General features: G+C 73.3%; 48 protein-coding genes and 2 pseudogenes (2 of these 50 running past the window's edge). 21 read left to right on the forward strand and 29 right to left on the reverse strand.

Annotation, left to right across the window (positions count from 1 at the left end):
- The 5 genes in view from AB0K12_RS28970 to AB0K12_RS28990 are tightly spaced (at most 14 nt apart) and all read right to left on the reverse strand, a layout consistent with a single transcriptional unit that may run on beyond the window.
- On the reverse strand, nt 1–56 hold the 5' end (the start) of the coding sequence (locus AB0K12_RS28970) for a hypothetical protein (RefSeq protein ID WP_364567837.1). It extends 1,018 nt beyond the left edge of the window; only the first 56 of its 1,074 coding nucleotides appear in the window; its start codon is at nt 54–56; its stop codon lies beyond the left edge, outside the window.
- Nucleotides 53–1,105, reverse strand: a complete 1,053-nt coding sequence (locus AB0K12_RS28975) for an extracellular solute-binding protein (RefSeq protein WP_364567840.1) — start codon at nt 1,103–1,105, stop codon at nt 53–55. Before AB0K12_RS28975 ends, AB0K12_RS28970 begins: the two co-directional genes overlap by 4 nt.
- A gap of 14 nt (nt 1,106–1,119) precedes the next feature.
- Nucleotides 1,120–2,097 (reverse strand): ABC transporter ATP-binding protein, encoded by a 978-nt coding sequence (locus AB0K12_RS28980; RefSeq protein ID WP_364567843.1) that lies wholly within the window; start codon nt 2,095–2,097, stop codon nt 1,120–1,122.
- A complete protein-coding gene (locus AB0K12_RS28985) occupies nt 2,094–2,885 on the reverse strand; it encodes an ABC transporter permease (protein WP_364567846.1) in 792 nt (263 codons plus the stop codon). Before AB0K12_RS28985 ends, AB0K12_RS28980 begins: the two co-directional genes overlap by 4 nt.
- Complete coding sequence (locus tag AB0K12_RS28990) at nt 2,882–3,622, reverse strand: ABC transporter permease (protein ID WP_345407605.1); 741 nt, start codon at nt 3,620–3,622, stop codon at nt 2,882–2,884. Before AB0K12_RS28990 ends, AB0K12_RS28985 begins: the two co-directional genes overlap by 4 nt.
- A gap of 217 nt (nt 3,623–3,839) precedes the next feature.
- Here AB0K12_RS28990 and AB0K12_RS28995 point away from each other — a divergent pair, with 217 nt between their 5' ends.
- On the forward strand, nt 3,840–4,784 hold the full coding sequence (locus AB0K12_RS28995) for a LacI family DNA-binding transcriptional regulator (protein ID WP_364567850.1): 945 nt from the start codon (nt 3,840–3,842) through the stop codon (nt 4,782–4,784).
- Nucleotides 4,785–4,853: 69 nt separating this feature from the next.
- Here the strand turns inward: AB0K12_RS28995 and AB0K12_RS29000 are convergent, their stop codons facing one another.
- Entirely contained in the window at nt 4,854–5,669 is an 816-nt protein-coding gene (locus tag AB0K12_RS29000) for an inositol monophosphatase family protein (protein WP_364567853.1), read from the reverse strand.
- On the reverse strand, nt 5,633–5,872 hold the full coding sequence (locus tag AB0K12_RS29005; protein ID WP_364567856.1) for a hypothetical protein: 240 nt from the start codon (nt 5,870–5,872) through the stop codon (nt 5,633–5,635). The genes AB0K12_RS29000 and AB0K12_RS29005 overlap by 37 nt, the downstream gene beginning before the upstream one ends.
- Before the next feature lie 301 nt (nt 5,873–6,173).
- Between AB0K12_RS29005 and AB0K12_RS29010 the strand changes: the two genes are divergently transcribed.
- From AB0K12_RS29010 to AB0K12_RS29025, 4 genes are read left to right on the forward strand one after another with little or no spacing between them, the layout of a single operon-like run.
- On the forward strand, nt 6,174–6,740 hold the full coding sequence (locus tag AB0K12_RS29010) for a GNAT family N-acetyltransferase (protein WP_364567858.1): 567 nt from the start codon (nt 6,174–6,176) through the stop codon (nt 6,738–6,740).
- A gap of 41 nt (nt 6,741–6,781) precedes the next feature.
- A complete protein-coding gene (locus tag AB0K12_RS29015) occupies nt 6,782–7,099 on the forward strand; it encodes a hypothetical protein (protein WP_364567861.1) in 318 nt (105 codons plus the stop codon).
- Between the two features lie 23 nt (nt 7,100–7,122).
- Nucleotides 7,123–14,433, forward strand: a complete 7,311-nt coding sequence (locus AB0K12_RS29020; protein ID WP_364567864.1) for a zeta toxin family protein — start codon at nt 7,123–7,125, stop codon at nt 14,431–14,433.
- A 2-nt stretch (nt 14,434–14,435) separates the two neighbouring features.
- The gene (locus AB0K12_RS29025; RefSeq protein WP_364567866.1) at nt 14,436–14,981 is read left to right on the forward strand and encodes a hypothetical protein; all 546 of its coding nucleotides are present in this window, start codon (nt 14,436–14,438) and stop codon (nt 14,979–14,981) included.
- A gap of 54 nt (nt 14,982–15,035) precedes the next feature.
- Here the strand turns inward: AB0K12_RS29025 and AB0K12_RS29030 are convergent, their stop codons facing one another.
- The 5 genes from AB0K12_RS29030 to AB0K12_RS29050 all read right to left on the reverse strand — a co-directional run bounded on the left by AB0K12_RS29030 (nt 15,036) and on the right by AB0K12_RS29050 (nt 19,215).
- Entirely contained in the window at nt 15,036–16,265 is a 1,230-nt protein-coding gene (locus AB0K12_RS29030) for an MFS transporter (RefSeq protein ID WP_364567869.1), read from the reverse strand.
- A 68-nt stretch (nt 16,266–16,333) separates the two neighbouring features.
- On the reverse strand, nt 16,334–16,735 hold the full coding sequence (locus tag AB0K12_RS29035) for a hypothetical protein (RefSeq protein ID WP_364567872.1): 402 nt from the start codon (nt 16,733–16,735) through the stop codon (nt 16,334–16,336).
- A 79-nt stretch (nt 16,736–16,814) separates the two neighbouring features.
- The gene (locus tag AB0K12_RS29040; protein ID WP_364567875.1) at nt 16,815–17,801 is read right to left on the reverse strand and encodes an aldo/keto reductase; all 987 of its coding nucleotides are present in this window, start codon (nt 17,799–17,801) and stop codon (nt 16,815–16,817) included.
- A gap of 14 nt (nt 17,802–17,815) precedes the next feature.
- Nucleotides 17,816–17,965, reverse strand: coding sequence for a hypothetical protein (locus AB0K12_RS29045; RefSeq protein ID WP_364567878.1), 150 nt, complete (start codon nt 17,963–17,965; stop codon nt 17,816–17,818).
- A 26-nt stretch (nt 17,966–17,991) separates the two neighbouring features.
- Nucleotides 17,992–19,215 (reverse strand): GNAT family N-acetyltransferase, encoded by a 1,224-nt coding sequence (locus AB0K12_RS29050; protein WP_364567881.1) that lies wholly within the window; start codon nt 19,213–19,215, stop codon nt 17,992–17,994.
- Between the two features lie 67 nt (nt 19,216–19,282).
- Here AB0K12_RS29050 and AB0K12_RS29055 point away from each other — a divergent pair, with 67 nt between their 5' ends.
- Entirely contained in the window at nt 19,283–21,976 is a 2,694-nt protein-coding gene (locus AB0K12_RS29055) for an AAA family ATPase (protein ID WP_364567884.1), read from the forward strand.
- A 159-nt stretch (nt 21,977–22,135) separates the two neighbouring features.
- Entirely contained in the window at nt 22,136–23,440 is a 1,305-nt protein-coding gene (locus tag AB0K12_RS29060) for a family 43 glycosylhydrolase (protein WP_364567887.1), read from the forward strand.
- Nucleotides 23,441–23,493: 53 nt separating this feature from the next.
- Here the strand turns inward: AB0K12_RS29060 and AB0K12_RS29065 are convergent, their stop codons facing one another.
- Genes AB0K12_RS29065 through AB0K12_RS29090 form a run of 6 tightly spaced genes read right to left on the reverse strand, consistent with a single transcriptional unit; the run spans nt 23,494 to nt 31,433 of the window.
- On the reverse strand, nt 23,494–24,282 hold the full coding sequence (locus AB0K12_RS29065) for an ABC transporter permease (protein WP_364567890.1): 789 nt from the start codon (nt 24,280–24,282) through the stop codon (nt 23,494–23,496).
- The gene (locus tag AB0K12_RS29070) at nt 24,279–25,205 is read right to left on the reverse strand and encodes an ABC transporter permease (RefSeq protein ID WP_364567893.1); all 927 of its coding nucleotides are present in this window, start codon (nt 25,203–25,205) and stop codon (nt 24,279–24,281) included. The genes AB0K12_RS29065 and AB0K12_RS29070 overlap by 4 nt, the downstream gene beginning before the upstream one ends.
- On the reverse strand, nt 25,202–26,734 hold the full coding sequence (locus tag AB0K12_RS29075) for an ABC transporter substrate-binding protein (protein ID WP_364567896.1): 1,533 nt from the start codon (nt 26,732–26,734) through the stop codon (nt 25,202–25,204). Before AB0K12_RS29075 ends, AB0K12_RS29070 begins: the two co-directional genes overlap by 4 nt.
- 57 nt (nt 26,735–26,791) lie before the next feature.
- Nucleotides 26,792–27,955: an MFS transporter gene (locus tag AB0K12_RS29080; RefSeq protein WP_364567899.1), complete on the reverse strand. Its 1,164-nt coding sequence runs from the start codon at nt 27,953–27,955 to the stop codon at nt 26,792–26,794.
- A gap of 23 nt (nt 27,956–27,978) precedes the next feature.
- Nucleotides 27,979–31,023 carry an FxSxx-COOH system tetratricopeptide repeat protein gene (fxsT, locus tag AB0K12_RS29085; protein WP_364567902.1) on the reverse strand — a complete coding sequence of 1,015 codons (3,045 nt, stop codon included), beginning with the start codon at nt 31,021–31,023 and terminating at the stop codon, nt 27,979–27,981.
- A complete protein-coding gene (locus AB0K12_RS29090) occupies nt 31,020–31,433 on the reverse strand; it encodes a hypothetical protein (RefSeq protein WP_364567905.1) in 414 nt (137 codons plus the stop codon). Before AB0K12_RS29090 ends, fxsT begins: the two co-directional genes overlap by 4 nt.
- Nucleotides 31,434–31,578: 145 nt before the next feature.
- Here AB0K12_RS29090 and AB0K12_RS29095 point away from each other — a divergent pair, with 145 nt between their 5' ends.
- On the forward strand, nt 31,579–32,160 hold the full coding sequence (locus tag AB0K12_RS29095) for a class I SAM-dependent methyltransferase (RefSeq protein ID WP_364567908.1): 582 nt from the start codon (nt 31,579–31,581) through the stop codon (nt 32,158–32,160).
- Between the two features lie 4 nt (nt 32,161–32,164).
- Here AB0K12_RS29095 and AB0K12_RS29100 read toward each other — a convergent pair whose 3' ends face one another.
- From AB0K12_RS29100 to AB0K12_RS29115, 4 genes are read right to left on the reverse strand one after another with little or no spacing between them, the layout of a single operon-like run.
- Nucleotides 32,165–33,181, reverse strand: a complete 1,017-nt coding sequence (locus AB0K12_RS29100) for an LLM class flavin-dependent oxidoreductase (protein WP_364567911.1) — start codon at nt 33,179–33,181, stop codon at nt 32,165–32,167.
- Between the two features lie 26 nt (nt 33,182–33,207).
- Nucleotides 33,208–34,803, reverse strand: a complete 1,596-nt coding sequence (locus tag AB0K12_RS29105; RefSeq protein WP_364567914.1) for a rhodanese-like domain-containing protein — start codon at nt 34,801–34,803, stop codon at nt 33,208–33,210.
- Between the two features lie 8 nt (nt 34,804–34,811).
- Nucleotides 34,812–35,303: a cupin domain-containing protein gene (locus AB0K12_RS29110; RefSeq protein ID WP_364567916.1), complete on the reverse strand. Its 492-nt coding sequence runs from the start codon at nt 35,301–35,303 to the stop codon at nt 34,812–34,814.
- Nucleotides 35,303–36,190: a LysR family transcriptional regulator gene (locus AB0K12_RS29115; RefSeq protein WP_364567919.1), complete on the reverse strand. Its 888-nt coding sequence runs from the start codon at nt 36,188–36,190 to the stop codon at nt 35,303–35,305. Before AB0K12_RS29115 ends, AB0K12_RS29110 begins: the two co-directional genes overlap by 1 nt.
- A 227-nt stretch (nt 36,191–36,417) precedes the next feature.
- Here AB0K12_RS29115 and AB0K12_RS29120 point away from each other — a divergent pair, with 227 nt between their 5' ends.
- The 8 genes and pseudogenes from AB0K12_RS29120 to AB0K12_RS29155 form a co-directional block, all read left to right on the forward strand.
- Complete coding sequence (locus AB0K12_RS29120; protein WP_364567922.1) at nt 36,418–37,524, forward strand: LLM class flavin-dependent oxidoreductase; 1,107 nt, start codon at nt 36,418–36,420, stop codon at nt 37,522–37,524.
- 11 nt (nt 37,525–37,535) lie between these two features.
- Nucleotides 37,536–39,032 (forward strand): ABC transporter substrate-binding protein, encoded by a 1,497-nt coding sequence (locus AB0K12_RS29125; protein ID WP_364568311.1) that lies wholly within the window; start codon nt 37,536–37,538, stop codon nt 39,030–39,032.
- On the forward strand, nt 39,029–40,030 hold the full coding sequence (locus AB0K12_RS29130; RefSeq protein WP_364567925.1) for an ABC transporter permease: 1,002 nt from the start codon (nt 39,029–39,031) through the stop codon (nt 40,028–40,030). Before AB0K12_RS29125 ends, AB0K12_RS29130 begins: the two co-directional genes overlap by 4 nt.
- Nucleotides 40,027–40,890 carry an ABC transporter permease gene (locus AB0K12_RS29135; RefSeq protein WP_364567928.1) on the forward strand — a complete coding sequence of 288 codons (864 nt, stop codon included), beginning with the start codon at nt 40,027–40,029 and terminating at the stop codon, nt 40,888–40,890. The genes AB0K12_RS29130 and AB0K12_RS29135 overlap by 4 nt, the downstream gene beginning before the upstream one ends.
- Nucleotides 40,874–41,743, forward strand: a complete 870-nt coding sequence (locus tag AB0K12_RS29140) for an ABC transporter ATP-binding protein (protein ID WP_364567931.1) — start codon at nt 40,874–40,876, stop codon at nt 41,741–41,743. The genes AB0K12_RS29135 and AB0K12_RS29140 overlap by 17 nt, the downstream gene beginning before the upstream one ends.
- Complete coding sequence (locus tag AB0K12_RS29145) at nt 41,740–42,588, forward strand: ABC transporter ATP-binding protein (protein ID WP_364567934.1); 849 nt, start codon at nt 41,740–41,742, stop codon at nt 42,586–42,588. The genes AB0K12_RS29140 and AB0K12_RS29145 overlap by 4 nt, the downstream gene beginning before the upstream one ends.
- 17 nt (nt 42,589–42,605) lie before the next feature.
- On the forward strand, nt 42,606–43,388 hold the full coding sequence (locus AB0K12_RS29150; RefSeq protein ID WP_364567937.1) for an alpha/beta hydrolase: 783 nt from the start codon (nt 42,606–42,608) through the stop codon (nt 43,386–43,388).
- Between the two features lie 45 nt (nt 43,389–43,433).
- Nucleotides 43,434–44,903, forward strand: a pseudogene (locus AB0K12_RS29155) (BTAD domain-containing putative transcriptional regulator); the annotation flags it as partial.
- A gap of 1,686 nt (nt 44,904–46,589) precedes the next feature.
- Here AB0K12_RS29155 and AB0K12_RS29160 read toward each other — a convergent pair.
- The 4 genes and pseudogenes from AB0K12_RS29160 to AB0K12_RS29175 all read right to left on the reverse strand — a co-directional run.
- Entirely contained in the window at nt 46,590–47,426 is an 837-nt protein-coding gene (locus AB0K12_RS29160) for an ABC transporter permease (protein WP_364567940.1), read from the reverse strand.
- A complete protein-coding gene (locus AB0K12_RS29165) occupies nt 47,423–48,400 on the reverse strand; it encodes an ATP-binding cassette domain-containing protein (RefSeq protein WP_364568314.1) in 978 nt (325 codons plus the stop codon). Before AB0K12_RS29165 ends, AB0K12_RS29160 begins: the two co-directional genes overlap by 4 nt.
- A gap of 84 nt (nt 48,401–48,484) precedes the next feature.
- The gene (locus AB0K12_RS29170; protein WP_364567943.1) at nt 48,485–48,949 is read right to left on the reverse strand and encodes a nuclear transport factor 2 family protein; all 465 of its coding nucleotides are present in this window, start codon (nt 48,947–48,949) and stop codon (nt 48,485–48,487) included.
- Between the two features lie 66 nt (nt 48,950–49,015).
- Nucleotides 49,016–49,363, reverse strand: a pseudogene (locus AB0K12_RS29175) (hypothetical protein); the annotation flags it as partial.
- Nucleotides 49,364–49,595: 232 nt separating this feature from the next.
- On the opposite strand from AB0K12_RS29175, the gene AB0K12_RS29180 reads away from it, so the two are divergent.
- Together AB0K12_RS29180 and AB0K12_RS29185 are read left to right on the forward strand one after the other, a co-directional pair.
- The gene (locus tag AB0K12_RS29180; protein ID WP_364567946.1) at nt 49,596–50,600 is read left to right on the forward strand and encodes a hypothetical protein; all 1,005 of its coding nucleotides are present in this window, start codon (nt 49,596–49,598) and stop codon (nt 50,598–50,600) included.
- A gap of 72 nt (nt 50,601–50,672) precedes the next feature.
- Nucleotides 50,673–51,710, forward strand: a complete 1,038-nt coding sequence (locus tag AB0K12_RS29185) for a P1 family peptidase (protein WP_364567948.1) — start codon at nt 50,673–50,675, stop codon at nt 51,708–51,710.
- 137 nt (nt 51,711–51,847) lie between these two features.
- On the opposite strand, the gene AB0K12_RS29190 is transcribed toward AB0K12_RS29185, so the two are convergent.
- On the reverse strand, nt 51,848–52,477 hold the full coding sequence (locus tag AB0K12_RS29190) for a helix-turn-helix domain-containing protein (protein ID WP_364567951.1): 630 nt from the start codon (nt 52,475–52,477) through the stop codon (nt 51,848–51,850).
- 70 nt (nt 52,478–52,547) lie between these two features.
- On the opposite strand from AB0K12_RS29190, the gene AB0K12_RS29195 reads away from it, so the two are divergent.
- On the forward strand, nt 52,548–53,429 hold the full coding sequence (locus AB0K12_RS29195) for an NADP-dependent oxidoreductase (RefSeq protein WP_364567954.1): 882 nt from the start codon (nt 52,548–52,550) through the stop codon (nt 53,427–53,429).
- On the opposite strand, the gene AB0K12_RS29200 is transcribed toward AB0K12_RS29195, so the two are convergent.
- Nucleotides 53,396–54,592, reverse strand: coding sequence for an MFS transporter (locus tag AB0K12_RS29200; RefSeq protein WP_364567956.1), 1,197 nt, complete (start codon nt 54,590–54,592; stop codon nt 53,396–53,398). The genes AB0K12_RS29195 and AB0K12_RS29200 overlap by 34 nt on opposite strands.
- 81 nt (nt 54,593–54,673) lie before the next feature.
- Here AB0K12_RS29200 and AB0K12_RS29205 point away from each other — a divergent pair, with 81 nt between their 5' ends.
- Both AB0K12_RS29205 and AB0K12_RS29210 read left to right on the forward strand, forming a co-directional pair.
- On the forward strand, nt 54,674–55,546 hold the full coding sequence (locus AB0K12_RS29205; RefSeq protein WP_364567958.1) for a LysR family transcriptional regulator: 873 nt from the start codon (nt 54,674–54,676) through the stop codon (nt 55,544–55,546).
- A gap of 20 nt (nt 55,547–55,566) precedes the next feature.
- Complete coding sequence (locus tag AB0K12_RS29210; protein ID WP_364567961.1) at nt 55,567–56,055, forward strand: hypothetical protein; 489 nt, start codon at nt 55,567–55,569, stop codon at nt 56,053–56,055.
- Nucleotide 56,056: 1 nt separating this feature from the next.
- On the opposite strand, the gene AB0K12_RS29215 is transcribed toward AB0K12_RS29210, so the two are convergent.
- Nucleotides 56,057–56,169, reverse strand: partial view of an alpha/beta hydrolase gene (locus AB0K12_RS29215; RefSeq protein ID WP_364567963.1) — the 3' portion only. Its footprint extends 916 nt past the window's final position; the window shows 113 of its 1,029 coding nt (coding positions 917–1,029); its start codon lies beyond the right edge, outside the window; it ends in the stop codon at nt 56,057–56,059.

A 56,169-nucleotide genomic window follows, 5' to 3' on the forward strand; every position in this document is an offset into this window, starting at 1 on the left:
ACCGTGCCGATGAGATGGCAGTGCAGATCGACCTTGGGCAGCGCTGCGAGGTTCACTTGCCGGCCACCTCGCGGGTGAAGCGCTTGACCCAGGCGTCGCGGGTGTCCACGAGCTGGGCCGGGTCGAGCGTCTTGTACCCGGCGGCCACCGGGTCCTTGGCCGCCTCGCCGGTCACCTTGGCGATGTCCGGCGGGATGTCGGCCTTCGGGTTCACCGGCAGGTCACCGACGATCTTCGCCGTGGCGCTCTGCGCCTCCGCCGACAGCAGGTAGTCGATGAACGTCTTCGCGCCGTCCTGGTTGCGCGCGCCCTTGGGGATCATCGCCCGGTTCGTGGCCATGTAGCGGCCCTTCGCGGGAGCCGTCCAGGCGATCGGCTCGCCCGAGGTGACGAGCTGGGTCGCGAACCCGCTCAGCGCGTCCGCCGCGACGATCTCGCCCTGCGACAGCAGGTTCGTGACCTCGGTGGTGGAGCTGTAGAACTGCAGCACGTTCGGCGCCCAGCCGGCCAGCGTGCGCAGCGAGGCGTCGATGTCGTACGGCCCCTTGCCGTACGCCTCACCCACGCCCGAGATCATGAGCTGCCCCGCGGTCACCGAGATGTCGGGCAGCGCCACCTTCTTCTGGTACGCCGCGTTCCCGAACAGCTGCCAGTCGGCGGCCTGCTCCTTGGTCAGCTTGTCGGTGTTGTAGATGACGCCGTTCAGCTGGTGGGTGTAGGCGGGGCCGTCATAGGCGCCCTCGGTCGCGAACGGCGCCAGCTCCTTCATCGCCGGCACGTCGACCTTCTCGAACAGGCCGTCCTTCTGGCCGAGCGCGGCGAAGTAGTCGGAGATCAGCACCACGTCCGCCTCCGGCTCGCCCTTGGCGAGTTTCAGCTTCGACAGCCGGTCGGCGTTGGAGCCGGTGTCCAGCTCGACCTTGATCCCGGTCTTCTTGGTGAACGGGTCGACGACCGCCTGCTCGAACTCCTTGACCCCGAAGGGGAAAGTGCTGACCACGAGGGTGTTCTGCGCGGCCTGCTCGTCGCCGGAGCTCGACCCCGAGCATCCGGCCGCGGCGAGCAGCGTCAGGGCAACGGCCAGGACGGCACGGCGCGTGGGCATGGGTGTTCCTTCTTTCAGCGGGGGAGGGGGACCAGCCGGTCGTCCGGCGTGATCACCGAGACGCTCGATCCTGGAGCGGGGGCGGCGCCGCCGCGCACGTCGGCCAGCAGCCTGACGGTCGCGCCCGACGGGTCCACCACGTCGAGCGAGACCAGCAGATCGACGCCGCGGAAGGCCACGTCGGCCACCGTCGCGTCGAGCCCCTCACCTTCGCCGGCGAGGCGCAGGTGCTCGGGCCTGATCGTCATGGGGGTGCCGTCGGCGGCGGTGAGGAAGTTCTCGTAGCCGAGGAACTCGGCCACGAAGCGGTCGGCGGGGCGCGGGAAGACCTGCTGCGGCGAGCCCTGCTGCACGATCCGGCCCTCGTTCATGATGACCATTTCGTCGGACATCTCCAGCGCCTCGTCCTGGTCGTGGGTGACGAGGATGACCGTCAGCTCGGTCTCGGCCTGGATGCGCCGGATCTCGGCCCGCATCTGGATGCGCAGGCGGGCGTCGAGGTTCGACAGCGGCTCGTCGAGCAGCAGCAGCTTGGGCCTGATCGCGATCGCCCTGGCCAGCGCCACCCGCTGCTGCTGACCGCCGGACAGCTTCTTCGGCTTGCGGCCGGCCAGGTGGGCGAGGCCGACCAGCTCCAGCGTCTGCATGACCCGCGCCCTGCGCTCGGCGGCCGGCACCTTGCGCAGCTTGAGCCCGTAGCCGACGTTGTCGGCCACCGTCATGTGCGGGAACAGCGCGTAGGACTGGAAGACCATGCCGAGGTCGCGCTTCTCCGGCGGCGTGCGCGTGCTGTCCACGCCGTCGATGCGGATCGTCCCCGACGTCGGCTCGGCGTAGCCGGCGACCATCCGCAGCGTGGTGGTCTTGCCGCAGCCGCTCGGCCCCAGCAGCGTCGTGAGCTTGCCGGCCGGCACGGCCAGGTCGATCGCGTCCACGGCGGTGAAGGCGCCGAACGACTTGGTGACGGCGATCAGCTCGGCGGCGGCGGTCATTGGTTGATCCCTCCGAAGATCTTGGCGAACCCGACCGTGCGCTCGGCGACCATCGCGATGACCACGGTGGCGGCCAGGATGAGGGTGGAGGCGGCGGCCACCATCGGGTCGTAGGACTGCTGCACGTAGTCGAGCATCGTCACCGGCAGCGTCCTGAAGTCGCGTCCCTGCAGCAGCAGCGACAGCGGCACGTTGTTGAACGAGGTGACCAGGCTGAGCAGCCCGGCGGAGAAGATCCCCGGGCGCAGCAGCGGCAGCGTCACGTTGAAGAACGCGCGCAGCGGCGAGGCGCCGAGCCCGCGGGCGGCCTCCTCCAGCGCGGGGTCGGCCAGCGCCAGCGACGCGCCGGTCACGCGCACCGCGTACGGCAGCATCAGCGCCGTGTGCCCCACCAGCAGCGTGCTGAAGTTGTCGAGGTCGAGGCCGATCATCAGCTGCTGGAACAGCGCGAGCCCCACCACCAGCTCGGGCACGATGAGCGGCGACAGGAACAACCCCTCGACCAGCCCCTTGCCCGGAAGGCCGCCCCGATGGATGGCGAGCGTCACGGGCACGCCGACCAGCAGCGCGAGCACGGTGGCCAGCAGCGCCAGCTCCAGGCTCGACAGTGCCGCCTCCATGAACGGCTCGTAGCCGAGCGCCTCGCCGAACCAGCGCAGCGAGAACCCTTCGGGCGGGAAGCGCAGCACGCTGCCGCTGGTGAAGGCCGTGGCCACCACGAAGATGATCGGCACGATCATGATGATGTAGCCGACGACCGCGAGCGCCGCCGTGATCGGCCGCTTCACGAGGTGGCCCCCTTCCGTCCCATCAGCGAGGACAGCCCGGAGACCAGGAAGACCAGCACCGTCATGATGAGCGCCGTCGCCGAGGCCGAGGCCCAGTCGACGGTGGTGCTCGCGTACGTGAACAGCTGCGTGGACAGCATCCGCTGGCTCGACCCGCCCAGCAGGTACGGCGTCGTGTAGGCGGTGACGGCCCCGGCGAAGACCAGGGTGGCGGCCACCACGATGCCCGGCATGGTCAGCGGGATGACGACGCTCCACAGCGTACGGATGCGGCTCGCGCCGAGCCCGCGCGAGGCGTCGTCCAGGCCGGGATCGACCTGGGCGACCGCCGAGTAGCACGAGATGATCGCCAGCGGCAGGAACAGCTGGGTCAGGCCCAGCACGATCGCGAGCTTGGTGTAGAGCAGTTGCGGCGCCACGTCCACGAGGCCGAGGGTGACGAGCAGCTGCCCGAGCGCCCCCTTGGAGCCGAGGATCACCAGCCAGCCGAACGTGCGCACCACGTTGCTCAGCATCAGCGGGAAGATCGCCACCGCCAGCAGCACGCCGCTCCACCGGGACGGCGAGCGGGCCAGCCAGTAGGCGATGGGGAACCCGAGGACGACGCAGATGACGGTGACGATCAGGGCCAGCCCGACGGTGCGCCCGATGACCTCGAGGTCGTAGGGGTCCTTGAGCATCTCGCCCAGGCGCGCGAAGATCTCACTGGTCGAGACGTCCGGCGGCGCGAAGAGCATCGCGGCCGAGGGGACGAGGAAACCCGCGAGGAGAAGGACGAGCCCTGGCGCCAGCAGAAGGGCCGATTTGCGTGAGATGTCGGCGTCCTTTCTCCGTGGCGTACGCTGTGGTCTGGAACCGGTTGTGGAACCGGTTGCATGAGCCTGACCATAGATTACGAGCGGCCTCGCGCACAAACCGCCGCGTTGATTCCGTGTTACCGCTCAAGGAGGATCAGTGCCGACACTGGCGGACGTCGCCGTACTGGCGGGGGTGTCCAAGGCGACGGCCTCCCGCGCTCTGGGCCGGCCCGACCTGGCCGCCCCCGAGACCGTGGCCCGCGTGCGCGCGGCGGCCGAGCAGCTCGGATTCGTCCCCAACCGCGCCGCCACCCAGCTCGCCAGAGGCAGGACCGGCGTGGTCGCCATCGTGGTGCCCACCCTGGACAACACGTTCTTCACGCCGATCATCGGCGGCGCCCAGGCGCGCGCCGCCGACTCCGGGATGCAGCTGACGATCGCGGTGCACTCGCTGGAGCACACCGCCCAGCTCGCCGCCGTCGAGCAGCTCGCCCACCAGGTGGACGGGTTCCTGTTCGCCGCGCCACGCGGGTCGGACGAGATCGTGCGGGCGGCGGCGTCGTACAAGCCGACCGTGCTCATCGACCGCGAGATCGACGGCATGCCCTCGACGGTCGCCGACACCGCCACCGCGTTCGGCGCGCTGGTCGGCTGGTTCACCGAGAAGGGCCACGAACGCATCGTCTACATCAGCGGCCCCGCCGGCTCCTGGCAGGACGGCCAGCGCCAGGCCGCCATCCGCGCCGCCGCCTCAGCCGGCGGCGTGACGCTCACCATGCTCGGCCCCTACCCCTCGACGTTCGCCTCGGGCGTGGCGACCGCCGAGGCCGTGGTGGCCGCCCGCGCCACCGCCGTGGTCCCGTACGCGACCTCGATCGGCCTCGGTCTGATGTTCGCGCTGATGCGGCGCGGCGTGACCGACGTCGTGGTCAGCTCGGAAGGCATGGTCGTGGAGAGCCTCGGCCTGCACGACGTGCCGTCGATCGACGTGGACGGCGAGAAACTGGGCGAGGTCGCCATGGACCAGCTCATGACCCTGCTCGGCGAACGCCGCACCCCCGCCGTACCCACCCGCCACCGCCTGACCGTCCCGATCAGCTGACGCCGCGACCGCGTGCCGGTGCGGCGACGTATCACTGACCGAGGCGGCGGTTCCCTGGCCGGGTGCTGATCAGCGGCGGTTGATGAGATCCAAGAGGGCTTTGTGGGTGTCCTGGTCGGCGGCGGCGATGAGGCCGCCGGTGCCTGTCTCGGGTGGGTTGCCGTCGAGGCCGGTCACCACGCAGCCGGCGGCGCGGCACAGCGCGATCCCGGCGGCGAAGTGCACGCTGTCGTGGACGTGGCCGTCGGTGACGTACGCGGCGCGCCGGCCGGCCGCCACCCAGGCCAGGGTCAGCGTGGTGGAGGTGACCCGCGGGCGGAACCGCTCCGTGAAGCCTGGGTCGGTGAGCAGGGTGGTCGCGCGGAAGGCGGGGGCGTTCGGGAACGGCGGATCGAGGTTCAGGTCCACGAGGGGCGGGTGCGCCGACGGCTTGAGGGGCTCCTCCGTGTCGTCTCGCGACACGGTCGCGGTGGCGCCGTCGGTGTGGAGGACCTCGTCGGTGAACGGGTCCGCCACGGCCGCTACCGCGATGTCCGTACCCGTGCGCAGGGCGACGTTCACCGCTACCAGCCTCGTGCCTGCGGCGTAGTTGAGGGTGCCGCACAGGGGGTCGACCAGCCACGTGCGGTCGGAGGTCGCTGGGCCGGTGTGGCCGCTCTCCTCGCCCGTTATGGCGTCGCCGGGTCTGGCGGTGCGGATGGCGTCGATTATTGCTCGCTCGGCCGCCACGTCGGCCTCCGTGGCGAAGTCGCCGGCGCCCTTGTCGAAGTGGGTGTGCGTGGCGCCGAACAGGTCGCGGGCGATCGCCGCGCCCGCCAGCGCCGCCGTGCGGGCCACATCGGCGTCCGTCATGACCGCGGTGCCGGAGTGCCGACGATGGTCCATGCGAGGTGCTCCAAACGCTCGCGGTCGTCGGGAGCGATGTCCACGACCAGCTTCTCGACGTGCTCGGTGATCTTGCGGTGGGCGGCGTACGCGATCTCCTCGCCCTGCTCGGTCAGCTCGATGCAGGCGGCGCGGCGGTCGCGCCGGTCGCGTACGCGGGCCACGACGCCGCGCCGCTCGGCCCGGTCGACGAGCCCGGTCATGCTCGACCTCTCCAGCCCTCGAACTCCTTGCTGACCTCGGCGCAGACCCGGCTGACCAGGTGTGCGAGGCGTACCAGCGCGGTGGCCAGCGCTGTGGCCAGCGCTGTGTCGTTCATGCTCCGCATCGTAGTGGACCGAAGAACACGCTTCGCGATACGAACAATCCGTGCTACGAACTGAGGCGGGGCGGTGAGAGGTGCCAGCCCGCGAGTGGGCCGAGACCCACATGGCGAAGATCGACCGCGACAACCGGCTCGCCGACGAGATCGGCCACACCTGAGCGTGCGATAGGTTGCCCGCCATGTCTGAGATCGGACCCGTCACCTGGCCGCCCGACCCCATCGAGACCGAACGCCTCGTGCTCCGCCCGTCCGAGGCCCGCGACCGCCCGGCGTTCATCGAGCTGCTGGCCTCGCCGGAGGCGCACGCCTACCTCGGCGGTCCACGGCCCCGGGACGAGCTGGAGCGTGATGTGCCGCCGGTGCCCGCGCGGTGGGCGGGCAGCTTCGTCGTCGAGCTCGACGGGGAGATGATCGGCAACGTGCTGCTCAAGCGGGCGACCGAGCACAGCCGCCCGGCCGCCGTCGGCAAGGCCGAGCTGGGCTACCTGTTGCTGCCCCGCGCCTGGGGCCGCGGGTACGGCACCGAGGCGTGCGCGGCGGCGCTCGCCTGGCTCGACCGCGCGTTGCCCGGCGAGCCGGTGATCCTCACCACCCAGACCGCCAACACCGCCTCCATGCGGCTCGCGGCCAAGCTCGGGTTCACCGAGGTCGAACGCTTCCACGCCTGGGACGCCGAACAGTGGCTCGGTCTGCGCGACCCTTCGACGATTGCTGAAACGAGCGGCGGGCCCGCCGGCGTGCACTAGCGTTCCGCCGCACGGGGACCGTTGCGTCGAGGGGGCACGTCATGGGGGAACGGCTGGAGATCCACCGGGAGACCGTGGAGGCGGGGGTGAAGCGCTGGTCGGAGGCCGCCGCCACGCTTCAGGCCCGGCTGGCGAACGCTCGCGCCAGGATCGAGAGTCTGCACGCCGCCCGGCCGTGGGGGCAGGACGCGACGGGCAGGGAGTTCGAGCGGGCGTACCTCGCCGATGACGGCCCCGGCACCCTGCTGCGGGCCGGCGCCGGCTGGGCGGACTTCGCCGTCTCCGCCGGGCCCGGCGTCCTGGAGAGCGTGAACACCTCCGCCTCCGCCGACGCCGGCCTCGCCACGCCCAGGACCTAGCGCACGCCGTACGGGGGACCAGCGTGGTCACGAACGTCAGCAGCCCGGTCACCGACCCGCTGCCCGGGCAGGACAATACGATCGGCAGCGCCGGCTACGCCACCGACGTCACGCCCGCCTGGGGGACCGGCCTGCCTGCCTGGTGCGACGCGCTCATCGCGCTGCTGTCGTCCGGGCAGCTGTGGCCGGAGACCAGCGAGTCGGGCGAGGCCGCGCTGGCCGTCGCGTACGAGGACTGGAGCCGGGCCGCCCTGGAGTTCGCGGTGGCGGGCGGCACGGCGCGCGACCTCATCCTCCAGGGGTGGGACGGTCCCGCCGCCGACGCGTTCCGGCAGCGGGCCGAGCAGATGCTCGCCGAAGGTCAGGGCATCTCCGCTCTGGCCGCGCTGGCCCACCAGTACGCGCTCCAGCACGACAGCCTGGCCCGCGACACCCAGTACGCCAAGCTGGTGATCAACGTCGGCTTCTGGATCACGGTCACGTCGATCGCCATCGCCGCCGCGGCGGCCGCTCTCAGCGCGGGCGCTCTGGCGCCCTTCATCGGCCCGTACGCCGCCCGCTTACGGTCCTTCCTTGACAAGGTGTTCGCCTGGCTGGAGCGGGCGGCCGGGGTCAGGTACGCGGGGGCGGCCGGTGCCAGGGCCGTGCCCAGGCTGGCGGCGCTCGGGGCGGGCCAGGGCGCGAAGGGCCTGCTGGCCAGGGCGGTCTCCAGCCACATGCTGCGGGAACTGCCCGAGGAGCTCGGCGAGGGCCTGTTGGGCGACTACCTCGCGCAGAGCGAGCAGCTTGCGCGCGGCACCCGTACGAGGTGGGACGGCCAGTCGACCGCCGCCACCCTCCTGGGCGACGGCATGGGCGCGATCCTCGCCTCGAAGATGACCCGCCCTGTGGGCGGCCTGGTCGACCGCCTCCCCGGCATCAGAACACTGAACGCCGCCGCCGGCGACGCCCCAGGCGCACTGAACGCCCTGATGCGCTTCCCCGGCCGCGCCACCCAGACGGCGCTCACGAACATGGCCGTCTCAGCACCCGCCGGCATGGTCTCGAACGGCATCGTGTACGGAAAGTGGGAAGCCCCGAGCCTGGAGTCCTTGCTGGGCAGCGCCGCAGCAGGCGTAGGCCGTACGAACACGATCAGCCCCTTCAGCGTGGACGTGATGAGCGCAGTGGCGAATCCCCGCCGCGCCTTGGACACGGCATCGGCAACGGCCCTGTCCAGCGACACCACCCGCGCCACACCCCCACCCCCGCCCTCCCCACCCACCCCGCCGCCCGACGGCTACACCTCGCAGTCGGCTCCCACCCCGTCCTCACCAGCGGAGACGAGCACCCCACCGAGAAGCACCCCTCACCGCACGTCGGAGGCCGCGCACCCACGCTCGCCGGTCCCCCCGCGCGCCCAGGAGCAGGCGCGGGTTGAGGAGAGAGGTGAGGCTCACGCCCGCACGCAGGGCTCTGGACCCGCCCAGGACTCCGGGCGCGCGCAGGGCTCCGGGTCCGCACAGGAGTCCGCGCGCACGCAGGAGCCCGCGCGAGCCCAGGACCCCGTGCGTGGCGAGGACCGTGGCAGGGCCGAGGGGTCTGGCCAGGCGCAACCGCGTGCCCAGGAGCACGGGCGAGTTGAGCAGCAGCCGTCGGCGCAGGAGCAGCCGCAGCGGGCCGCGGCCTCGCAGTCCTCCCGGGCGGCGGCCCTTCCCGGTGACGTCCGGCCGGTGGCCGCGTCGGATGACCTCGCCACGCCGGATCCGCGCTCTCCCGCCACGACCGCTGCGACGACCTCCCGCCCCGGCCCCGTCGCTTCCAGCAGCACCCCCGCACCGGGCGACACCGCGGTCGCCGGCCAGGCGGCCCCCGGTCCGGTCCCTGGCTCAGCCGTCGGCCCGACCACGGGCCAGGGGACCGGAAGCGGGGCGGCTGCCCGTCCCGGGGAGGGTCGGGAGCGGGGGCCAGCGGTGCCCGACGTTCGGAGGTTGTCCGAGCTGCTCAGTGGGAGGCCGGTTTCCGCGGCCGGTTCCGCTGAGGTGGTGCAGGAGTACCGCTACGTGAAGAGCGGGCCCGACTCCTGGAAGCTGACGGATGAGGACAATGAGCTGATTTTCCGGCGGGACATCGTGCCCGCTCTCATGGCGGGGGTGCGGCGGCCGGAGCATCCGCGGGTGGTGTTCGTCGGGGGGCAGCCCGAGTCGGGGATGACGACCGCGCGGCAGGCGGCCATGGAGGCGATGCGCTCCGACGGCGCGCTGGTCGCGGACTTCGACGGGTTGCTGCGCTACGCCCCCAAGTACGCCGAGCTGATGGCCCGGAACGACCGCATCGCCGCGGCCCAGGTGGGCGGGGACGCGTACGTGTGGATGAAGAAGGTCATCGCGCTGGCCGGCGAGCTGCGCGTGAACCTGATCCGCGAGGGCGCGATGAACAGCAGCCCCGGCGTGGAGGCTGAGGCGGCCGAGTTCAGGAGGCTCGGTTACCGTACTGAGGCGTACGTCATGGCCGTCCCCGCGGCGCTCAGCCGGCTGTCGGCGCTCGACCGCTACCAGCGGATGCGCGACACCGACGGGTACGGCCGGCTGGTCGCCCAGGAGATCCACGACACCGCGTTCGACGGCATCCCCGGCACGATGCGGGCCATCGACGACGCCCGCTACCTCGACGCCGTCACGATCTACCGCAGGGGCGGCGAGGCCGTCTACCGCAACGAGCTGGACGAGCTGCGCAGGTGGCGGCGCACGCCAAGAGCTCGCGAGGTGCTGGAGGAGGTGCGCGGCAGGCCGTTCACCGAGGAGGAGGCCCGCTGGTTCAGGGAGACGTACGAGCGCCTGAGCACCAGGCTCCCGGACGAGCTGAAGGACCAGCTGCCGGAGATCGCCGACCTGGGCGCGGAGCACGGCGTGGACGTCGACCCGCAGGGCAGGGCGGAACGGCTGCGCGAGCGGTACACGACCGAGGCCGACGGCGTCCTGCGCGACGAGCACGCGGCGGAACGCGAGCAGCTGGCCGCGCAGCACCGGCGCAGCCTGGCCGGGGCGGCCCCGCACGAGCGCGAGGGGCTGCGCGAGGAGCAGGCCGACGAGTGGGACGGCCTGGTCCGGCGGCAGGAGCTGGGCAGGGCCGGGCTGCGCGTGCTGGCGTACTGCACGGAATGGGACCCGCATCGAGGCGGCATCATCGCCGTCAACCGCAACCTGGCCGAAGGGCTGGCGCGGGCCGGGCACGAGGTGTACGTCCGGGTGGGCCACGAGGTGCCGCCGGGCGTCGGCGGCGAGCGGCTGCACGTGATCGGCCCGAGACGCCCCGAACCGGGCCGCAGCGAGATGGACCAGCTGAGCTTCGACGGCGAGGAGCTGCCGCCAGAGGTGGACGTGGTCATCGGGCACAGCCGCTACTCGGGCCCCGCCGCCATGCAGGCCCGCGACCGGCTCTACCCGGACGCGCCGCTGGTGCACGTCCTGCACATGGTGACGGGGGCGCTCGGCCGGATCGCGGACAGGCCGGCGCTGGGCCGCGACTTCGAGAACATCGAGCGGGCCGTCATCTCCGAGGCCGACATGCTGGTCGGCGTCGGCCCCGTGCTGTCCGGGGAGGCGCGGCGGCTGGCGGACAGCAATCCGGGCGACCGCGAGCCGCCCGTGCACGAGCTGATGCCGGGGGTGCCCTTCGAGGCGCCCAGGCAGCGGCCGTTCTTCGGCGAGCGGACGCGTACGGTGCTGCTCATCGGCCGGGCGGACGCGGCGCAGAAGGGCGGCCACGAGGCGGCGCTGATGATCCGCGAGCTGCAGAAGGACCTCGACGTGCGGCTGGTGATCAGGGGCGCGGCGCCGGAGACGGTGGAGGAGGTCAAGGAGCGCCTGTCGGACGTGGCCGGCCGCGAGGTCGAGGTCAGGCCGTTCACGCTGGACCGCGAGGAGATGCTGGCCGACATCCGCGCCGCCGACGTCGTGATCATGCCGTCGCGCGGCGAGGGGTTCGGCCTGGCGGCGCTGGAGGCGGCCGGGGCGGGCGCGCCCATCCTCATCCCGAGGTCGAGCGGCCTCGGCGGCATGCTCGGCGACCCGAGCCGTTTCCCCGCGGCGCTGACCAGGGCGAGCTTGGTCGAGCAGGGCTTCGAGGACGAGGTGCCGGTGCAGCGGTGGGCCGCGCACCTGAAGGAGATGCTGCGCGACCTGCCGCGCGCGCAGGAGCAGGCCCGCCAGCTCCAGCGGCTGCTGCGGGAGGCGAACGCCACCTGGGAGGGGGCGGCGGAGTCGCTGGTGGCCGCCGTACGCGAGCTGGATCGGTCGGCGCCGGCGATGCGGGCGCCCGTCCTCCCGCCGATGTCCGGCGACGGCTGGGTGAACTGCGCGCAGGGCCACGCCCACTGGGGCAGGTTCGGCGGCGCCGGCCTGCTGGTCCACCATCGGGGGCCGGACGGCGTCCACGTGCTCATGCAGCGGCGCGGTGAGGACACCCATCTCGGCGGCACCTGGGCGCTGCCCGGCGGGGCGCGCGACAGTGACGAGTCGCCGGCCGGGGCGGCCCTGCGCGAGACGGCCGAGGAGAGCGACCTGGCGCAGGACGCGGTCCAGGTCGAGCACGTGATCAGGGACGACCACGGCGGCTGGGCGTACGACACGGTGATCGCCGTCGCCGCCGAGCGCGTCCAGGTCCGCGGGCGTGGCGAGGAGACGCTTGAGCTGGCCTGGGTGCCGATCGAGGAGGTCGCGCGGCTGAACCTGCATCCCGGGTTCGCCGCGTCCTGGCCTCGCTTGCGTGCGGTGCTGGAGGGCGCGCCGCCCCCTGGGCCGGCCGAGGCGACGCCGTATCCGGAGGCGGGGCTGCTCGGGTTCGGGGCGGCGCCGGTCGTCCCGTTGCCCGCGCATCCCGTGACCGGCGCGGCCGTGGCGGCGCGGGAGCCGCTGCCGCACGGGGACGGGCTGCTCAACCGGGAGCTGGTGACGTTCGCGGACGGGACGCGGGTGACGTACGAGCGGTTCGAGCGGCCGGGCGACGCCGCCGTCAGGGTGCTGGACGCGCACGTCGGCCGGGCGGTGGGGGCGCGGGTGCCGCTGTCGTACGCGCTGGGCCTGCGCGACGTCTACACCGACCACATGCCGGGCGAGCCCGCTCCCGCGGACCTGCGCGAGCGGGCGGCCACCCGCGACGGGGTGTTCCTCGGGCTCTACCACGCGGTGACCGCCAAGCACGGGTTCGGTCACGGCGACCTCGTGCTCGGGCCGTCCGGCGGCCTCATCCCGACCGGCGACGGCACCGCGTCCCACCTGCAGATCCCCGACGCGGCGAACCCGTTCGTCCAGGCGTTCTTCCGCGAGACCGAGCCCCGGGCGTTCCGGTGGGCCGCCAACCCGCTCACCCCGTCCGACGTCTCGATCATCAGACGCGGCCTGGACGCCCTGCGCCCGCTCTTCGAGCGGCTCAACAGGCTCCCCCTGTACGAGGGCGTGATCCAGCGCTTCGAGCAGGCCGCCGAGCAGGCCCGCGGCACCGTCAACCTGCTGCCGAGCCCGGCCGGTCACCCGGTCACGCTCCCCGGGCAGGAGACCCAGGCTCACTACCCGGCCCCGCCGCCGCCCGACTCCGCCGAGGCCGCCCACCACCGCCGGGTGGCCGAGGAGCTGATGACCGCCGACGGCACGTTCACCGACACCAGCGAGGCCAAGACGTACGTCATCGACGCGCTGGCCGAACGGATGCGCTCGACGACCCCGCAGCTCGTCATGGCGGCGACCGGCCTGCACGTCGGCTCCGACATGATCAACCGGCTCGGCGACCCCGACCACGTGCTCGTGCCGTTCAACGAGCGCTACCCCTCCATGGGCGCCGAGGTCAGGCACGCGGACGAGCTCGATTCCCGGAACACGCCGGCCGCCGCGCTGCGGATGGACTCGCCGGAAGCCGAGCGGCTCGTGCGGCGGATCGCGGTGAGCGAGCTGCTGCATGCCTGGGCTCACCGCAACGCCAACAGCAACGTGCGCGTGCTGGCCATCCAGGAGGTCGTACAGGAGGAGTTCGGGCTGACCAGGGCGATGTCGTGGCCGATGGACGGCAGGACGCGCGCCGCCGTGGACATGGAGCTGCTCTACAACCGCCGTACGCTGCGCGACTTCGTCCGCACCCAGTACGACTTCACCCAGGAGGTGCTGGCCGCGCGCGGCATCGAGGAGGTCATCGCCTACCGGGGGATGGCCTGGTCGGAGGGCCGCCACTCGGTGTGGGACGCGCTGCGCCCCGGCGACATGATCGAGATGCGGCACCGCCCGCTGGCGAGCTGGTCGGCCGACCGCCAGGTGGTCATGGACTGGCTGGACACCCTCGACGGCCGCGGCGTGCTGCTGGTGGACAGGAAGCCGGCCCGCGACATCCTGTCGCTGCCGGTGACGGGCATGGGGTACTTCGTGCAGCGTGAGTTCGTCGCGCTGCCGGGGGACCGGCTGACCACGCTGGGCCACATCACGCCGGGCCGCCCCGCCCCGCCGCAGGACGACCCGCCGATCGTCACCCGCCAGGACGCCCCAGCGGGTAGCTGGCGGCCGACCCCCGTGACGGCGGGCGCGCTGGACCTCGCCGACCCGCTGGACCGGCGCATCGCCCGCGTGCTCGACGGCACCGATCCGGCCCCGCCGTGGTGGCCGCGCGACGACTCCGGCTACGCGGTCGCCAAGCGCGACCTCGACTTCCTCGGCATCGCCCCACGGCAGCTCGCCTGGCTGCTGCGCAGGGCCGCGCCGCTGGGCATGACCCCCAGACAGTACGACCGCTACGCCACCGAACTGCTCGAAGCCCTCGGCCGGGACGGCATCGACCCCTCCCAGGTGGACATCAGGCTCAGGGGCACCGGCGCCGTGCTGTTCGCCGGGCGGCACAAGACGTTCCCGGCGGAGGATCAGCTGACGCCGCAGGCGCGGGAGCGGCTGCGTGAGTGGTTCGGCGACGACCCGGTACGCCCCAAGCGCCGCCTGTTCGACGCGATGTACCGGCTGGGCCTCGAAGCCGAGCCGAGCGACTACGACATGGACCTGTCCAGCTCGGCCATGGTCCGCAGAGCCCGCGTCGGCTGGACGCCGGGCCGCTTCCCCGGCGACTTCATGGGCGGCCACGGCTACATCGACAAGCGGACGCTCATGGAGGCGTTCCCCTGGCTGGTGACGTGGAAGGATGACTGGGAGGCGGCGCTGGGGCGGCCCATCTCGCTCGGCCTGTTCGAGTCCAGCGGGCCGTTCGACGGGCACAGCATGGGCCTTGAGCTGTCCTCGCACCACCAGGACTCCGACTGGGTCATCCACCGGCCGGACCGCCCCCTGGCCTGGAGGCAGCCCATCGACGACGAGCGTGGAGAGTGACGATGCTCTGGCCGGCACTGCGAGTCCTGGCGTACGGCGAGCTCGGCCGCGAGCAGGCGGCGGAGCTCGCCCGGCTGCTCGGCCTCGACGAGGGCCCGCGTAGCGAGGGGCCAGGCGAGGAGGCGAGCCTGGCGCACCGGTCCTTCACCGACGGGGTGCGCCTGGTCCTCGACCTGTCGCGGCTCGGGACGACGGGCTGGCTGCTCACCCTGCTCGCCGAGGGCGAGCCGGGCCCGCAGGTCGTGGAGCGGCACCGGGCGCTGCTGCGCGACGCCGCAGAACGCTTCGGGCTGTCCGTCGTCCAGGTCGATCCGCCGCAGACCGCTGACGAGGTGTTCCTGCCGCCGCCCGCCGACGAGGGCTCGATCGGGCAGTCGTGGGAGCTGCCGTTCGACGAGCTGGACCAGCTCTGGCCCCACCTCGGCGTACGCGCCGACGCGCCGCGCGAGGTGAAGCGGGTCAAGCTGGAGGCGATGACCCGCGCCCCCGTCTGGAGCTCCGCCCCTGAACGCCTGCGCCGCCAGGCCGCCGAGTTCCTGCGCCCCTGAGGATCGGCGCACCCGTCTCCTGGCAGGCCAGGCGGCGGGCCTCCCGGACCCGTGTCAGGCGGCCGGTACGGGCTCTCCGGTGAAGCGGCGCAGCTCCGGGCTGAGGGCGGCGACGGCGGCGGTCAGGCAGAGCAGGCCGCCCAGCACCAGGAGGGCGCCCGCGCCGCCCAGAGCAGCGGCCAGCGCGCCGCCGAGCACGGGGCCGAGGGGCTTGAGCCCCATGCCGCCCATGCTCAGCACCGCGCCCATCCGGCCCAGCATCGACTCCGGCACCAGGCGGGCGATCACCACGTTCAGCACCACGTTCAGGGAGGGCGTCGACAACGTGATGAACACCAGCGGGACCATCGGCCACCACATCCCCCAGGGCAGCGCCGTGGCCGCCAGCGAGACGCCGAACACCGTCACCACGGCCAGCACGATCCTGCCGGGCGGCATGAGCCGGCTGATGCGGCCCGACAGCAGCGCGCCGGCCAGCCCGCCGATGCCGAACCCGGCCAGCACCGTGCCGATGACGCGCGCGTCGCCGCCGCGCTCGCCGACGAGCACGATCAGCGGGATCATCGAGGCCCCGCCGAGCAGGTTGAGCACCATCACCACCCCGGTGGCCTCGCGCAGGCCGGGCCGGCGCCACAGCCAGGCGAGCGCCGCCAGCGCCTCCCTGCCCATGCCGCGCCGCTCCCCGCCGTCTTCGTCGGTGGTGCCGGGACGGCGCGGCACCTTGGCCAGGGCGTAGAAGAGCGTGGCGGCGAGCAGCGCGAAGGTCTCGACCACGAAAGGCACGGCCCGCCCGAGCCCGTACAGCAGGCCGCCGAGCGGCGGTCCCGCCAGCCCGGCCGCGTGGGTACGGGACTCCTCCTGCGCGTAGGCGCCGTGCAGCTGTTCCGGCGGGACGATGCCGCGGATCGCCGTGTCCTGGACGGGCCCGATGAACGCCGTGCACAGCCCGTCCAGCACCGCCAGCGCGACGAAGTGCCAGACCTGCACCTGATCCGTGAGGATCAGCGCCGCCAGCAGCGCGGAGACCGCCGCCTGCAGGCCCTGGGCGGTGACGAGCGTGCGGCGGCGGTCCCACCGGTCGATCCAGACGCCCGCCGGGATCTGGACCGCCAGGAAGGCGGCGGTGCGGGCGCCGGCGACGACGCCCGCCAGCCCGGGCGAGCCGGTGAGCGCCAGCACCAGCAGCGGCGTGGCGAGCCTGCTGAGCTCCGTCCCCAGCGCGGAGACCGCGCCGCCGATCCACAGCAGCTGGAAGCGGACGTTCTTGCGCAGCGGGACGGTCACCGGGGGTCTTCCTCGCGTGAGTGCGGGCGTAACTGGAGGAAGATACCTCGAAACGCCCTGCATCGTCCCTACATCGTCGTGCAGGGCAGGCCGTAGCTGGAGTAGCCGCCGCCCGGCTTGTGGTACCACAGCTCCGCGCAGATGTTGGTGCCCGAGGGCACCGGCCAGGTGTAGGAGAAGTCCCTGTTACCGCCGCTGTAGGTGTAGGTGGGGTAGTTCATGTCGCGGCCACCGCCCCAGACATGGATGTGGTACGTGCCGCGCGGGCTGCAGTCCGACCCCCAGTGCCGCAGCAGGATCGCGTTGTAGTCGGCCAGCAGCCGCAGGCAGACGCTGGTGCCGGCCGGGCCGGCGACCCGGCCGGCCGCGCTCGCGGCGGGGGAGAGCGTCATCGCGGTGACGGCCGTGAGCGTGGCCGCCGTCGTCAGGAGCCGCGCCAGGGATCGTCCTGGCCTTTCCAGTGCCTTCATGGGATCTCCCCGTGGTCCGGAACGTGCGATCCTTCCCAGCCTCGTGCCGCGCGGCCGCGCTCACCAGGACGTACGCCGGTCACTTACCGGGCTTTTCCGCACGCTCGTCCAGCAGGCCCTCGGCGCACAGGTCGGACCACAACCCCTCGGGGACGGGGGCCTCGAACGCGGCGAGGTTGAGCCGTACCTCGTCGGCCGAGCGCATCCCCACCACGATGCCCGCCACGGTCGGGTGCCGCAGCGGGAAGGCCATGGCGGCCTGGGGGAGGGTCACGCCGTGCGCGGCGCAGACGTCGGCGATCCTGGCGACCCGCTCCAGCACCTCGGGGGCGGGTGGCGCGTAGTCGTAGCGGGCGTCTGCGGCGGGGCGTTCGGTGGCGAGCAGGCCGGAGTTGAAGATGGAGGCGGCCAGGACCGACACCCCGCGGTCCGCGCAGGCGGGCAGCAGGTCGTCGAGCGCGGTGTGGTTCAGCAGGGTGTAGCGGCCCGACAGCATGACCACGTCGGCGTCGGTCTCGCGGACCAGGCGGGTCAGCTTGGCGGAGTCGTACATGCCCGCGCCGATCGCGCCGACCACGCCCTGGGCGCGCAGCTCGGCCAGCGCCGGATAGCCGTCGCGCAGGGCGGCCTCGAAGTGCTGCTCGGCGTCGTGCAGGAACAGCACGTCGATCCGGTCGACGCCCATGCGCGCCAGGGAGTCCTCGACGCTGCGCAGGATGCCGTCGCGGGAGAAGTCCCAGACCCTGCGGTGGGTGGCCGGGACGGCGAACGCCTCGTCCATCCTGCCCTGCGGGTCCTGCGGCACCAGCAGCCTGCCGACCTTCGTCGACAGCGTGAACTCCGCGCGCGGCCTGCCGCGCAGCAGCTCGCCGATGCGGCGCTCGGAGTGGCCGATGCCGTAGTGGGGTGAGGTGTCGAAGTAGCGGATGCCGGCGTCCCAGGCGGCGGCGAGCGCCTGGGCGGCGGTGTCGTCGTCCAGCGGCTCGAACAGGCCGCCCAGCGGGCCGCCGCCGAAGCCGAGCTCGGTGACCCGTACGGCGCTGCGGCCGAGCTGACGAGTGCGCATGTGATCGGTCTCCTTCACGCGTGGGCGAGGTGGTCGGACAGGACGTCGGTGACGATGCGCCGGTGCTCGGTGGCGGCGGCGGGATCCGCGGTCTCGCCCTCCAGCCGGCTGACCAGGTCCGCGGTGACGCCCGCGCGCCCGTCAGGAGGAGCAGAGATATGCATACGGTTCCGTTTCTGTCGGTGATGGGTCAGAAGGCGGGGAAGGCATAGCCCGAGGGGTGGAAGGGGGCCCGCTCGCCGCGGAAGGCGAGCGAGGCGGCGGAGACCGCGCCGCGGCACAGCTCCTCCACCCGGCCGGCGGCGGCGAGCGACGCCAGGGTGGTGCCGCCCAGGTAGGCCGCGCCCAGCTCGGCCGAGGTCAGCCGGAGATCAGGACGGGCCCGCGTACGTTCGCAGGTGACGGACTCGCCGTCGGCCCGCAGGTGGTGGCGGCCCGCGTTCCACGGGCAGAACGGGTCCTGGACCTCCAGCACCAGGTCGAGCGGGGCCGCGTACCGGCGGGCCGCCAGCGCGCGTCCCACGTCCGCGAGCCGCACCCAGAGGTTGTCCAGCACGGTGGTGCGCGCCGCGCGCGGGTCGGTCAGCAGGTGGTACAGCGGCTCGTCCACGGCCCCGTCGTAGGCGAGCCCGGTGTGCGCGTCGAGGTCGATGAGGAAGCGCCACAGGGCGGCGTACGCCGGTCCGGTGGTGGCCGCGACCTCGATCACCTGCACCGTGCCGGCTCTGGAGCGGTAGAGCGCGTAACCGGTGACCTCGCCGCCCGGTTCGGCGTGCACGGCGAAGCGCGGCGCCGTGCCGCCCGCGCGGGCGCGTTCGTGGTCGGCCAGCAGGGCGGCCCAGTACCGCTCCGTCCGGTCCACCCATCCGACCCCGCCGCGGCGGGCGGTGTCGTAGACCTTCTCCAGCAGCGGCAGAGCCTCCTCGCGGTCGAGCAGGCGGATCCGGCCGTCGCCGACGTCGGTGCCCGGCCGCAGGGCCATGAACCTCTTGTCGCCTCTGATCTCGGCCACGTGACTGGCCAGGCCGTAGCCGAAGCGGCCGTAGATCGTGGCCTGGGCGGCGTTGAGCGCGGCGATCGGCTCGCCGCCCGACTCGTACAGGTCCGTGAGCTGCCTGCGCATCATCGCGGTCAGTATGCCGCGCCGCCGGTGCGTCGGCAGGACCGCGACGAGCGTGATGCCCGCGACCGGCACCTCCGCGCCGGGGATCGTCATGACGCGGCCGTAGATGGACGCGCCGCCGACGATGTCCGCGCCGTCGCAGGCGGCGAGCGTGCGGGAGGGGTCGAGGGAGACTGCGGCGTTCCTGAGACCGCCCTCCGTCCAGTCCTGGCCGTAGGTGGTGGTGACCATGCGGGCCCACGCGTCGACCTCGTCGGCGCCGATGGTCCGCAGCGGGTACGTGCTTGTCATGCTTCGAGCGTGGCCGGATAAACAACCGCCGCACATCAGGTGATCTCTGTATTTATATGCTGGCGCGATGATGGCGGAACGTGTGGTCAGCCCGGTTTTCGTGGGCCGGGACGAGGAGCTGTCCGAGCTGGCGGCGGCCCTGGACACGGCCATCGAGCAGGGCCCCGCGCTGGCGCTCGTGGCCGGCGAGGCCGGCATCGGCAAGTCGCGGCTGCTGGCGGAGTTCGCCCGGTCGCTCGGGCCGCGGGCGCTGGTCGTCGAAGGCGCCTGTACGGAGCTGGGCAGCGACAGCCTGCCCTACGCGCCGTTCGTGACCGTGCTGCGCCGCCTGATCCGCGTCGAGGGCGCGCTGCCCGGCCCCTACCGGCAGCTGGCCCGCTGGTTCCCCGAGCTGGGCGACGCCGGCGACGCGGAGGGCGGCAGGCACCGGCTGTTCGAGGAGGTGCTGACGCTGGTCGAGCGGGTGGCCGCGAGCCGCCCTGTCGTCGTGACGATCGAGGACCTGCACTGGGCCGACGCCGCCACCCGCGAGCTGCTCGGCTTCCTCGCCAGGAACCTCACCCAGCCCGGCGTCCTCCTGACGATCACCCACCGGCCGTTCGAAACCGGCGACAAGCTGCTGTCGGAGCTGTCCCGCCGCCCGCGCACCACCCTGCTGCGGCTGGACCGGCTCGACCGGCAGGGCGTGGGCCGCCAGCTCGCCGCCATCCTGGGTGCCGAGCCCGACGCGGCCACCGTACGCCGGGTCCACGAGCGCAGCGACGGCAACCCGCTGTTCGTCGAGGCCCTCGCCCGCGCCGGCGAGCGCACCCCCGACACCCTGCGCAGTCTTCTCCTGCACGGCCCGCGCTCGCTGCCGGCACCGGCCCGCGAGCTGCTGCGCATCGCCTCGGTGGCGGGCGGCAGGGTCGATCACCGGTTGCTTGAGCGGGTCGCCGGGCAGGACGGCGCCGAGCTGGACGCCCTGCTGCGCGAGCTGGTCGATCGCAGCCTGCTCGTCACCTCCGGCGACGGCTACGACTTCCGCCACGCGCTGATCCGGCACGTGGTGTACGAGGACCTGCTGCCGGGCGAGCGGGCCCGCCTGCACGCCCGCTACGCCGAGGCGTTGCGCGACTCGGGGGCTCACGCGGAGCTGGCCGCGCACGCCCACGCCGCCGGGGATCGCCGGCTGGCCCTGTCCGCCGCCTACCTGGCCTCGGGGAGGGCGCGGCGCACGTACGCGTACGAGGAGCAGGTCCGCCTCCTCGGCCAGGTGCTCGACCTCTGGGACGCGGAGGTGGACCTGGGCGTCGACCGGATCGACGTGCTGACCGAGATCGCCGAGGCGTGCATGCTGAGCGGCGACTACGCGCGCGGCGTCGAGTACGCCACCGAGGGGCTGGAGGCCGTGGACGAGCGGCGCGAGCCCGAGCGGGCCGCCCAGCTGCTGGAGCACCGGGGCAGGCTGCGGCACCGGCTGAAGGCGACCGGCGTCTCCGACTGGGAACACGCCCTCGCCCTCCTGCCCGCCGACCCGAAGAGCGTCCAGCGGGGCCGGCTCCTCGGCGTGCTGGCCATGGGCCTGCTGCCGGACGTGGCGAGGGCGCGCGAGCCGTTCGAGGAGGCGCTGGCGATCGGCCGGCGCACCGGCGACCCCACGGTCACCATCCGCGGGCTGCTGGGCGTCGGCCTGATGACGCGCGATCTCGGCATGGTGGCGCAGGCCCGCACGCTCGCCGGGCGGCTCGACGGCCACGACCTGCTCATGACCGTCCCCATGTACGAGGCCATCCTGCACACCATGGCAGGCGACCACCCGAGCGCCGTCGCCGCCGCCCGCGACGGTCTGAGCCGCGCCCGCCGCTACGGGCTGGGCCGCAGCCGGGGCGCCGAGCTGGCCCGCCACGCCGCGCGCGGGCTGATCCTGGCCGGGCGGTGGGACGAGGCGGACGCCCTGCTGCGCGACGGCCTCCAGGAGGATCCGCCGCCGCTGTCACGGCAGGCCCTGCTCGTCCTCAGCGGCCAGCTGTCGCTGCTGCGCGGCGACGTCGCCGCGGCTGCCTCCGCCGCATCGGCCGTCGAGCACGTCGAGAGCGACGGCCTGTTCTCCCGCTACCAGCTGCTCTGCCTGCTCGCCGTCGCCCAGGGCGCTCCCGGCCGAGCCGACCAGATCCTGGAACGCGCCCTGAAAGACTCCGAACTCACCCGCATCTACTCCAGCGACGCCCGCCCGATCCTGGTGGCCGGCGCCCTGGCTCAGCGGGCCCGGGGCGCCAGGAAGGCCGAGCTTGTCGCGGTCGATGCGCGGCTGGGCGTGGACGGGCGGCTCGACCGCGCCTGGCAGGTCATGCTGCACGCGCTCATCGAGGACGACGGCTGGGACGCGGCGGTGGCGGCCTGGCGGGAGCTGCGGCAGCCGTACGAGCTGGCCCTGTGCCTGTTCCACGGCGCGCGGGCCGCGCTGGAGGCGGGCGACAGGCAGGGCGCGACGACCCGCCTCACCGAGGCCGCCCGGCTGGCCGGCGACCTGGGCGCCGCTCCGCTCGCCCGCGAGATCGCCCTGCTCGGCCGCCCCCGCCAGCCCCAGGAGGGTCTGACGGAACGCGAGCACGACGTGCTCAAGCTGATCGCCGAGGGCCTGAGCAACCGCCAGATCGCCGCCCGCCTGCACATCTCCCCGAGCACGGCGGGCGTCCACGTCTCCCACATCCTCACGAAACTGGGCGCGACGACCCGTACGGAGGCGACGGCCATCGCCTTCCGCAAGGGCCTGGCCTGACTGCTTTCACGGACGTTTCACGGCGACCAGCACGGGGGCCGCCGCATGCTTGACCGACGGGGTGTTGACGTTAACAATGGCGCACACACCGTCCAAGCGCACTTTCAGCGCTCTACTTCCGGCTCACATGTTAGCGCTAACAAACGGAAGGGCACTCTCATGACCGTCTTATGCCGCAGGAACGTCGTCGCGGCCTTCGTCGTCGCGCTCGTCCTGTCCCTCCTCGTCATCGCCCGCCCCGCACACGCGGCGCCCGGCCCGTCGTTCACCAACCCCGTGGTCCCCGCCCCCAACAGCGCCGACCCGACCCTGGTCTTCCACAACGGGTTCTACTACTACGTCGCCACCACCTGGACGTCCGACGTGGTGATGCGCAGGTCGGCGACCATCGCCGGGCTGCGCAGCGCCCCCGAGCAGGTCGTGCATCGCACGAACGGCACCACGATGTGGGCGCCGCACCTGGAACAGATCAACAACCGGTGGTACCTGTACTACTCCGTCGAGCAGTCCGGCGCGCCCCGCCGCACCCACGTCGCCGAGAGCGCGGGATCCGACCCGCTCGGCCCCTACACCTACCGCGGCGTGCTCAACCTCATGCCGAACAACGGCTGGGCCATCGACGCCGCCGTCGTCCGCCTCAACGGCGCGCTCTACGTGACCTTCTCCGCCTTCGCGCCCGAGGACGACCTGCAGTCGCTCTACCTCGCGCCGCTGTCGAACCCCTGGACCGCCTCCGCCTACGGCCGCCGGCTCTCCGCGCCCACCCTGTCATGGGAGCGCCAGAACGGCGCCGTCAACGAGGGCGGCTTCCTGCTGCAACGCGGCGGGCGCACGTTCCTCACCTACTCGGCCAGCCATTGCAACGGGCCCAACTACAAGATCGGCATGCTCGAGTACCGCGGCGGAGACCCGCTCAACGCCTCCTCCTGGACCAAGTTCCCCAACCCGATCTTCCAGCGCAGCGACGCGAACGGCGTCTACGGCCCCGGCCACCACTCGTTCTTCACCTCGCCCGACGGCACCGAGACGTGGATCGCCTATCACGCCAACTCCTCGTCGAGCCAGGGCTGCGGCACCACCCGCACGACCCGCGTCCAGAAGGTCAACTGGAACGCCGACGGCACCCCCAACCTCGGCGTCCCGGTCTCCACCTCGACCGTGCTGCAGGGCCCGTCGGGCGAGGTCACGCCCTCGTACGTCCGGATTCGCAACCGCCACAGCGACCTCTGCCTCGACGACTACAACTGGGGCACCACCCCCGGCGCCGAGGTGCGGCAGTGGACCTGCAACGGCCTGGCCGTCCAGCAGTGGCGCATCACCTCGGCGGGCGACGGCTACTCGACGCTGGTGAACCGGCACAGCGGCCTGTGCCTGGACGACTTCGAGTGGGCCACCGACCCGGGCGCCGAGGTGCGGCAGTGGACCTGCAACGACTTCGCCGCCCAGCACTGGCGGATCTCCTGACCGAAGCTCACGCTCGCGTGGTGAGCCGGCCGCCGTCGACCACGACGACCTGATCATTGTGGAAACCGGGTGGCGCTCCGTTCACGAAGGGCGTCCGTCGTGAGCGCCAGGGTCAGACTCGTGAGGGCGAGCGCCAGCGCGGGTACGACCGCGAGGCGTGGCGCCGTGACCAGCAGGGGAGTGGCCTCGCTGACCATGCCGCCCCAGTCGGCGCCCGGCGGCAGCCCGATGCCGAGGAACCCGAGCGAGGTCACGGCGATCAGGGTGCGGGCGAAGTCGGCGGTGGCGACGGTCAGCACGGGGCCGGCCAGGTGCGGGGCGATGGTCCTGCGCAGCAGGTAGAGCGGGGACGCGCCGATCGCCCTTACGGCCAGCACGTGATCGGCGCGGGCCACCCGCCGGGTCGCCGTGTGCGCGACCAGGCCGCAGCTCACCCAGCCGAGCGGCACGAGCGCGGCCAGGACCGTGGCGTACCCGGGCGGCAGCACGCCCGCCAGCGCGAGCGCCAGCGTGAGCCCCGGCAGGGCGAGCGCCACGGTCGCGGCGAAGCGCAGCAGCCGCTCGGTCGCCCCGCCCGCCAGCCCGGCCACCGCTCCGGCGAGCGTGCCGAGGGCGGTGGTGACGGCGGTGACGGCGAACGCGACCAGCAGCGAGGTACGGCCCGCCATGGCCGTCCTGGTGAGCAGGTCCCGGCCGAGCTGGTCGGTGCCCAGCCAGTGCTCCGGCCCGGGCGGCAGCAGGGCACGCCCCAGATCAGGCGTGGAGACGTCGTACCCGGTCAGAAGAGGCGCCACCAGGCAGAACACCACGACCAGCACGAACCAGGCGACCCGGCCCGTCATCGTTCCCCACCTCGCAGCCGCGGGTCCAGGGCCGACAGGCACAGCTCGGTCACCGCCAGCAGCAGCACCGTCGCCACGGCCACGACCAGCACGTACGCCTGCACGACCGGCACGTCCCGCTGCCTGATCGCCGCCACGGCGAGCTGCCCGACGCCGGGCCAGGCGAACAGCGTCTCCACCACCACGGCCCCCGCCAGCAGTTCCGCCACCACCAGGCTCATGGCGGTGACCGCGTTCGGCGCGGCCACGCGCAGCGCGTGCACGACGATCGTGCGGCGGCGCCGCAGCCCCTTCGCCGCCGCGAGCCGGACGAACGGCCGCCGCAGCGCCCGCGCGAGGTCCGCGCGCAGCAGCCGCAGCAGGGTCGCGGCCCCGGCCAGGCCGAGCGTGAGCGCGGGCAGCACCACCGAGTCAGGGCCGCCGGTGGGCAGCAGCCGCAACCCCACCGCCACCACGCTGATCAGCAGAATCCCCACGATGTACGGAGGGACCCCGCCGGCCGCCACCGTCACCAGCGCGAGGATCCGGCTGTCGAGCGCCCGCGGCCGGACCACGGCCGGCAGCGCGACCAGCAGCGCGAGCCCCGCCGACACCGCCGCGGCCGCGACCGCCAGCAGCAGCGTGGCCGGCAGCCGCGCCGCGATCTCGGCCGCCACGGGGGAGCGGTCGACGTAGGACCGGCCGAGGTCGCCGCCCAGCACGTCGAGCACCCACCGCAGATACCGGCTGAACAGCGGCTCGTCCAGCCCCAGCTCCGCGCGCAGCGCCGCCACCGCGGCCGCCGTCGGTTGCCCGCCGCCACGGCGCAGGATCTCCTCGGCGGGGTCGCCGGGCGCGAGCGAGGTCAGCAGGAACACCAGCACCGACAGCGCCAGCAGCACGAGCAGCAGCTCCGCGAGGCGGCGCAGGAGGACGGCGATCACGTGCCGGGCGCCAGCTCGCCCAGGTCGGTGACGTACGCCACGTTCTGCGTCACGCCGCCGACCTCGGTGGTCGTGACGATCGGGTTGTCCTGACAGGCGAGGGGGATCATCGGCCGGTCGGCCGCCAGCAGCCGCTGGATCCGGTGGTAGAGCTCGCGGCGCTCGCCCTGGTCGGTCTCCGCCGCCGCCCGGTCCACCAGCGCGTCGAACTCCGAGCTGCGGTAGCCGAGCCGGCGATCGACGTTCCAGGACGCGTCCGAGCGCAGGAAGCGGCGGAACAGGTAGTCGGCGTCGGCGTTCGGCACGCTGTAGGCGCTGAGGAAGACGTCGTAGTCGCCGGCCTCCATCGCCGACTTGGTGGCCTCGGTGACGCTCACCCGCGCCGGCAGCCCCGCCTGCTCGAACGCGGCACGCAGCACCTCGGCGACGTCGGCGTAGGGGAACTGGCCGGTCTCCGCCGCCGAGATCAGGATGGTGACCGGCCGCTCCGGCGCCTTCGCGGCGGACACGAGCGCGCGTGCCCTGCCGGGGTCATAGGGGGTGCCGCCGGGGGCGGCGAGATCGCCGAAGACCGGGGACAGGAAGCCGGCACCGGGCTTGGCCGTGCCGGCGAACAGCGTGGCGGCGATCGCCCGCCGGTCGATCGCCAGGTCGGCCGCCTCACGCAGGCGTGCGTCGGAGAACGGCGGGCGGGAGGCGTTGAAGGTCAGGTAGTGCGTCAGCACCGACGGGCTGCGCACCACCCGGAAGCGGCCGTCGGCGGCGACCGCGGCGACCTGCGCGGGCAGCAGCGCGCCCTTGTCGATCAGCCCGTCCACCTCGCCGGCGCGTAACGCGGCGACGCGGGCGTTGGCGTCGGGGATCACCTTGACCACGATCGTGTCGTACGCGGGCGCGCCGCCATGGTGATGCGGGTTGGCGGTGAGCACCGCCTGCTGCCCCTTGGTCCAGCTCGCCAGCGTGTACGGCCCGGTGCCGATCGGCCGCTCGCCGAACGAGTCGCCGCCCGCGAACGCCGTCGGCGACTGCACCATGCTGAAGAACCCGGCCAGCCGGCCCGGCAGGTCGGCCACGCCCTCCTTCAGCTCGAACACCACCTTGCCGCCCTCGGCCCGCACCTGCCCGAGCCTGCCGTACGCGGCCTCCATGCCCGCGTCGAGGCTGAAGAAGGCCGACTGCCGGGGCGCGATGCGCAGGAACCGCTCGACGTTGGCCACCACCGACTCGGCGGTCAGCGGCGTGCCGTCGCTGAAGCGCACCCCCTGCCGCAGCGTGAACGTCCACCGCCGCCCCTCGTCCGCGCTGTCCCACGAGGCGGCCAGCGCGGGGACCGGCCGCAGCTCGTCGTCCACGGTCACCAGCGGCTCCCACACCCGCAGGGTCTCGTGGACGAAGTACGGGTCCTCCGGCCCGGCGACCAGGTCGCGTGGAGCGGCCAGGGTGAGCTTCCTTCCGTCCTGCTCGGCCTGGCCGCAACCGGCCAAGGCCGCCAGCAGCGCCAGCACCATGATCACCGATCGTCCGCGCACTCGATCCTCCCGCTCGCCGTCACTAGAAGGCAACGATAACCGTGTTCATCTCTCGCGTCACAAGCGGTGGTAGGCCAGCAGGGCGAGCGCCGCGACCCCGCAGGCGGCGGCCACCGCGCCCATGACCCAGCCGTACCCGGCCGCCTGGGCCAGGGCGACGGCGGCGAGCGGGGCGGCGGCCTTGTCGGCGACCGCGAACAGCGCGATCCGGCCCGACAGGCTGGCGTAGGCGGTGGTGCCGTACCGCTCGGACAGCAGGTGCGGCAGCGTGATCGTGCCCACCCCGAACCCGATTCCGAACAGCAGCACGCACCCGATCGCCCCCGCCGCGCTCCCCGCCACCACCGGCATCAGCAGCGCGCCCGCGCCCTGCACCGCGAAGACGCCCGCCGCGACCGGGGCGGCGGCCCAGCGGCGGCGCAGGCCGGTCGTGACCACGCGGCCGGTGACCGACAGCACGCCGAGCAGCCCGGCGACGGTCGCGGCGAACACCGGCGGGTGCCCGAGGTGGATCAGGTAGGTGACCAGCAGGACCGCGATGGTCGCCACCGCGCCGCTGTGCGCCGTGAACGCCGCCGCCAGCAGCCAGAACGGGCGCCCCCGTACGGCGGACCTGACCAGGTCACCCCTGGTCGTGGCGGTGACCTTGGCGCCCTGGTCCTGCGCGGGCCCGCGCAGGACCAGGGCGTGCAGCGGGATCGCGGCCAGGCCGTAGCCGAGCCCGAGCACGACCAGGGCCCGGCGCCAGCCGTAATGCTCGACCAGCAGGCCGGACAGCGGCAGGAACACCGCCGACGCGAACCCGGCCACGATCGTCACCGCCAGGAGGGCGTTCGCCCTGCCCTGCCCGTACGCCGGCCCGTCGAACCAGGCCATGATCATGGCGAAGGCGGGCTCGTACAGCACCATCGCCGACGCCACCCCGATCGCCACGAACACGCCGTACAGCTGGAGCAGGGTGTGGGCCTGCGACCAGCCCAGGACGGCGAGCGTGCCGAGCACCGAGCCCGCCGTCATCAGGCCGCGCCCGCCGCGGGCGTCCAGCCACCGGCCCGCGAACGGCGCGCACAGCGCGGTGGTCGCGACGGCGAGGGTGAGCGCGGCGGCGACCTGCGTGCCGCCCGCCCGCAGGTCGCGGGTCATGGGGGTGAGGAAGACGGAGAAGGCGTAGTAGAGCACGCCGTACCCGATGGTCTGGGTGACGGCCAGGGCCGCGACCATGCGCCATCCCTGGTGGAAGCGGCTTATGGCCGGCCTCGCATGAGCGCCCGCACGTTGGCCCGCACCAGCGTCGTCGTGGGGTGGCCGGGGCCCAGCACCCGCTCGCAGTCGGCCAGCGCCCGGTTCAGCAGGGGAGTGGCGCGGCGCACGTCACCGGCCGCGTGATACGCGGCGGCCAGATTGTTGCGGCACATCAGGGTGTCGGGGTGGTCGGGGCCCAGGATCCGCTCCGAGCCCGCGTACGTCTCCTCGTACAGCTGGACCGCGCGCTTGAGGTTGCCGGCCGACCCGTAGGCGTAGGCGAGGTTGTTGCGTGAGGCGAGGGTGTCGGGATGATCGGGACCCAGGATCCGCTCGCGGTCCACCAGGATCTCCACCAGCAGGCGGAGCGCGCGACGCGAGTCGCCTGCGGCGTCGTAGGCGACGGCGAGGTTGTTGCGGGAGTTCAGCGTGGCGGGATGCGTGGGGCCGAGGACGCGTTCGCGGTCCTCCAGCGTGCGCTTGAACAGGGGGATGGCGCGGTCGAGGTCTCCCGCGGCCTGGTAGGCGTGGGCGAGGTTGTTGCGGGAGATCAGGGTGTCGGGGTGGTCGGGGCCCAGGAGGCGCTCGCGGTCTTCGAGGTTCTGCTCGTGCAGGCGTCGCGCTTCGGCCAGGTCTCCCGCCGACTGGTACGTGTGGGCGAGGTTGTTGCGGGAGATGAGCGTGTCGGGGTGGTCGGGGCCGAGGAGGCGTTCGCGGTCCTTCAGGTTCCTCTCGTACAGCCGCAGGGCCTGCCGGACCTTGCCCGCGACCTCGTAGGCGTGGGCCAGGTTGTTGCGGGAGGTGAGCGTGTCGCGGTGGTCCGGGCCCAGGACGCGTTCGCGGTCCTCCAGCGCCCGCTCGAACAGGGCGATGGCGCGGCCGAGGTCGCCTGCCGACTCGTAGGTGACGGCCAGGTTGCTGCGTGAGGTCAGGGTGTCGGGGTGGTCGGGGCCGAGCACGCGCTCGCGCTCCTCCAGCGTGCGCTCGTCCAGCTCCGCGGCGCGGCGCAGCTCGCCGGCCTCCCGGTAGGCGTAGGCCAGGTTGTTGCGCGAGGTGAGCGTGTCGGGGTGGTCGGGGCCCAGGACGCGCTCGCGGTCCTCCAGCGTCTGCCGGAACAGGCGGGTGGCGAGGCTCAGGTCTCCCGCCGTCTGGTAGGCGAGGGCGAGGTTGCTGCGGGTGGTCAGCGTGTCCGGGTCGTGCGCACCCAGCACCCGCTGCGAGCTCTCCAGCGTCTGCTCGTAGATCGGGATGGCGCGGCGCAGGTCGCCCGCCGCCTCGTAGGCGGCGGCCAGGTTGTTGCGCGTGGTCAAGGTCTGCGGGGCGTCCGTGCCCAGCAGCCGTTCCGTGCGCTCCAGCGTCTCCTCGTAGATCGGGACGGCGCGCTCCAGGTCGCCCATCGCGCGGTAGGCGCTCGCGAGGCCGTCACTGGACGACAGCGTGGCCGGGTTGTCCTTGCCCAGCAGCCGCTCGCACGTGGCGCGGGCCCTGGTGTGCAGCTCGATCGCGCTCTCCAGCGAGCCCTGGCCGTTGAGGAAGACGCCGGTCCTGTCGAGCAGGCCCGCGGTCGTGAGCGTGTCGGTGCCGGGGGCGGCGTGCTCGGTCAAGGCGATGACGTGCGGCATCAGCGCCCGCCACAGCGGCCAGCCGGCCGGGTCACGCGGCGAAGGGGCGGCGGCGGTGTCGAGCAGGGCGGTCGCCGCGGCGCGGGCGGCGTCGACGGCGGCGGCCGGGCGGTGCGGATCGGCGTCGTCAGGGGTGCGGGTCACTGCCTGGACCAGCCGGTGCACGGTGACCGTCTCGCGGTCCAGGGTGACCATGTTGTACGCGGCCAGCTCGCCGAGCGCGTGCCGCACCTCGGCCTGGCCCGCGTCCATGCCGTCCAGCAGAGCGCGGGGGACGGGTTGCGCGCCGTACCAGGCCAGGACGCGCAGCACGTCCACGGCGTACGGGGTGCCGGCCAGGCGGTCGAGGGTGAGCCGCCACACCCGCGCGATCGTCCGCTCGGCGTCGCCGCCACGGGCGACCTGGTCGTACATGACGGCCGGCTGCCGCCGCAGCAACTCCAGATACTCGCGCGGAGCGATCCTCGTCTGATGCAGGTACGCCCCGGCCTGCTCGATGGCCAACGGCAGGTATCCCAGCTCCCGCACCAACTCAGCAGCCCCATCGAGCCCCCCGCTCTCGCCGGGCTCGGTCGCGGCGGCTCTGGCGGGGTCCCCGGCGTCCGTAGGCTGTGCGGCCCCGTCCAGGTTTCTGCCGTCCACGAGCTCCGGGGCGGCGAGGCGGGTGAGGAGTTCGATCGCTTCCCGTTCGCTCAGCACGTCCAGGCGCAGGACCTGGGCGTCCAGGCGGTGCCAGCCCTCGCCCAGGCGGCTGGTCACCAGCACCTGTCCGGTCAGGACCCGCTCCAGCAGCGGCTGCACGCCGGCGACCTCGTTGACGTTGTCGAGCACCAGCAGCCAGCCCTGGTGGGCGGCCAGCCAGGCCGTGGCCCGCTCGGCCAGCGCCTCCAACGGCAGGGCCGTGGTCAGCTCCGGCTGCAGGGCGACCGCCAGCCTGGCCAGCCCGGTCCTGACCGCCTGGCCGGACTCGGCGGTGATCCACCACACGGGGTTCGGCCGCCCGGCGTCCTGCCTTCTGGCCTGGGCCAGCGCGTAGTGAGCGGCCAGCGTGGACTTGCCGACGCCGCCCAGGCCGTGCACGGCGGAGACCACCACCTCGTTCCCGCCCCGCAGCGCCACCTCCAGCCGCGCCAGCTCGTCACCACGCCCCACGAACGTCCGGGTGTGCCGGGGCAGATTCACCAGCCCAGGCGGCGCGACGACCTCGGTGACGGGCCGCAGCACGATCTCCGGCAGCACCGTCTCGTTGACGACCTGGTCGCGCCCGGCCTGGTAGATCCGCGCATTCCCAGAGGCCGTCGCCTCCATCCGCACCTCCGCCGAGCCGGAGCCCGTCGCCTCGATTCCCGCCTGCACTGGCCCGGAGCCCAGCGCCTCCGGTTGTGGTGGGCTCGTCTCGGGGTCGTCCGGTGGCGGGGTGGTCATCGTTCGTTGATGGTCTGGTCGCGGGCGCTCTGGTAGACGCGTCCGGAGCCCGAAGCCTCGGCCCGCATCTGCACGTTCGTGGCATGGTCGCCGGTCGAGGCGATGCCGGTGTTCTCGCCGATCGCGACGGAACGCTCGCCGGCGGCGACGGCGCCCGCGCCGAACTCGGCGACCAGCTCCCGCAGCTCGGCCTCGGCGGCGGGATCGTCCTCCAGCAGGTCGCTCAGCCGCGACCGCCACGCCGCCTCCTGCTCGGCGCGGGCCCGCTCCAGCTCGGCCCCGGTCCGGCCGACGAGCTCCTGCCGCGAGCGCTCCAGCCGCCGCACCACGACCTCCTCCCGCTCGGGATCGCCCCGCCCGATCAACCGGGCGAACCGCTGCTTCACGGACGTCCACGCATCGGTGGTCATCTCCGACACCAACGTCGTGGCCCCCGCCGCGACCAACGCCGCCAACGCCTCACTCCACATCGTGCCCCTCCTGCCCGCCGAGACAAGTACTCCGCACTGTTTGACCGCAGAATGATCGAGGAAGTTCCGCGAGTACAGTCCCGATATGGGTTTCGATCACAACGAGCACTATCACGAGCTGCTCATTCGGGAGATCCCAGCGGGTGCGAAGAAGGCCCTGGACGTCGGCTGCGGCACCGGCGCGTTCGCCCGTCGCCTGGCCGGGCGCGGCCTGGAGGTGGACGCGATCGACACATCCGCCGTCCTCGGTGAGGACCTGCCGACCGCGGTGCGCTTCCGCCGATGCGACATCACCACGGCGGAGCTGCCCGAGCGGCACTACGACGTCATCTTCTGCCTGGCGAGCATCCACCACGTCCCGTTCGCGACGGTGACGCGCCTGCGCCGCGCGCTCGTACCGGGAGGCAGGCTCGCGATCCTCGGCCTCTACCGGGAGAGCACGCTCGCGGACCGGCTGGTGAGTCTGACGGCGGTGCCCGCGAACGCGGTGGCGCGACTGGCGGCGGTCAGGACGAAATCCGTCGGTCCCCGGCCGACGGTGGCCGAACCCGCGATGACGTTGCCGGAGGTCAGAGCCGCCGCAGCGGACCTCCTTCCCGGAGCCACGATCCGCCGCCTGCTCTTCTGGCGCTACCTCCTGCTCTTCACCGAGCCCCCGCAAGCATGAGGGGTCAGGCCGGGCGCCGGCCCAGCTCGGGCCCCAGCTTGGTGGCGATGTCGGTGAGGATCTGGACGTAGTCCTCGTGCTCGAAGGTGAACGGCAGCGCGAACGCCACCTCGTCGATCTCCTGGAAGGCGGCGTGCGCGTACAGCCGTTCGGCGATCCCGGCGGCGGTGCCGACCAGGTCGGGGGCGAACAGCATGCGGGCCGGCCCCTGCGGCGCGGCGGTGCGGGGCAGGCGTTCGGCGGCGTACGCGGCGTACTTGGCCCGCTGCTGCGGGGTGGCCGAGTCCGTGGGGATGACGACGAGGCCCTGGGAGACGCGGGCCTGGTCGCTGAGGGGGTGCCGGGCGCGGAACTCCCGTACGTGCGAGAGCTGGATCTGCGCGAAGTCCTCCGACTCCTCGGCCTTGACGACGCTGCTGGTCAGGAAGTTCATGCCGTGCTCGCCCGCCCACCGGGCCGAGCGCAGGCTGGCTCCGCCGTACCACATGCGGCTGCCCAGGGCCGGCGAGTGCGGCTGCACCCGGTCGGAGAACACCTCGAAGCCCTCGGCGCCGCTGAAGGAGGTGGCCGCCTCGCCGCGGACGAAGCCCAGCAGCCGCCGTACCCGCTCGTAGCTGAAGTCCTCCAGGTCGGCGGTGCCGGGGTGGAGCGCGTCCTTGACCAGGTCGTAGTGCATGGGCGGGCCGACGCTGACGCCGGGGTTGAGCCGGCCGCCGGACAGGATGTCGACGGTGGCGAGGTCCTCGGCCAGCCGCAGCGGGTTCTCCCAGCCGAGCGGGATGACCGCGGTGCCCAGCTCGATGCGGGTGGTGCGCTGGGTGGCGGCGGCGAGGACGGCGACAGGGGAGGAGATGCCGTATTGGAGGTGGCGGTGGCGTACCCAGGCGCTGTCGAAGCCGAGCTGCTCGCCCAGCTCGATGATCCGCAGGGTCGACTCGTGTCCTGGGCGGGGGTCGTCCCCGTCGAACAGGCCGATGGTCAGGAAACCCAGCTTGCGCAGGGGTCGCGTGGGCAGCGGCACGGCGCTTACTCCTCCCGCAGTATTGCCTAGTCAAATGGTAGGTTATAGCGGGACAAAGAGGGCACGTGATCGAGGACCTTGAAGTGGTGGGTGCCGTCGCGTTCGAGCTGCTCGACCAGGCCGAACTCCCACTCCAGGTACGCCGCCATGGCCTCCCGGGGGTTGTCCGTGCCCTCGTACGGGCGCCGGTACCGGTCGGCCGGCGGGACCGCGTACCGGGCCTCGGCCGTTTCCAGGGGGAAGCGCCAGGCCGCGGTGCCGCCTTCCAGGGCGAAGGCAGGCGCGCGGTGGCGCAGGTCGGCGGTGGCGAAGCGGGCCAGGAGGCCGGTCGGTGAGGTGAGGACGTACCGGGGTGCGGCGCCGAGGGTGGCGAGCGCGGCGGGCAGCAGGGCGCGGGCGGCGTACCAGGCGCCGGGGATGTGGCCGGTGGCGTAGTCGCGGCTGGGGCCGACGTCGATGACCGTCGCCGAGCCGTCGGCCAGCCAGGCGCGCAGGGTCGCCGCGTCGACGGTGTCCACCGGGGGCGGTGGGGGATGGGGAGGGGGTTCGGGATGCGGAGGCGGTTCGGCGGCCGGCCGGGTGAGGAGCTCGGCGGGGCTGACGGCGTAGACCTCCCAGCCCATCTGGGCCAGCCACGAGCCGGTCATCGCCGCGCGTACCCCGTCGTCGTCCACGGCCACGATGCGGGCGCCGCGCACCGGCGCGTAGTGGTCGGTCTCCTGGACGAGCTGCCCGCCGGGCGCGTGCCGGGCGCCGTCGAGATGCCCGCGGGCGTACTCGGCGGCCGTGCGGACGTCGAAGACGTACGTGGTGCGGTCGGGCCGGCGCAGACCGGGCAGGTCGCGGGCGGGGACGAAGGTGACCCCGGCCCGCTCGGCGACGGCGCGGGCCCCGGACGCGGCGAGCGCGTGGTGGGGCGGCGTCACAGCGAGCGGCGCCGTACGGGCCGCGCCGTGGTCGAGTCGCTGCCCGGCGAGGGTCCAGCCGATGGTGCCGTTGCGCAGCGCCGCCACGGGGTTGGGCAGCCCGGCGTTGATGAGGGACTGGGCCCCGATGATGCTCCGGGTGCGGCCCGCGCAGTTCACCACCACGGGTGTGGCGGGGTCGGGGGCCAGCTCGCGGATGCGCAGCACCAGCTCGGCCCCCGGCATGCTGGTGGCGGTCGGGATGCTCATCGTGCGGAACTCGTCGAAGGGCCGCGCGTCCACGACGACGGGCGGCGTACCGGCGTCGATGAGCGCCTTGACGTCCTGCGCGGTCAGGGACGGCGTGCCCGCGACCGACGCGACCAGCTCGCCGAACGCCTTGCTCGGCGCGTTCACGTCCTGGAAGATCTCGCCGCCTGAGGCGGTCCAGCCGTCGAGCCCGCCTGCCAGCTCGTGCACCCGGCCGTAGCCGAGCCCGCGCAGGACGCCGATCGCCCGCGCGGCCCCGTCGCCGTAGACGGCGATGGGGGTGTCGCGGCGGGGGATGCGCCGCCAGGCGTCCAGCTCCAGGCGGGAGAGGGGGAAATTGGCGGCCCACAGCGGGTGGCCGGTGGCGAAGGCGGCCTCCTCGCGTACGTCGGCGATGACCACCTCCTCGCGGCGCATCAGCAGGTCACGCACCTCCCCGGCCGTCATCGAGCGGTTCAGCGGATCTCCACTTCCGACCAGTCGAGCCCGTCGAGGTTCACCACGATCGCCTCCTGCGTGGTGCGTGAGATGACGACGACGGCCTCGGCGTCCGGGTCGGGGTTCTCCTCGCGGTGCGGCACGAATGGCGGCACGAAGATGTAGTCGCCCGGGCTGGTCTCGATGCGGTGCTCCACCGGCTCGTCGCCCTCCACGTCGAGGAAGACGAACGCGGGATGCCCTGACACGACGTAGATGGCGGTCTCGGACGCCCCGTGGTGGTGGTTGCCCGACGCGGTGGACGCGGCGACGTGCGTCTCACCCATCCAGAGGCCGGACGAGCCGACGGTCTTGCCGCTGACGGCCTCGAGCCGGGTCATTCCCGACGTCTGCCCGGTGCGGCCGAGCAGCCCGCTCGGGGCGACGTGGTGCAGGGTCCGGTGGAACGGGTCGATGCCGGCGGGCACGAGGACCCCGCTGGGCGTACGGATGAGGGGCTGGTCGGGCATCAGGCTCCTTTGGCGAGGGGTGGCACTCCGGTCAGGACGGGGGTCGTCAGGAGGCGGCGCAGCGTGTGCGCGACGCGTTCCGACACCGCCGGCGCGACGTCCTTGCGCGTCCACAACGCCAGCGGCAGCGGCTTGGGCCGGGGCAGGTCGTCGCGGGGCACGAGGCCGTCGGGCGTCTGCCCGAGCGTCGCGAGCAGCGCCACTCCGGCGCCGGCGCTGACGGCGGCCTGCACACCGGCGAGCTGGTTGGCCTCCGAGGCGACGGCGACGGGGATCGCGTGGTGCCCCAGCGTCGTCAGCGCGCGGTCGCGCAGCGCGCACGGGTGGTCGAAGGCGACGACGGGCAGCGGCTCGCCGCGCCTGGGCGGCTGCCATGCGGGAGCGGCGTACCAGGTCAGCGCGAGGTCGCCGACCGGGGTGGCGTGCGGGTCGTCGGCGGGGCCGATGAGCAGGGCCAGGTCGACGCGTCCCGCCGCGAAGCTCTCGCGCAGCTTGGTGCCGCGGTCGATGCGGAACTTGACGCCGTAACGGGGTTCGGCCTGGTCGAGCGCGGTCGCGAGGTGCGGCAGCAGCTGGGCGGCGGCGTGCTCGGTCGAGCCGATGACGATCGTGCCGCGGGCCTCGTCGGCGAAGCTGCGCAGCCCTTCGTCGTGCAGCGCGAGGATGCCGCGCGCCAGGCCGAGCAGCTTCTCGCCGTCGGCGGTGAACCGCGAGCCGCGGCCGCGCCGCTCGACCAGCGGCCGGCCGATGGCCGACTCGAGGCGGCGGACGTGCTGGCTCACCGCGCCCTGGCTGAGGTGCAGGGCGTCGGCGGCGCGCTGGAAGCCACCGGCGTCGGCGACGGCGACGAAGCTGCGCAACGGAGCGATGTCCAGCGTGCGGTTCATGCGAGCAGCATACCTATTATTCCTACCTGATGTAAGGGTATTTATCACGTGACGTGATGAACAGCGATCACAAAGCGTCGTTGGACACCCCGGAGCGCCAGGCCGCAGGCTGGGACACGACGTCGCCGGCGAGGTGAACCCCCCACCGTCGCGCCGCACCCCCTCGCCCCCTCCAGGCGTGCCCTCGCACGCCCACAAGCACCCGAACACGTTGAAAGGCAGGCATCTTGTCGATCCAGATCCTGGGGATGGTCTCGACCACCTACGGCTCGGAGAGCGCCGGCTGGCGGGGTCCGGTCGTCGACCCCGGCTACCTCGCCGACTTCGCCCGCGCGCACGAGCAGGCCGGGTTCGACCGCGTGCTCATCGCCCACAGCGCCAGCTCGCCCGAGGGCTTCGCCGCCGCCGCCCACGTGCTCTACCACACCCAGCGCCTCGGCGTGCTCATCGCCCAGCGGCCCGGCTTCATCCAGCCCACCCTGACCGCGCGCAAGCTCGCGACCCTGGACAACCTCACCGGCGCCGGCCGCGTCGCGATCCACCACATCACCGGCGGCAGCGACACCGACCAGCGGCGCGACGGCGACTTCGCGGGCAAGGAGGCGCGCTACCGGCGTACGGCCGAGTTCATCGAGGTCCTGCGGCGCACGCTCACCTCGGCCGAGCCGTTCGACCACGAAGGCGAGTTCTACCGCTTCGAGGGCGCGTTCAGCTCGGTCAAGCCGCACGGCGAGGTGCCGATCTTCTTCGGCGGCCAGTCCGAGGACGCCATCCGCGTGGGCGGCCGCTGGGCCGACGTCTACGCGCTGTGGGGCGAGCCCCTGGCGCAGACCCGCGAACGCGTCGACCTCATCCGCGGCGAGGCCGCACGGCACGGCCGCGAGATCGGCTTCTCCCTGTCCGTACGCCCGATCGTCGCCGGCACCGAGGACGCCGCCTGGGAGAAGGCCGACGCGATCCGCCGCGCCTTCGAAGGCAACCTGGCCGGCAAGAGCAACGGCGGCACCTGGCGCATCGGGCGCGGCGAGAACACCGCGGTCGGCGCCAGGCGGCTCAAGGACGAGGCCGAGGAGAAACTCGTGCACGACGAGCGCCTGTGGTTCGGCGTCACCCAGCTCACCGACGGCGGCGGCAACTCCACCGCCCTGGTCGGCACGCCGCAGCAGGTCGCCGACGCCCTGCTGAAGTACTACGACCTCGGCATCCGCACGTTCCTGATCCGCGGCTTCGACCCGCTGCAGGACGTGCGCGACTGGGGCGAGGAGCTGGTGCCGCTGCTGCGGGCCGGCGCCGAGGCCCGCGAGCGGGCGCTCACCCCCGCAGGGCGAGGGTGAGCGGCGTGCGCATGCCCGTCAAAGCCGTCGGTCTGGTCGCGGTGGTGGCGCTGCTGCTCACCGGCTGCGCCTCCCAGGCGTCCGTACGCCAGGCCGCCGGCAGCACCCTGACCTGGGGATGGTCGCTGCCGTCCACCTGGGATCCGGTCACCTCGGCCGTCGGCAACGACGTCCACGCCCTGACCCTCGTCTACGAGGGCGTCACCGAGGTGGACGAGAAGGGCGAGGCCCGGCCGGGGCTCGCCGAGTCGTGGACGTACGCCGAGGACGGCCGCTCGGTCACCTTCCACCTGCGTCCTGGACTGACCTTCTCCGACGGCGCCAAGCTCGACGCCGCCGCCGTCAAGGCGAGCCTGGAACGCGGCAAGACCGCCGAGGACTCGACGATCGCACCGCAGCTGGTCACCGTCGAGCGCATCACCGCCGACAGCGACACCGACGTGACCCTGCACCTCACCCAGGTGGACTACCAGATCCCGCTGCTGCTGTCGGGCAAGACCGGCCAGATCGTCAGCCCCGCCGCCGCCAAGGACGCCGCCAAGCTGGCCACCCGGCCGGTCGGCGCGGGCCCGTTCATCCTCAAGACCTACGTGCCCGGCTCGCAGGCGACGCTCGTGAAGAACCCCACCTTCTGGAACGCCGGACAGATCCACATCGAGAACTTCGTCCTCAAACCCGCCCCCGACCCGTCCGTCGCCGTCGCGGGCCTGCGATCGGGTCAGTACGACGTCGCCGACCTCACCGCCTCCCAGGTCGCCGGCGTCAAGGCCGCGGGCTTCCCGGTCGAGACGACCGACGTGCTGCCCGTCCGCGTCCTCGACGTGAACAACACCGTCGAACCGTTCGACAACCCCAAGGTCGTCGAGGCGATCAGCACCGCGATCGACCGGCAGGCGCTGGTGAAGACGGCCAACTTCGGCTACGGCACGCCGGCCTGGCAGCCCTTCCCCCAGGGCTACGTCGCCTACAACGCCGACCTGGACAACCTGTACCCGCACGACGTGGCCAAGGCCAAGCGGCTGCTGACCGAGGCCGGCCACCCGGACGGCGTGGACGTCCAGCTCGCGCTGAGCAAGGCCGACGACCCCGTCGGCGAGCTGATCCAGCAGCAGCTCAACGCGGCCGGCATCCGCACGACGCTCACCGTGCAGACGCCGGGCGTCAACAACTACATCACCCGCAGACACCCGTTCGTGCTCGACCAGTTCAACGCCCGCCAGTCGCCCGTGCAGGCGCTGCAGGTGCTGTTCGGGCCCGAGGGCCTGATGAACCTCGGCAAGACCACCCCCAAGGAGCTGCCGGCCGCCGTCGCCGAGGCCGGCGGGCACGCGCTGAGCGACCCCGCCTACCCGGCGGCCATCCAGAAGGCCACGAAGATCGCGGTGACCGGCATGCCGAACGTCTTCCTGTTCACGGTCACGCGCTTCGCCGCGCACAGCCCCAAGGTGCAGGGCCTGCGCAACTGGGTGGACATCCAGCGCTTCGAAGGCGTCCGGGTCGTCAGATGACCACCATCGACCTGCGCGGCCGCGCCCTCTCGCCGGCCGCCCTCGCCAGGCCCCTCGCCGCCCTGGGCAGGGCGCTGCTCATCGCGGTGCCCGTCCTGCTCGTGTCGACGTCCATCACGTTCCTGCTCGGCGGGCTCACCGAGCAGGACCCCGCCTCGGTCGTGCTCGGCGACTCCGCCACCCCCGCCGACGTGGCGCGGATGCGCGAGGTCTTCGGGCTCGACCGGCCGCTGCCGGCGCGCTACGCGCTGTGGTTGTGGGACGCCCTGCACGGCGACCTCGGCGCCTCCTGGTTCACCAAGATCCCGGTCGCGCAGAGCATCGCCGAGCGGCTGCCGGTCAGCCTGTCCGTGGCCGCAGGGGCGCTGCTCATCGCCGCCGTGCTCGGCAGCGTGTCCGGGGTGCTCGCCGCCGTCCGGCAGGGCGGCCCGCTCGACCGCGCGGTCACCGTCGTCACCTCCGTGCTCGCGACCGTGCCCGGGTTCGTCGCCGCGGTCGCGCTCATCACGGTGTTCGCGCTGCTCGTGCCGGTGCTGCCGGCCGGCGGCTGGGCGCCGCCGTCCGCCGGCCTGGCCACCTGGGCGACCTTCCTGGTGCTGCCCTGCGTGGCGCTCAGCCTGGACGCCGCCGCCGACGTCGCCCGCCAGCTGCGCACCGGCATGGCCGACACCCTGCACGAGAACTACGTCGTCGGCGCGCGGGTGCGCGGCCTGCCCGGCTGGCGGGTCGTCCTCGTCCACGCGCTGCGCAACGGCGCCGGGCCCGCGGTCGCCGTGCTCGGCATGCACGTGCCCAGGCTCATCGGCGGAGCCGTCATCGTCGAGACCGTGTTCGCGCTGCCCGGCGTCGGCGAGCTCACCAAGACCGCCGCGCTCGGCGGGGACGTGCCCGTCGTCCAGGGCGCCCTGCTCGTGACGATCGCGGTCGTGCTGCTCTCGTCCGCGCTCGTCAACGTCCTGCTGGTCAAGCTGCGGCCGGCCGCCCGGAGGGAGATATGAGGACCATCACCGACGCCCTGCGCACCCGCCCGGGCAAGGTCGCGGCGGCCGTGCTCGCCGTCGTGCTCGTCCTCGCCGTGACCGGGCCCTTCCTCGCGCCGTACGACGCGCTGAAGAACAGCGCCGACATCCTGCAGCCACCCGGCGCGGCCCACTGGTTCGGCACCGACTACCTGGGCCGCGACGTGCTGAGCCGGGTGCTGGCCGGCGCTCCCGCGTCGGTGTTCACCGCCTTCGAGGCCGTCGCCATCGGGCTGGTCATCGGCGTCGTGCCCGGCATCACCTCCGTCTATCTCGGCCGCGCCTACGAGTGGATCACCCTGCGGCTCATGGACGGGCTCATCGCCCTGCCCTTCCTGATCTTCGCGATCGCGGTCGCCGCGCTGCTCGGCAACGCCGTCCACCAGGCGATGGTCGCCGTCGGCATCCTGCTCGCGCCGTCGTTCTACCGCATCACCAGGGCCGCCGCGCTCAGCCACGCGGGCGCCCAGTACGTCACGGCCGCGCAGCTCTTCGGCGCCTCCACCTGGCGGGTGCTGCGCACGCACGTGTGGTCGAAGATCGTGCCGGCGCTCGTCGTCACCACCGCGAACGCCACCGCGAGCGCCCTGCTCATCGTCTCCTCGCTGACCTTCCTCGGCATCGGCGTCGCGCCGCCCGAGCCCACCTGGGGCGGCATCGTCGCCAGCGACCTCGGGTATCTGGCGCAGCGGCCGTACGGGCCGGTGTTCCCCTCGCTGTTCATCATGGCCACGGTCGGCGCGCTCAACCTGCTCGCCGACGCGATCAGGGACACCAGCGGCGATCGCGGCAGGGCCAGGACACTCATGAGAGGAGCCCGCCGTGTCCGCCTCACCTGACTATGCGACGGCCGTCCGCCCCGCCGTGCCCGCAGGTCCTGAGCACCAGCCGCTGCTGTCGGTACGCGGGCTGCGCGTCAGCGTCGCCGACGGCTCGGAGGTGGTGCACGGCGTGGACCTCGACGTGCCGCGCGGCTCGGCCGCCGGGCTGGTCGGCGAGTCCGGCAGCGGCAAGACCCTGACCTGCCGCGCCGTCCTCGGCCTGCTGCCCGCCGGCGTGAAGGTCACCGGCGGCGCGATCAGCCTCGCGGGCACCGAGCTGACCGCGCTGCGCGACGCCGAGCGGGCCCGCCTGCGCGGCACCCACGTCGCCGCCGTCTTCCAGGACCCCGCCTCCTACCTCAACCCGTCGATCACCGTCGGCAGGCAGCTCGCCGAGGTGCTGCGCGTCAAGGCCGGGCTGGGCCGCAGGGCGGCACGCGAGCGGGCCGTCGAGCTGCTGGCGGCCATGGGGCTGCGCCGCCCGGGACACGTCGCCACGCAGTACCCGTTCGAGCTGTCGGGCGGGATGCTGCAGCGCGTGCTGATCGCCATGTCGATCACCGCGGACCCCGAGCTGCTGATCGCCGACGAGGCCACCACCGCGCTCGACGTGACCGTGCAGGCCGAGGTGCTGGAGCTGCTGTCCGAGCTGCGCCGCGACCGGGGGCTCACGCTCGTCGTCGTCTCGCACGACCTGGCGGTCATCGCGCGGACGTGCGAGACGGTCCATGTGTTCCGCGACGGCGCCGTGGTCGAGTCGGGGCCCACCCCGCGGGTGCTGCGGTCGCCGCGCCACCCGTACACGCGGAAGCTGATCGACGACCACGAGCGCTTCGGCATCGACCGGGTGCGGGAGAGGAGCCCCCGATGAGCGCGCTGCTCGACGTCTCCGGCCTGCACGTGGCGCTCGGCCGGGGCCGCGGACGCACGGAGATCCTGCACGGCGTCGACCTCACCGTGGGCGCCGGCGAGATCGTCGGGCTGATCGGCGAGACCGGCTCGGGCAAGACCACGCTCGCCCGCGCCGTGCTCGGCCTGGTGCCGCCGAGCGCCGGCACCGTCGCGGTCGGCGGGCGCGAGGTCGGCGGGCTGCGCGGCGCCGCGCAGCGCGCCTTCCGGCGTGGCGGCGCCGTCCAGTACGTCTTCCAGGACCCGCTGCGCAGCCTCGACCCCGAACGCACCGTCTTCGACACCCTCGTCGAGGGCCTCGCCATCCGCGGTCGGAGCCGTGCCGAGCTGCGGGAGGCCGCCGAGGACGTCGCGCGGCTCGTCTCCCTGCCGGCCGACCTGCTGCCCAGGCATCCCGGCGAGCTGTCGGGCGGCCAGCGGCAGCGGGTCGCCATCGGGCGGGCGATCGCCGTGGGGCCCCGGCTGCTGATCTGCGACGAGCCGGTCAGCGCGCTCGACGCCTCGACCCGCATCACGATCCTCGAACTCCTGCTGCGCCTGCGCGAGACCCGCGACCTCGGCGTCCTGCTCATCACGCACGACCTCGGCTCGCTCGGCGGCGTCGCGGACCGCGTCGTCGTGCTCTACCACGGGCAGGTGGTGGAGACCGGCACCACCGAGGAGATCTTCCTCGCGCCGCGCCACCCCTACACCCGGCTGCTGGTGACGTCCGTGCCGTCGATCAGGGACGAGCAGCCCCCCGACCCCGCCGCCCGCCGGGCCCTGCGCGAGCAGGTACGCGCCCTGGCCTCCTCCGACCTCTCATGACCGCCTGGAGCTCGCACATGACGCACACCGGCGACCACCACGCCCCCGAAGGGCTGCGGACCCGAGGCACGGTCATCGTCGTGCCCGGCCGCGGCGAGACCCGCGCCACCTACGCCCGCCTGGGCGCCCGCCTCGCCTACGACGCCTACCGCGTCCGCGTCGTGGACCCGCCGCCCGCGACCTCCGTCCTGACCGGCCTGGCCGCGCAGCTGACCGAGGCAGTGGAGGGCATCGCGGCCGAGCAGCAGGAAGGACTGCCGCGCCCGCTGGTGCTGGTGGGCGCCGACCTGGGCGCCGCCGCCCTGTCCGCCCTGCTCGCCACCCCGCTCGCCACCCCGCTCGCCACCGCCCCTCTGCACGACGTCTGGTGGCCGGACGGCGTCGTCCTCGCCGGCCTCCCCGCCACCGGCACGCGGCAGGACGCCTCGTGGGAGGACGAGCTGGACGTCCGCACGTCCTGCCCCACCCATCGCGGCGTCCTGACCGGCGACGAGCAGGTACGGCGCGGCGCGCTGGCCACCGTCCTGCCGCAGGACCTGCTCGACGCGGCGTACGCGAACACCACCGGCATCCCCCACCTGCTGCTGACCGGCGACGCCGACCCGCTGGCGGACCTCGGCGCGATCACCGCGGCGGCCAAGACCCTCCCGAAGGCCCGCCTGGCCGTCGTCCGGGGCGCCCACCACGACGTGCTCAACGACCTCCAGCACCGCTCGGTCGCCGCCGAGATCGTCACCTTCCTGGAGGCGCTGCGCGAGAACCTCGTCCCCGCCGTCACCGTGGAGACCACCACCTGGTGATCATCGATCAGCGGGGCGGAGGCCGCTCGCCCTAAGCTGTTCGGTATGTCCCCCGCTCTGGTTCTGCTGGACGGTCTGCGCTGGCAGGGTGCCCGCGTGTCCGGCGATCGCGCCCACACGCTGCTGGCCCTGCTCGCCCTGCGCGGGCGCGCGGGGGTCAGCGACGAGCGGCTGGTGGAGGAGCTGTGGCCGGAGGAGCCGCCGGCCAACCCGACGAAGGCGCTGCAGGTCGTCGTCTCCCGCACCAGGGCGGCGACCGGCGCGGCCGTCGTGGAGCGCACGCCGCGCGGCTACCGGCTCGGGCTGCCCGCGGAAGACGTGGACGTCCTGCTGCTCGAAGCGCTGGCCGAGCGCGCCCGCGACGCGCTGGCGGGCGGCGACACGGCGCTCGCCGTCCGGCACGCGGAAGAGGCGCTGGCCATGACGTCCGCGCTCGACGGCGCCGACCGGGTGGCGGGCGCGCTGTCCGAGCTGCGCGGCCTCGCCGCCGCCTGCGCCGCCGAGGCCCGCAGGGTGGCGGCGATCGCCCACTCGCGGGCCGGCGCGCACGACCAGGCCCTGCCGCTGCTTGAGCAGGCCGCCGCCGGCCGCCCCCAGGACGAGGAGCTGCTGGCCTGCCTGCTGCGCAGCGAGTCCGCCGTCCGCGGCGCGCCCGCCGCGCTCGAGCGCTACGAGCGCCACCGCGCCGAGCTGGCCGCCCGCCTCGGCACCGGGCCGGGCCCCGAGCTGGCCCGCGTGCACGCCGAGCTGCTGGCCGCCGACCGCCCGGTGCGCCAGGGCATCCTGTACGACGGCTCCACCCTGCTCGGCCGCGACGACGACATCCGCGCGCTGCACGCCCTGCTGCACGCCCACCGGGTGGTCTCCATCGTCGGCCCCGGCGGCCTGGGCAAGACCCGGCTGGCCCACGTCGTCGGCAGGCACGCCGCGCAGCCCGTCGCCCACTTCGTCGAGCTGGTCGGCGTCTCCTCCCCTGAGGGCGTGGTGGGGGAGGTCGGCTCGGCGCTCGGGGTGCGCGACTCGATCAGCGGCCGTCGCATCCTGACCGCCGAGCAGCGTTCCGACGTACGCGCCAGGATCGCCCAGCAGCTCTCCCAGACGCCCGCGCTGCTGATCATCGACAACTGCGAGCACCTGATCGAGGCCGTCGCCGACCTGGTGGCGTTCCTCACCGTGACGACCCGCGACCTGCGGGTGCTGATCACCTCCCGCGCCCCGCTGTCCATCCCCGCCGAGCGCGTCTACCTGCTGGGCGAGCTGCCGAGGCAGGACGCGGTCGAGCTGTTCCGCCAGCGCGCCACGGCCGCCCGCCCCGGCGTCCTGCTCGACGACGCGACGGTCGAGCAGGTCGTCGCCCGCCTCGACGGGCTGCCGCTGGCGATCGAGCTGGCCGCCGCCAAGGTGCGGGTGATGGCGGTGGCGGAGATCGAGCGGCGGCTGGCCGACCGGTTCGCCCTGCTGCGCGGCGGCAACAGGACCGCCCCCGACCGCCACCGCACGCTGCTCGCCGTCATCGACTGGTCGTGGAACCTGCTGGATGAGCCCGAGCGCCGGGCGCTGCGCCGGATGTCGCTGTTCGGCGACGGCTTCACCCTCTCCGCGGCCGAGGCCGTCCTCGGTCCCGACGCCCTGCACGCCGTGGACGCCCTGGCCGAGCAGTCGATGCTGAGCGTCCGCGAGACCGCCCACGGCCTGCGTTACCGCATGCTGGAGACGGTCAGGGAGTTCGGCAGGATGAAGCTGAAGGAGGCCGGCGAGGAGGAGCCCGCCCGGCGGGCGCAGCTCGCATGGGCGACGGCCTACTCGCTCGGCCACGCCACCCGGCTGTTCGGCCCCGAGGAGTTCGCGGCGGCCGACGCGCTGCGCGCCGAGGAGGGCAACCTGGCCGACCTGCTGAGGCAGGCGCTCGCCGAGCCCGACCCGGCCACGACCGTGCGGCTGCTGGCCGGCCTCGGCGCGATGTGGTCGGTACGCGGCGACCACGAACGCATCCTCGTGCACCGCGACGCCATCAGCGAGACGCTCAGCGCCTGGACCCCGCCGCCCGACCTGGTCGAGGTGACCAGGGCGGCGACGCTGGTCACGCTCTCCAACATCATGGTCGTCACCGAGCACCGCGGGCAGGCGCTGCTCGACCTGCTGCGCCGGCTGCCGGTCGGCGCCGAGACCGACCCCCGCGTGGCGGCGCTGACCGTGGTGACGCTCGCCGGCGAGGGGCTCGACACTCCTGCCATGCTGGAGCGGCTGGCCGAGCTGTCCAGGAGCGACGACGAGCACGTCGCGTTCGCGGCCACGCGGCAGCGCGCCCATCTGCTGGAGAACGCGGGCGACGTGGCGGGCGCGGTCGAGGCCGCCGAGCAGACCGTGGCGCTGCTGAAGCAGGACGACGGCCAATGGCTCGGCGCGATCATGCACGCCATGCAGGCCCACCTGATCCTGCAGCTCGGCGACCGCCGCAGGGCCGTCGAGCACGCCAGGATCGCCCTGCCCGTGCTGCACCGCATCGGCGCCTCCGACGACGAGGCGCAGCTGCGGGCGGTGCTGGTGTCGGCCGCCATCGCCGACGGCGACCTCGATCGCGCGCAGGCCGAGCTCGCCGTCATCGAGCGCATCAACGACAACGAGCCGGTGATGGGCGGGGTGGCGACGCTCGCGCTGTGCTCGGCCGAGATCGCGCTGGCCAGGGGCGAGACCGACAGCGCGCTGGCCGCGTTCAGGCTGGGCGTGCAGCGGGCGCGCGAGCTGCGGGTGCCCGGCATGGCGGACGTGGACGTGGCCCCATGGACGGTCGTCACCGAGTCGATCACGCTGACCGCGCACGCGTACCACGCCCGGGGCGACGACGTCCGCTACGGGGAGCGGCTGTTCGCCGACATCGCCCGCCACGACCTGCTCTCGCCGCACCACCCCCACCTCGACTACCCGATATGCGGGTCGATGCTCTTCGGGCTGGGCGCCTGGGGGCTGCTGCGCGGCGCCATGCCCGCGGAGCTCGCGATCAGGCTGCTGGTGCTGGCCGAGCGGTTCTCGTACAACATCCTGCTGCCTAGCATGGCGATCGAGCGCATCGAGCCGCACGCCGAGCGGGCCGCGCCCGGCCTGCTCGCGGCCGTCCGCGCCGAGTACGGCGACCGGCGCGGTGCCGGCCTGCTCGGGGAGGCGCAGCGGTTCGTCGAGCAGGCCGGAGAGCTGACGGGCGGGTCACAGGTGCCGTTTGTAGCTGCGGACCGACAGCGGCGCGAAGATCGCGATGACGGCCAGGCCGGCGACGATCGTCCAGGCCACCTCGCCGGAGACGGTGGCGTGGTTGGCCAGGTCGCGGGCCGCCGTGACCAGGTGTGAGACCGGGTTGACCCGGACGAACGCGGCCAGCCACCCGGGCAGGCTCTCCACCGGCACGAACGCGTTCGACAGGAACGTCAGCGGAAACAGGATCATCATGGAGAAGCCCTGCACGGCCTGGGCGCTCCTGGCGATCGTGCCGATCCAGGTGAAGATCCACGCCAGCGACCAGCCGGTGAAGACGGCCAGCAGGATCGCGGCCAGCACGCCGCCCGCCCCGCCGCCCGGCCGGTAGCCCATCACCAGGCCCATGGAGAAGGTCAGCGTGGCCGCGATCGTGTAGCGCGACAGGTCGGCCACCATGGGGCCGGCGAGCGGCGCGATCCGGGCGATGGGCAACGACTTGAACCGGTCGAAGACGCCCTTCTCCATGTCCTCGCGCAGCTGCGTGCCGGTGGCCATGCAGGTCGTCAGCACCGTCTGGGCGAGGATGCCGGGGATCATCAGCGGCAGGTAGCTCTCGACGTCGCCGGCGATGGCGCCGCCGAAGACGTAGGCGAACATCGCGGTGAACAGGATGGGCTGCAACGCCACGTCGAAGAACTGCTCGGGGTTGCGGCGCATCTTCTTCAGCGCCCGCCACGCCATCGCCATGGTCTGGCTGACGGTCTCCGCCACGGAGACGCGCCGGCGGGCGGCGGCCACCCGGGCGGCGGCGTCGACCGTCTCGCGGGCGGGTGCGATCGTGGTGGTCATCGGTCCTCCTCGTTGTCGTCGCCGTCCGTCTCGTGGCCGGTGAGGGCGAGGAACACCTCGTCCAGGCTGGGTTTGGCGACGCTGACCGACGTGATCGGCACCCCGGCCGTGCGCAGCGCGATCAGCACCTCCCCGGCCAGGTCGGCCTGGTCGAGCGCGACGTTCAGCCGGCCCTGCTCCGGGCTCAGCACCGGGTCGGAGCCGAGCACGCGCCGCACCACCCCTACGGCGGCGGGCACGTCGGCCGGGTCGGCGAGCAGCAGCTGCAGGGTGGAGTCGCCGACCGTGGTCTTCAGCTCGTCGGGGGTGCCCTCGGCGACCTTGCGGCCGTGGTCGATGACCGCGACGCGGTCGGACAGCTGGTCGGCCTCGTCCAGATACTGGGTGGTCAGCAGCACCGTGCAGCCGTCGGCGACCAGGTCGCGGATCGTCTCCCACATCTGGCGGCGGGTGCGCGGGTCGAGGCCGGTGGTCGGCTCGTCCAGGAAGATCAGCGGCGGCCTGGTGATGAGGCTGGCCGCCAGGTCGAGGCGGCGCCGCATGCCGCCAGAGAACTGCGCGATCGGCTTGTCGGCGGCGTCCAGCAGGCCGAAGCGGCCCAGCAGGTCGTCGCCGACGGCGCGGGCGCGGGCGCCGGGCAGGCCCTGGAGGCGGCCGAAGAGCCAGAGGTTCTCGCGGGCGGTCAGGTTCTCGTCGACGGAGGCGTACTGGCCGGTGACGCCGACGAGCTGGCGGATGACGTGCGGGTCGCGGGCCACGTCCACCCCGAAGATCTCGGCCCGGCCCCCGTCGATCGCCAGCAACGTGGCCAGCATCCGCAACATGGTGGTCTTACCGGCGCCGTTCGGGCCGAGGATGCCGAAGATCTCGCCGGTCCGCACGTCGAGGTCGACGCCGTCGACCGCGCGGTGCGTACCGAACGTCTTCGCCAGCCCCTCGGCACGGACGGCCACGCCGGGTGGAATGTCGGTCATGCTCATGACCGCACTCTCGGCGGCCCGGGTTTCACCGTGCCCTCGACCGGGTTTCACGGGCCTGCGCCGCCGTGAAACCCCTGCTCAGACGGCCGTGTCCGGCCGGCAGGCGTCGGCGATCGCCCCGGGGTCCCAATAGAAGGGGCGGCATTCGAGCATCCGGCCGTCCTTGACGGTGATCAGCTGCACGATCAAGGTGTCGACCTCCCGGCCGGTGGCCCGGGCGCGGAAGCGCACCCGGTTCCGCACGACCACGGTGTCACCGTCGCCCCAATGCTCCTGCTCCAGGAACTCCATCGACTCCCAGACCGCACTGAACCGGGCCAGGAACCGCTCCATGCCGTCGTGGCCGCGCCAGGTTCCTGAGCCGGTGAAGGGCAGCCCGGGAGCCTGATGCAGGGTCACCTCCGGATCCAGGTAGGCGGCGACGTCGTCGTAGCTCGCCCTGCCGAATCCACCCGCGGCCACGTACGCGGCCTCGGCCTCGTAGAACCTCTGCATCACCGTCCAGGCGCCGGCCTGGTCACTTGCCGTATCCGCTGTGCTCATGGCGCCAGCATCGCCGACCGGGGACGATCTCCGCTGGCGGCTATCAGACCTCTCACCCGCGCCTGCTCAGGTCGTGATGCGGCCGGCTCTGCAGCACCCGCGGCCGGGCGAACAGCGGCCGACGTCACGGATCCTCGTTGTCGCTGCGGGACGCGTGGCGGCGTTCAGCCCGGCCAGGGCGCGGGCCGAGTGCGTGCCGGGCTCCGCGTGCAGGAGCAGCGCCTCCAGGCCGTCGCCGTCGATCACGGCGAACTTCTCGGCCATCAGCCGCAGCTCGCCGGACTCCGGGTGCCGCAGCGAGATGACGCCGCCGCGCGACGTGCACACGTCGTGGCGGGCCCACAGGTGGCGGAACCGCTCGCTCTCGACCGACAGCTCGCCGATCAGCGCGTGCGGGCGCGCGTACCGACTTCGGCGGGCGCAACCTGCGGGTCGCCGACCCGCTGCCCGGCTACGACGGCACGCCCGCCGCCGTCCGTCCCCGCCGGCAGGGGCCGGTGCGGGCGCCGGGCGATCCCGGACGGATCGCGGCCCGCGTCATCGGCAGCGCCGCCGAGACCGACGCTTGAGTAGGCGTTACTCATGTGGATCCGGGCGGCCGCACCCACCCTGATGAGAACGGCTCCGCAGAGCACAACGGGAGGGGATGGCCGTGATCTACATCACGCTGGAGAGTTTCCGCTGTCACAGCGAGACCGACGAGGTCGGCGCGGACGAACCGTACATGATCGTCGCCGCGGTCGACCTCAGGCCGCCGAACTCGCCGGTGCCCAGATCGCGTGTCTACCGGTACGGCCCCTTCGGCGACGTCGACGGCCAGGAGACGCACCAGGTGCCGTTCCAGTCGTTCTGGGGCCTGGCGGGCGAGGAGCGGGCGCTGCCCAACCCGGACGACGCCATCTTCATCGTCGGCATCATGGAGAACGACAACGGCGACCCGGAGAACCTGCGCGGCATCGTCGCCGCCACCGTCTCCGGCACCATCGCCGCCACCCTGGGCACGCCCCGCCCGACGATCGTCGGCCGGCTGCTCGAGGACATCAACTCCGCGCTCAAGACCGTCACCGGAGCCCCGAACTTCGACGACCAGGTCGGCCCGCCCCGCGAGGTGCGCTTCACCTCCGGCGACATCGCGCTGGCCGAGACGGGCAACCCGGCGCGGCAGTCGCTGCGCATCCAGGGGGACGGCGGCGACTACACGGTGACGTTCAAGGCGATCAACCGCGGTCAGGCCGCCTGGCGGTTCTGCGTGCGCTGCCGCGGCCTGTTCTTCGACGGTTACCCCACCAAGGGCGTCTGCCCGGCGGGCGGCGGGCACGCCGCCGCCGGGTGGATCTTCTTCCTGCCGCACGACCGGCCGGGCCCGCTGGGCGGGCAGGACCAGTGGCGGTTCTGCGACAAATGCTTCACCATGTTCTGGAGCGGCGACCCCGCCAACCAGGGGCGCTGCCCGGCGGGCGGCGCTCACAACAGGCAGGGCTACATGTTCTTCCTGCCGCACGACCACAACGGCCCCGGGCAGACCGAGTGGCGCTTCTGCGACAAATGCCGGGTGATGTTCTGGAACGGCGAGGCCAACAAGGGAGCCTGCACGGCCGGCGGCGGCCACCGCGCCGCGGGCTTCGTCTTCAAGCTCGACTTCACCCCCTGACGTGGCACCCGCCCCTGACCTCACGGCACCCCGGTGCGGCGGGGGCGGGACGGCGCGGCGATACTGCTCGACGTGACACGACCAGACGACGACCACGGCGCAGCGAGCGGGCGGGTGCGGGCGCGGGAGCTCGGGGTGGTGGTCGGGGGGCTGCCGACCGGGCCGCTCAACGCGATCACCGACGTCGAAGGGGTCCTGGTCGGTCACACCACGCTGGACGACGGGGCCGACCTGCACACCGGCGTCACCGCGATCGTCCCCGAGCAGCTGCTCACCACCTGGCGGCTCCCGGCGGCCGTCGAGGTCGGCAACGGCTACGGCAAGCTCGTCGGCTCCACCCAGATCGGCGAGCTCGGCGTCCTTGAGTCGCCGATCGTGCTGACCGGCACGCTGTCGGTCTATCGCGCGGCCGATGCGCTGCTGTCGTACGTGATGCGGCTCCGCCCCGACGGGCTGTCGTTCAACTGCGTGGCGGGGGAGACCAACGACGGGTTCCTGTCCGACATCAGGCGCCGGCCGATCACCGAGCGGCACGTGCTCGACGCGCTCGAAGGCGCGACCGATGGCCTGCCCGGCGAGGGCTGCGTGGGCGCGGGTACCGGCACGACGGCGCTGGGCTTCAAGGCCGGCATCGGCACCTCGTCCAGGCGGCTGGTGATCGAGGGTGTCCCGGTCACGGCGGGAGCGCTCGTCCAGGCGAACTTCGGCGGCGTGCTGACCGTCCAGGGCGTCCCGATGCCGGCGGCCGAGCTGGTGCGGGGAGCCGGCGGGGCCGAGCCACCGGGCAACTCCTGCATGATCGTGGTCGCCACCGACGCCCCGCTCGACGCCCGCAGATTGGGCCGTCTCGCCCGCCGCGCGATCTTCGCGATGGGCCGGGTCGGGGCGTCGTACTCGAACGGCAGCGGCGACTACGCCATCGCCTTCAGCACCGCCCCCGCCTCGTCCCCGCTCCTGCCCGACGAGACGCTCAGCCCGCTCTTCACCGCCGTCATGGACGCCGTCGAGGAAGCCCTGCTCAACTCCCTCTTCAAAGCCACGACCACCACAGGTCAGGGCCACACCAGCCACGCCGTCCCCTACGACCGGCTCCCGCGCGAGCGGCCCTGACCTCATCGGCTGGGGGATCCCGCCTGCGGGGCCCCGCCGTAACGGCTGAGGGCCCTTGGCGCGGGCCTCGTCGCCCTCAAGCATGAGCGAAACCGCCGCTGTCCTCACGGGCCGGCGGGATCGCCCCCTTGCGTCTGCTACGAAGGTGCGGAGCCTGCGTGACCTTCGGCTCCGGCCGCCGGCCGCACGAGCGCGGGGGCCGCCGCCTCCCAGGCCGCCTCGATCATCTCGAAGACCTCGTCCACGGTCGCCTCCGGGTCGGTGGACTCGCGGGCCAGGGAGAACGCGTCGATCGCGAACCTGGCGATCGCCTGGCAGGCCGTCGTCTCCGGCGGCAGCCCGAAGTGGGCGGAGAGGGCCGTGGCCAGCGCCCGTGCGTGGCGCAGCCGCATCGACTCCTCGTACGCCCGCAGCGCCGGCACCTCGTCGATCATGCGCCACAGCGGGGCGGCGTCCTCGCTCGTGCAGTGGTGTACGAGGGCGTGGATCTCCCTCCGGAGCGCGGGCATGAGCGGCTCGTGCGGCGCCCGGCCGTGGACGGCCTGGACGAGGCGCTGCTCGAAGCTCTGGTCCTGGTCGAACACCAGCGCCTCTTTCCCGGCGAAGTGCGCGAAGACCGTGGTGACCGCCACATCGGCCTCGGCGGCCACGTCGCGGATGCCCACCGCGTCGTAGCCCCGCTCCATGAAGAGCCGCAGCGCGGCGTCGGCGATCTTCTGACGGGTCGCCGCCTTCTTGCGTTCGCGACGTCCGGTGGGCACGGTCATGCGCTGATGCTACCAGCTACGAAACCACAACTGTTTTGAAACGCTAACGGTTAGTGTTACGGTCGGCGGCATGAAGAAAGTGAGCTTCGCCGCGTACGGCGGCCCTGACGTCCTGCACCTCATCGACGCCGAGGAGCCCCACCCGGGCCCCGGCCAGATCCGCGTCGCGGTACGCGCCGCCGGGGTCAACCCCCACGACTGGCGGGTCCGCGAAGGCATGAACCAGGTCGAGCTGCCCGCCGGCATCGGCCTCGACGCCGCCGGGGTGGTGGACGAGATCGGCCCCGGCGTGACGGGCGTGGAGATCGGCGACCCGGTGTTCGGCGAGGGCCACGAGACCTACGCCGAGTACGCCGTCCTAGAGGCATGGACCCGCATCCCCGACGGCCTGACGTTCGAGGAGGCCGCCGGCTACCCGTCGGTGATGGAGACCGCGCTGCGCGTCATCCGCGAGACCGGCGTGCAGCCCGGGCAGACGCTGCTGGTCAGCGGCGCGGCCGGGGGAGTGGGGTCGGCGGTGCTGCAGGTGGCCCGCGACCGCGGCATCGCGGTGATCGGCACCGCGGGGGCGGCGAACCAGGACTACGTACGCGGGCTGGGCGCCCGCGCCACCACCTACGACGCGGGCTGGCCCGACCGGGTGCGCGAGCTCGGCCCGGTGGACGCCGCCATCGATGTGGCCGGCGCGGGCGTCGTGGGCGAGCTGGTCGAGCTGACCGGCGACCCGCGCCGGGTGATCTCCATCGCCGACCTGGACGCCTCCACGTTCGGCGTCCGCTTCTCCGGCGTGGCGGGCAGCATGCCGGACGCGCTCGCCGAGACCGTCCGCCTCATCGGCCTCGGCAGGCTGCACATCCCGGTCGAGAAGGCGTACGCGCTGGCCGACGCCGCGCAGGCGCACATCGACAGCCAGGCGGGTCACACGAGGGGCCGGCGCGTCCTGCTCGTCTGAGCGGCGAGGACGAGCAGCAGCGCGGCCGCGGTGAGCCCGATCCCGAACCAGACGACGCTGGACACCCCCAGCCGGTCGGCGAACACCCCGCCCACCAGCGCCCCCAGCGCGATGGAGGTGTTGTACGCCATCGTGTTGAGCGACATCGCGGCCTCGAACGTCTCGGGAGCGGCCGCCTGCGTCATGGTGATCTGGCTCAGCTGCACCACGCCGAACGCCACCCCCCACACGACCAGCGTGACGACCGCCCCGGCCGCGCTCTGACCGAGGAAGAGCAGCGCCAGCAGCGACGCCACCAGCCCGGCGCTCCCGGCGAGGAAGCCGCCCCTGGCGTTCCTGGCCACGACGGGCCCGGCGACGAGGTTCCCGGCAGCGCCGCCGACGCCGTACGCCATCAGCGTGACGGTGACGAACAGCGGCGTCGCGCCGGCGTGCTCCTCCAGGAACGGCCGCACGAACGTGTAGGCCCCGAAGTGCCCGAGCACGAACAGCACGACGGCCGTCAGCACCAGCCGCAGCGGCCCGTTGCGCAGCGGCAGCAGGAACACCTCCCGCACCGACACCGCGTTCGCCGACGGCAGTGAGGGGACGAGCACGGCGACCGCGACGAACACCAGCGCGCTCAGCCCGCTCCAGATGAGGAAGGTGGTCCGCCAGTCGGTCAGGCTCTCCAAGGTCGTGCCGAGGGGGATGCCGGCCACCGCGCCGATCGAGATGCCCGACATGACCACCGACGCCGCCCGGCTCGCGTGCCGCTCGGGCACCAGCCGCATCGCCATGGCGACGCCGATCCCCCAGAACACGCCGCTGGCGAACCCCATCACCAGCCGTGTGCCCAGCACCAGCGGATAGCTGGGCGACACGGCGGTGATCAGGTTGCCCAGGGTCAGCACCGCGAGCAGCGTCGCCAGCAGCACGCGCCGGTTGACCCGCCTGGTCCACGCCACGATGAACGGCACTCCCAATCCGGCCGATACCCCCATCAACGTCACCATCAGCCCGGCGGCGCCGACCGAGATGTCCAGGCCGGAGCTGATCGGGGTGAGCAGGCCGACGGGCATCAGCTCGGTGGTGAGGAAGACGAACAGGCTGGCGGTGATCGCCGCGACCCCGAGCCACGGCCGGACAGCGGACTCGTGCCGCACTTCTTGCTGCAATGTCATGCGTTCCAGGGTGGGGGAGGAGTGATCGATGAGTCCAACACATCTTTGTCATCGTGATCGATCGTGCGGCACGATGGATGGATGGAGCTGCAACAGCTGAGGTACGTCGTCGCGGTCGCCGAGACACTGAACTTCACCCGCGCCGCCGAGCGCTGCCGCGTCGTCCAGTCGGCGCTCAGCCACCAGATCGCCGCGCTCGAACGCGAGCTCGGCGCCCGGCTGTTCGAGCGCACCAGCCGCAGGGTCCGGCTGACACCGGCCGGTGAGGCGTTCCTGCCGGAGGCCCGCGCCTGCCTGGAGGCCGCCGACCGGGCGCGGGCCGAGGTGGCGGCGGCCGGCGGCGAGCTGCGCGGCCGGCTCGCCGTCGGCGCCATCCCCACCGTGACCGCGCTCGACCTGCCGGTCCTGCTGCGCGACTACCGCCGCCGCCATCCCAAGGTCGGCATCACGCTCACCTCGGCGGGCAGCGACCACCTCATCGAACGGGTCCGCCGGGGCGGCGCCGACGTCGCCTTCCTCGGCCTGCCGCCGCGCGCCGAACCCAAGGGCGTGCGCAGCCGCAGGCTCGGCGGCGGCGAGCTGGTCGCGGTGGTGGCCCCCGACCATCCCCGTACGGAGCGGGAGTCTGACCTGGCGGGCCTGGCGGACGAGCCGTTCATCGACTTCAGGGCGGGCGTGGCGGGGCGCGTGCAGTCGGACGAGGCGTTCGCGGCGGCGGGGGTGCGGCGCGAGGTGCCCTTCGAGGTGTCGTCCGCCGACTTCCTGGTGGACCTGGTACGCCAGGGCCTCGGCGTCGGCATGCTCCCCGCCGCGTACGCCACCCGTTTCCCCGATCTGCGCGTCATCCGCCTGCGCGGCGCCCCCACCCGCGTCGAGCACCTCATCTGGCAGGACCGCCCGTCACCGGCCGCCGCCGCCTTCCTCGACCTCATCGGCGAGCGGCCAGGCTCATGAGGTGTGGAATCATGACCGCCATGAGTTCTGACAGGAGTCCCGAGGGCGGCAGGGCCGATCTCGGCGACATGATCGGAGAGCTGCTCTCTTTCTGGACGTTCGGCCCCGAGGCCCACGCCTCCGAGCACAACGTCCGCTACCACCCCGTCAAGCTCGTCATCTGGACGGTGGTGGCGATCGGCGTCTCGGCCGTCGTCTCGGCCGTGCGGCTGGCCCTGTTCGGTGAGCCGACGGCGGGATGGGCGGTGGCGCTGTTCCCGCTGCTGCTCCCGCTCACCGGCGCTCTGGCGCACCGGCCGCCCCGCTACGTCCCCGCCCTGGTCGGCGGTCTCGTGGCGGGCCTGGTCGTGGCCCTGCTCCTGGGCATCGACCTCGGCCAGTCCTACAGCTCGTTCTGGGCGGGCTTCGCCGCCATGTGCGCCGGCTTCCTGACCTGCTCGGTGATCTTCGCCGCCGTCACCTGGCCGCGTCCCACGCCGGCGGAAGACGGCGACAACGCGACCGGGTGAATCATCCGGCGAGGAAGCGCAGCAGCTCCGCCGTGACGAAGCGCGGGTTCTCCTCGATCAGCCAGTGACCGGCCTTCGGCACGTCCACGGCCCTGACGATGTCGCGTACGCGCG

Origin of the sequence: Nonomuraea sp. NPDC049419 (assembly GCF_040676995.1) — a bacterium.
Classification (GTDB): domain Bacteria; phylum Actinomycetota; class Actinomycetes; order Streptosporangiales; family Streptosporangiaceae; genus Nonomuraea; species Nonomuraea salmonea.

Bases quoted from the DNA above. Each gene is read 5' to 3' on its own strand.
- AB0K12_RS28975 (WP_364567840.1), bottom strand. From the start codon at position 1,105: ATGCCCACGCGCCGTGCCGTCCTGGCCGTTGCCCTGACGCTGCTCGCC.
- AB0K12_RS28980 (WP_364567843.1), bottom strand. From the start codon at position 2,097: ATGACCGCCGCCGCCGAGCTGATCGCCGTCACCAAGTCGTTCGGCGCC.
- AB0K12_RS28990 (WP_345407605.1), bottom strand. From the start codon at position 3,622: ATGCTCTTCGCGCCGCCGGACGTCTCGACCAGTGAGATCTTCGCGCGC.
- AB0K12_RS29000 (WP_364567853.1), bottom strand. From the start codon at position 5,669: ATGGACCATCGTCGGCACTCCGGCACCGCGGTCATGACGGACGCCGAT.
- AB0K12_RS29005 (WP_364567856.1), bottom strand. From the start codon at position 5,872: ATGACCGGGCTCGTCGACCGGGCCGAGCGGCGCGGCGTCGTGGCCCGC.
- AB0K12_RS29010 (WP_364567858.1), top strand. From the start codon at position 6,174: ATGTCTGAGATCGGACCCGTCACCTGGCCGCCCGACCCCATCGAGACC.
- AB0K12_RS29015 (WP_364567861.1), top strand. From the start codon at position 6,782: ATGGGGGAACGGCTGGAGATCCACCGGGAGACCGTGGAGGCGGGGGTG.
- AB0K12_RS29025 (WP_364567866.1), top strand. From the start codon at position 14,436: ATGCTCTGGCCGGCACTGCGAGTCCTGGCGTACGGCGAGCTCGGCCGC.
- AB0K12_RS29035 (WP_364567872.1), bottom strand. From the start codon at position 16,735: ATGAAGGCACTGGAAAGGCCAGGACGATCCCTGGCGCGGCTCCTGACG.
- AB0K12_RS29040 (WP_364567875.1), bottom strand. From the start codon at position 17,801: ATGCGCACTCGTCAGCTCGGCCGCAGCGCCGTACGGGTCACCGAGCTC.
- AB0K12_RS29045 (WP_364567878.1), bottom strand. From the start codon at position 17,965: ATGCATATCTCTGCTCCTCCTGACGGGCGCGCGGGCGTCACCGCGGAC.
- AB0K12_RS29050 (WP_364567881.1), bottom strand. From the start codon at position 19,215: ATGACAAGCACGTACCCGCTGCGGACCATCGGCGCCGACGAGGTCGAC.
- AB0K12_RS29055 (WP_364567884.1), top strand. From the start codon at position 19,283: ATGATGGCGGAACGTGTGGTCAGCCCGGTTTTCGTGGGCCGGGACGAG.
- AB0K12_RS29060 (WP_364567887.1), top strand. From the start codon at position 22,136: ATGACCGTCTTATGCCGCAGGAACGTCGTCGCGGCCTTCGTCGTCGCG.
- AB0K12_RS29065 (WP_364567890.1), bottom strand. From the start codon at position 24,282: ATGACGGGCCGGGTCGCCTGGTTCGTGCTGGTCGTGGTGTTCTGCCTG.
- AB0K12_RS29080 (WP_364567899.1), bottom strand. From the start codon at position 27,955: ATGGTCGCGGCCCTGGCCGTCACCCAGACCATCGGGTACGGCGTGCTC.
- fxsT (WP_364567902.1), bottom strand. From the start codon at position 31,023: ATGACCACCCCGCCACCGGACGACCCCGAGACGAGCCCACCACAACCG.
- AB0K12_RS29090 (WP_364567905.1), bottom strand. From the start codon at position 31,433: ATGACCACCGATGCGTGGACGTCCGTGAAGCAGCGGTTCGCCCGGTTG.
- AB0K12_RS29095 (WP_364567908.1), top strand. From the start codon at position 31,579: ATGGGTTTCGATCACAACGAGCACTATCACGAGCTGCTCATTCGGGAG.
- AB0K12_RS29105 (WP_364567914.1), bottom strand. From the start codon at position 34,803: ATGACGGCCGGGGAGGTGCGTGACCTGCTGATGCGCCGCGAGGAGGTG.
- AB0K12_RS29110 (WP_364567916.1), bottom strand. From the start codon at position 35,303: ATGCCCGACCAGCCCCTCATCCGTACGCCCAGCGGGGTCCTCGTGCCC.
- AB0K12_RS29115 (WP_364567919.1), bottom strand. From the start codon at position 36,190: ATGAACCGCACGCTGGACATCGCTCCGTTGCGCAGCTTCGTCGCCGTC.
- AB0K12_RS29125 (WP_364568311.1), top strand. From the start codon at position 37,536: ATGCCCGTCAAAGCCGTCGGTCTGGTCGCGGTGGTGGCGCTGCTGCTC.
- AB0K12_RS29130 (WP_364567925.1), top strand. From the start codon at position 39,029: ATGACCACCATCGACCTGCGCGGCCGCGCCCTCTCGCCGGCCGCCCTC.
- AB0K12_RS29135 (WP_364567928.1), top strand. From the start codon at position 40,027: ATGAGGACCATCACCGACGCCCTGCGCACCCGCCCGGGCAAGGTCGCG.
- AB0K12_RS29145 (WP_364567934.1), top strand. From the start codon at position 41,740: ATGAGCGCGCTGCTCGACGTCTCCGGCCTGCACGTGGCGCTCGGCCGG.
- AB0K12_RS29150 (WP_364567937.1), top strand. From the start codon at position 42,606: ATGACGCACACCGGCGACCACCACGCCCCCGAAGGGCTGCGGACCCGA.
- AB0K12_RS29160 (WP_364567940.1), bottom strand. From the start codon at position 47,426: ATGACCACCACGATCGCACCCGCCCGCGAGACGGTCGACGCCGCCGCC.
- AB0K12_RS29165 (WP_364568314.1), bottom strand. From the start codon at position 48,400: ATGACCGACATTCCACCCGGCGTGGCCGTCCGTGCCGAGGGGCTGGCG.
- AB0K12_RS29170 (WP_364567943.1), bottom strand. From the start codon at position 48,949: ATGAGCACAGCGGATACGGCAAGTGACCAGGCCGGCGCCTGGACGGTG.
- AB0K12_RS29180 (WP_364567946.1), top strand. From the start codon at position 49,596: ATGGCCGTGATCTACATCACGCTGGAGAGTTTCCGCTGTCACAGCGAG.
- AB0K12_RS29190 (WP_364567951.1), bottom strand. From the start codon at position 52,477: ATGACCGTGCCCACCGGACGTCGCGAACGCAAGAAGGCGGCGACCCGT.
- AB0K12_RS29195 (WP_364567954.1), top strand. From the start codon at position 52,548: ATGAAGAAAGTGAGCTTCGCCGCGTACGGCGGCCCTGACGTCCTGCAC.
- AB0K12_RS29200 (WP_364567956.1), bottom strand. From the start codon at position 54,592: ATGACATTGCAGCAAGAAGTGCGGCACGAGTCCGCTGTCCGGCCGTGG.
- AB0K12_RS29205 (WP_364567958.1), top strand. From the start codon at position 54,674: ATGGAGCTGCAACAGCTGAGGTACGTCGTCGCGGTCGCCGAGACACTG.
- AB0K12_RS29210 (WP_364567961.1), top strand. From the start codon at position 55,567: ATGAGTTCTGACAGGAGTCCCGAGGGCGGCAGGGCCGATCTCGGCGAC.